54 protein-coding genes, 1 tRNA gene and 1 other RNA gene (1 of these 56 only partly in view) are annotated in these 55,938 nt (G+C 58.6%); 25 read left to right on the forward strand and 31 right to left on the reverse strand.

The features are described 5' to 3' along the window. Positions 1-108 precede the first annotated feature (108 nt). Together HMPREF2920_RS09880 and HMPREF2920_RS09885 are read right to left on the reverse strand one after the other, a co-directional pair. Positions 109-182, reverse strand: a tRNA-Met gene (locus HMPREF2920_RS09880). Positions 183-366: 184 nt separating this feature from the next. Beyond that, on the reverse strand, positions 367-3,354 hold the full coding sequence (locus HMPREF2920_RS09885; protein WP_070595370.1) for a UPF0182 family protein: 2,988 nt from the start codon (positions 3,352-3,354) through the stop codon (positions 367-369). 151 nt (positions 3,355-3,505) lie between these two features. Between HMPREF2920_RS09885 and HMPREF2920_RS09890 the strand changes: the two genes are divergently transcribed. Together HMPREF2920_RS09890 and HMPREF2920_RS09895 are read left to right on the forward strand one after the other, a co-directional pair. Then, a complete protein-coding gene (locus tag HMPREF2920_RS09890; protein ID WP_070595368.1) occupies positions 3,506-4,087 on the forward strand; it encodes a PPA1309 family protein in 582 nt (193 codons plus the stop codon). A 263-nt stretch (positions 4,088-4,350) separates the two neighbouring features. Next, on the forward strand, positions 4,351-5,190 hold the full coding sequence (locus HMPREF2920_RS09895) for a GDSL-type esterase/lipase family protein (protein WP_070595367.1): 840 nt from the start codon (positions 4,351-4,353) through the stop codon (positions 5,188-5,190). 382 nt (positions 5,191-5,572) lie between these two features. On the opposite strand, the gene ssrA is transcribed toward HMPREF2920_RS09895, so the two are convergent. Beyond that, positions 5,573-5,956, reverse strand: a transfer-messenger RNA (tmRNA) gene (gene ssrA, locus HMPREF2920_RS09900). 357 nt (positions 5,957-6,313) lie between these two features. On the opposite strand from ssrA, the gene HMPREF2920_RS09905 reads away from it, so the two are divergent. Then, on the forward strand, positions 6,314-6,709 hold the full coding sequence (locus tag HMPREF2920_RS09905; protein ID WP_141764638.1) for a DUF3887 domain-containing protein: 396 nt from the start codon (positions 6,314-6,316) through the stop codon (positions 6,707-6,709). A 28-nt stretch (positions 6,710-6,737) separates the two neighbouring features. Here HMPREF2920_RS09905 and smpB read toward each other — a convergent pair whose 3' ends face one another. Beyond that, positions 6,738-7,241, reverse strand: coding sequence for an SsrA-binding protein SmpB (gene smpB / locus HMPREF2920_RS09910; RefSeq protein ID WP_038626299.1), 504 nt, complete (start codon positions 7,239-7,241; stop codon positions 6,738-6,740). Between the two features lie 178 nt (positions 7,242-7,419). Between smpB and HMPREF2920_RS09915 the strand changes: the two genes are divergently transcribed. The 3 genes from HMPREF2920_RS09915 to HMPREF2920_RS09925 all read left to right on the forward strand — a co-directional run bounded on the left by HMPREF2920_RS09915 (position 7,420) and on the right by HMPREF2920_RS09925 (position 10,989). After that, positions 7,420-9,063: an AbgT family transporter gene (locus HMPREF2920_RS09915; RefSeq protein ID WP_070601721.1), complete on the forward strand. Its 1,644-nt coding sequence runs from the start codon at positions 7,420-7,422 to the stop codon at positions 9,061-9,063. A gap of 163 nt (positions 9,064-9,226) precedes the next feature. Then, the gene (locus HMPREF2920_RS09920; protein WP_048733555.1) at positions 9,227-9,994 is read left to right on the forward strand and encodes an alpha/beta hydrolase family protein; all 768 of its coding nucleotides are present in this window, start codon (positions 9,227-9,229) and stop codon (positions 9,992-9,994) included. Between the two features lie 20 nt (positions 9,995-10,014). After that, positions 10,015-10,989, forward strand: coding sequence for a cation diffusion facilitator family transporter (locus tag HMPREF2920_RS09925; protein ID WP_016423250.1), 975 nt, complete (start codon positions 10,015-10,017; stop codon positions 10,987-10,989). Between the two features lie 29 nt (positions 10,990-11,018). Here the strand turns inward: HMPREF2920_RS09925 and HMPREF2920_RS09930 are convergent, their stop codons facing one another. From HMPREF2920_RS09930 to metG, 6 genes are all read right to left on the reverse strand, one after another. Next, positions 11,019-12,848 (reverse strand): ABC-F family ATP-binding cassette domain-containing protein, encoded by a 1,830-nt coding sequence (locus HMPREF2920_RS09930; RefSeq protein ID WP_049193064.1) that lies wholly within the window; start codon positions 12,846-12,848, stop codon positions 11,019-11,021. Continuing rightward, on the reverse strand, positions 12,832-13,347 hold the full coding sequence (locus tag HMPREF2920_RS09935) for an NUDIX hydrolase (protein ID WP_070601720.1): 516 nt from the start codon (positions 13,345-13,347) through the stop codon (positions 12,832-12,834). The genes HMPREF2920_RS09930 and HMPREF2920_RS09935 overlap by 17 nt, the downstream gene beginning before the upstream one ends. A gap of 23 nt (positions 13,348-13,370) precedes the next feature. Then, positions 13,371-14,285: a 16S rRNA (adenine(1518)-N(6)/adenine(1519)-N(6))-dimethyltransferase RsmA gene (rsmA, locus tag HMPREF2920_RS09940; RefSeq protein ID WP_049171269.1), complete on the reverse strand. Its 915-nt coding sequence runs from the start codon at positions 14,283-14,285 to the stop codon at positions 13,371-13,373. Positions 14,286-14,350: 65 nt separating this feature from the next. Continuing rightward, positions 14,351-15,502 (reverse strand): resuscitation-promoting factor, encoded by a 1,152-nt coding sequence (locus tag HMPREF2920_RS11025; protein ID WP_276257241.1) that lies wholly within the window; start codon positions 15,500-15,502, stop codon positions 14,351-14,353. 165 nt (positions 15,503-15,667) lie between these two features. Next, positions 15,668-16,492 (reverse strand): TatD family hydrolase, encoded by an 825-nt coding sequence (locus HMPREF2920_RS09950; protein WP_070601719.1) that lies wholly within the window; start codon positions 16,490-16,492, stop codon positions 15,668-15,670. A 15-nt stretch (positions 16,493-16,507) separates the two neighbouring features. After that, complete coding sequence (gene metG / locus HMPREF2920_RS09955) at positions 16,508-18,334, reverse strand: methionine--tRNA ligase (RefSeq protein ID WP_070601717.1); 1,827 nt, start codon at positions 18,332-18,334, stop codon at positions 16,508-16,510. 115 nt (positions 18,335-18,449) lie between these two features. Here metG and HMPREF2920_RS09960 point away from each other — a divergent pair, with 115 nt between their 5' ends. Then, the gene (locus HMPREF2920_RS09960) at positions 18,450-19,715 is read left to right on the forward strand and encodes an aminodeoxychorismate synthase component I (protein ID WP_070601716.1); all 1,266 of its coding nucleotides are present in this window, start codon (positions 18,450-18,452) and stop codon (positions 19,713-19,715) included. Here the strand turns inward: HMPREF2920_RS09960 and HMPREF2920_RS09965 are convergent. Both HMPREF2920_RS09965 and rsmI read right to left on the reverse strand, forming a co-directional pair. After that, positions 19,712-21,388 carry a BCCT family transporter gene (locus HMPREF2920_RS09965; protein ID WP_049193060.1) on the reverse strand — a complete coding sequence of 559 codons (1,677 nt, stop codon included), beginning with the start codon at positions 21,386-21,388 and terminating at the stop codon, positions 19,712-19,714. The two genes, HMPREF2920_RS09960 and HMPREF2920_RS09965, sit on opposite strands and share 4 nt — an antisense overlap. A gap of 160 nt (positions 21,389-21,548) precedes the next feature. Beyond that, positions 21,549-22,403 carry a 16S rRNA (cytidine(1402)-2'-O)-methyltransferase gene (rsmI, locus tag HMPREF2920_RS09970; RefSeq protein ID WP_210386872.1) on the reverse strand — a complete coding sequence of 285 codons (855 nt, stop codon included), beginning with the start codon at positions 22,401-22,403 and terminating at the stop codon, positions 21,549-21,551. A gap of 142 nt (positions 22,404-22,545) precedes the next feature. Here rsmI and HMPREF2920_RS09975 point away from each other — a divergent pair, with 142 nt between their 5' ends. Then, entirely contained in the window at positions 22,546-24,042 is a 1,497-nt protein-coding gene (locus tag HMPREF2920_RS09975) for a dolichyl-phosphate-mannose--protein mannosyltransferase (RefSeq protein ID WP_371326368.1), read from the forward strand. On the opposite strand, the gene HMPREF2920_RS09980 is transcribed toward HMPREF2920_RS09975, so the two are convergent. The 6 genes from HMPREF2920_RS09980 to HMPREF2920_RS10005 all read right to left on the reverse strand — a co-directional run bounded on the left by HMPREF2920_RS09980 (position 24,039) and on the right by HMPREF2920_RS10005 (position 29,947). Next, on the reverse strand, positions 24,039-24,821 hold the full coding sequence (locus tag HMPREF2920_RS09980) for a zf-HC2 domain-containing protein (protein ID WP_070854155.1): 783 nt from the start codon (positions 24,819-24,821) through the stop codon (positions 24,039-24,041). The two genes, HMPREF2920_RS09975 and HMPREF2920_RS09980, sit on opposite strands and share 4 nt — an antisense overlap. A gap of 51 nt (positions 24,822-24,872) precedes the next feature. Further along, positions 24,873-25,277: a DoxX family protein gene (locus HMPREF2920_RS09985; RefSeq protein ID WP_038629133.1), complete on the reverse strand. Its 405-nt coding sequence runs from the start codon at positions 25,275-25,277 to the stop codon at positions 24,873-24,875. 236 nt (positions 25,278-25,513) lie between these two features. Continuing rightward, on the reverse strand, positions 25,514-26,785 hold the full coding sequence (gene glpR, locus HMPREF2920_RS09990; protein ID WP_070601711.1) for a divisome protein SepX/GlpR: 1,272 nt from the start codon (positions 26,783-26,785) through the stop codon (positions 25,514-25,516). Between the two features lie 173 nt (positions 26,786-26,958). Further along, on the reverse strand, positions 26,959-27,591 hold the full coding sequence (locus HMPREF2920_RS09995; RefSeq protein ID WP_048733595.1) for a GNAT family N-acetyltransferase: 633 nt from the start codon (positions 27,589-27,591) through the stop codon (positions 26,959-26,961). 30 nt (positions 27,592-27,621) lie between these two features. Further along, positions 27,622-28,893 carry a molybdotransferase-like divisome protein Glp gene (glp, locus tag HMPREF2920_RS10000; protein ID WP_005511382.1) on the reverse strand — a complete coding sequence of 424 codons (1,272 nt, stop codon included), beginning with the start codon at positions 28,891-28,893 and terminating at the stop codon, positions 27,622-27,624. 79 nt (positions 28,894-28,972) lie between these two features. After that, on the reverse strand, positions 28,973-29,947 hold the full coding sequence (locus HMPREF2920_RS10005; RefSeq protein WP_016423265.1) for a UTP--glucose-1-phosphate uridylyltransferase: 975 nt from the start codon (positions 29,945-29,947) through the stop codon (positions 28,973-28,975). Positions 29,948-30,079: 132 nt separating this feature from the next. On the opposite strand from HMPREF2920_RS10005, the gene HMPREF2920_RS10010 reads away from it, so the two are divergent. From HMPREF2920_RS10010 to mscL, 3 genes are all read left to right on the forward strand, one after another. Beyond that, complete coding sequence (locus tag HMPREF2920_RS10010; RefSeq protein ID WP_070601709.1) at positions 30,080-30,754, forward strand: 5-formyltetrahydrofolate cyclo-ligase; 675 nt, start codon at positions 30,080-30,082, stop codon at positions 30,752-30,754. 105 nt (positions 30,755-30,859) lie between these two features. Beyond that, on the forward strand, positions 30,860-31,405 hold the full coding sequence (locus HMPREF2920_RS10015; RefSeq protein ID WP_246816354.1) for an SAF domain-containing protein: 546 nt from the start codon (positions 30,860-30,862) through the stop codon (positions 31,403-31,405). A gap of 251 nt (positions 31,406-31,656) precedes the next feature. Then, positions 31,657-32,073 (forward strand): large-conductance mechanosensitive channel protein MscL, encoded by a 417-nt coding sequence (gene mscL / locus HMPREF2920_RS10020; protein WP_049193054.1) that lies wholly within the window; start codon positions 31,657-31,659, stop codon positions 32,071-32,073. Between the two features lie 280 nt (positions 32,074-32,353). Here mscL and HMPREF2920_RS10025 read toward each other — a convergent pair whose 3' ends face one another. The 6 genes from HMPREF2920_RS10025 to HMPREF2920_RS10050 all read right to left on the reverse strand — a co-directional run bounded on the left by HMPREF2920_RS10025 (position 32,354) and on the right by HMPREF2920_RS10050 (position 37,426). After that, positions 32,354-32,923: a MogA/MoaB family molybdenum cofactor biosynthesis protein gene (locus tag HMPREF2920_RS10025; protein WP_005511427.1), complete on the reverse strand. Its 570-nt coding sequence runs from the start codon at positions 32,921-32,923 to the stop codon at positions 32,354-32,356. A 72-nt stretch (positions 32,924-32,995) separates the two neighbouring features. Further along, a complete protein-coding gene (locus tag HMPREF2920_RS10030) occupies positions 32,996-34,315 on the reverse strand; it encodes a S1C family serine protease (RefSeq protein WP_070549887.1) in 1,320 nt (439 codons plus the stop codon). Between the two features lie 158 nt (positions 34,316-34,473). After that, positions 34,474-36,030, reverse strand: a complete 1,557-nt coding sequence (locus tag HMPREF2920_RS10035) for a sensor histidine kinase (RefSeq protein WP_049189711.1) — start codon at positions 36,028-36,030, stop codon at positions 34,474-34,476. Next, positions 36,030-36,722, reverse strand: a complete 693-nt coding sequence (locus tag HMPREF2920_RS10040; protein WP_005511429.1) for a response regulator transcription factor — start codon at positions 36,720-36,722, stop codon at positions 36,030-36,032. Before HMPREF2920_RS10040 ends, HMPREF2920_RS10035 begins: the two co-directional genes overlap by 1 nt. A 242-nt stretch (positions 36,723-36,964) precedes the next feature. After that, on the reverse strand, positions 36,965-37,138 hold the full coding sequence (gene rpmF, locus HMPREF2920_RS10045; protein ID WP_005511439.1) for a 50S ribosomal protein L32: 174 nt from the start codon (positions 37,136-37,138) through the stop codon (positions 36,965-36,967). Positions 37,139-37,159: 21 nt separating this feature from the next. After that, a complete protein-coding gene (locus tag HMPREF2920_RS10050; protein WP_005511390.1) occupies positions 37,160-37,426 on the reverse strand; it encodes a type B 50S ribosomal protein L31 in 267 nt (88 codons plus the stop codon). A gap of 456 nt (positions 37,427-37,882) precedes the next feature. Between HMPREF2920_RS10050 and rpmB the strand changes: the two genes are divergently transcribed. The 7 genes from rpmB to HMPREF2920_RS10085 all read left to right on the forward strand — a co-directional run bounded on the left by rpmB (position 37,883) and on the right by HMPREF2920_RS10085 (position 42,400). Continuing rightward, complete coding sequence (rpmB, locus tag HMPREF2920_RS10055) at positions 37,883-38,119, forward strand: 50S ribosomal protein L28 (protein WP_016423274.1); 237 nt, start codon at positions 37,883-37,885, stop codon at positions 38,117-38,119. Positions 38,120-38,122: 3 nt separating this feature from the next. Further along, entirely contained in the window at positions 38,123-38,287 is a 165-nt protein-coding gene (gene rpmG / locus HMPREF2920_RS10060) for a 50S ribosomal protein L33 (RefSeq protein WP_005511413.1), read from the forward strand. Positions 38,288-38,290: 3 nt separating this feature from the next. After that, on the forward strand, positions 38,291-38,596 hold the full coding sequence (gene rpsN, locus HMPREF2920_RS10065) for a 30S ribosomal protein S14 (protein WP_005511414.1): 306 nt from the start codon (positions 38,291-38,293) through the stop codon (positions 38,594-38,596). 14 nt (positions 38,597-38,610) lie between these two features. Continuing rightward, positions 38,611-38,862, forward strand: a complete 252-nt coding sequence (gene rpsR / locus HMPREF2920_RS10070; protein WP_005511410.1) for a 30S ribosomal protein S18 — start codon at positions 38,611-38,613, stop codon at positions 38,860-38,862. Between the two features lie 165 nt (positions 38,863-39,027). Then, the gene (locus tag HMPREF2920_RS10075) at positions 39,028-39,963 is read left to right on the forward strand and encodes an AEC family transporter (RefSeq protein WP_049189712.1); all 936 of its coding nucleotides are present in this window, start codon (positions 39,028-39,030) and stop codon (positions 39,961-39,963) included. Positions 39,964-40,010: 47 nt separating this feature from the next. Beyond that, the gene (locus HMPREF2920_RS10080; protein ID WP_049171307.1) at positions 40,011-40,736 is read left to right on the forward strand and encodes a TIGR03089 family protein; all 726 of its coding nucleotides are present in this window, start codon (positions 40,011-40,013) and stop codon (positions 40,734-40,736) included. 53 nt (positions 40,737-40,789) lie between these two features. Beyond that, a complete protein-coding gene (locus HMPREF2920_RS10085; protein WP_049171310.1) occupies positions 40,790-42,400 on the forward strand; it encodes an FMN-binding glutamate synthase family protein in 1,611 nt (536 codons plus the stop codon). 20 nt (positions 42,401-42,420) lie between these two features. On the opposite strand, the gene purE is transcribed toward HMPREF2920_RS10085, so the two are convergent. From purE to HMPREF2920_RS10105, 4 genes are all read right to left on the reverse strand, one after another. Then, the gene (gene purE, locus HMPREF2920_RS10090; protein ID WP_049171375.1) at positions 42,421-42,897 is read right to left on the reverse strand and encodes a 5-(carboxyamino)imidazole ribonucleotide mutase; all 477 of its coding nucleotides are present in this window, start codon (positions 42,895-42,897) and stop codon (positions 42,421-42,423) included. Between the two features lie 117 nt (positions 42,898-43,014). Then, a complete protein-coding gene (locus HMPREF2920_RS10095) occupies positions 43,015-44,304 on the reverse strand; it encodes a 5-(carboxyamino)imidazole ribonucleotide synthase (RefSeq protein WP_083327122.1) in 1,290 nt (429 codons plus the stop codon). A gap of 30 nt (positions 44,305-44,334) precedes the next feature. Beyond that, positions 44,335-44,796, reverse strand: coding sequence for a YdbT family protein (locus HMPREF2920_RS10100; RefSeq protein WP_070854156.1), 462 nt, complete (start codon positions 44,794-44,796; stop codon positions 44,335-44,337). Between the two features lie 6 nt (positions 44,797-44,802). Further along, positions 44,803-45,660 (reverse strand): biotin--[acetyl-CoA-carboxylase] ligase, encoded by an 858-nt coding sequence (locus tag HMPREF2920_RS10105; protein ID WP_016423281.1) that lies wholly within the window; start codon positions 45,658-45,660, stop codon positions 44,803-44,805. Positions 45,661-45,786: 126 nt separating this feature from the next. Between HMPREF2920_RS10105 and HMPREF2920_RS10110 the strand changes: the two genes are divergently transcribed. The 3 genes from HMPREF2920_RS10110 (at position 45,787) to HMPREF2920_RS10120 (ending at position 49,418) form a co-directional block, all read left to right on the forward strand. Continuing rightward, positions 45,787-47,427 (forward strand): acyl-CoA carboxylase subunit beta, encoded by a 1,641-nt coding sequence (locus tag HMPREF2920_RS10110; RefSeq protein ID WP_070854157.1) that lies wholly within the window; start codon positions 45,787-45,789, stop codon positions 47,425-47,427. 105 nt (positions 47,428-47,532) lie between these two features. After that, entirely contained in the window at positions 47,533-49,161 is a 1,629-nt protein-coding gene (locus HMPREF2920_RS10115; protein ID WP_016423283.1) for an acyl-CoA carboxylase subunit beta, read from the forward strand. Then, positions 49,158-49,418 carry an acyl-CoA carboxylase epsilon subunit gene (locus HMPREF2920_RS10120; RefSeq protein WP_016423284.1) on the forward strand — a complete coding sequence of 87 codons (261 nt, stop codon included), beginning with the start codon at positions 49,158-49,160 and terminating at the stop codon, positions 49,416-49,418. Before HMPREF2920_RS10115 ends, HMPREF2920_RS10120 begins: the two co-directional genes overlap by 4 nt. A gap of 136 nt (positions 49,419-49,554) precedes the next feature. Here HMPREF2920_RS10120 and HMPREF2920_RS10125 read toward each other — a convergent pair whose 3' ends face one another. Together HMPREF2920_RS10125 and HMPREF2920_RS10130 are read right to left on the reverse strand one after the other, a co-directional pair. Next, positions 49,555-50,097, reverse strand: coding sequence for a hypothetical protein (locus HMPREF2920_RS10125; RefSeq protein WP_016423285.1), 543 nt, complete (start codon positions 50,095-50,097; stop codon positions 49,555-49,557). Between the two features lie 2 nt (positions 50,098-50,099). Beyond that, entirely contained in the window at positions 50,100-50,312 is a 213-nt protein-coding gene (locus tag HMPREF2920_RS10130) for a helix-turn-helix transcriptional regulator (RefSeq protein ID WP_042388872.1), read from the reverse strand. 159 nt (positions 50,313-50,471) lie between these two features. On the opposite strand from HMPREF2920_RS10130, the gene HMPREF2920_RS10135 reads away from it, so the two are divergent. Then, positions 50,472-51,074, forward strand: coding sequence for a Maf family protein (locus tag HMPREF2920_RS10135; RefSeq protein WP_016423286.1), 603 nt, complete (start codon positions 50,472-50,474; stop codon positions 51,072-51,074). A 66-nt stretch (positions 51,075-51,140) separates the two neighbouring features. Here HMPREF2920_RS10135 and HMPREF2920_RS10140 read toward each other — a convergent pair whose 3' ends face one another. Next, complete coding sequence (locus tag HMPREF2920_RS10140; RefSeq protein ID WP_016423287.1) at positions 51,141-52,199, reverse strand: Cj0069 family protein; 1,059 nt, start codon at positions 52,197-52,199, stop codon at positions 51,141-51,143. A 363-nt stretch (positions 52,200-52,562) separates the two neighbouring features. Here HMPREF2920_RS10140 and HMPREF2920_RS10145 point away from each other — a divergent pair, with 363 nt between their 5' ends. The 3 genes from HMPREF2920_RS10145 to HMPREF2920_RS10155 form a co-directional block, all read left to right on the forward strand. Further along, positions 52,563-53,447 (forward strand): sulfurtransferase, encoded by an 885-nt coding sequence (locus HMPREF2920_RS10145; RefSeq protein WP_049189714.1) that lies wholly within the window; start codon positions 52,563-52,565, stop codon positions 53,445-53,447. A gap of 420 nt (positions 53,448-53,867) precedes the next feature. Further along, positions 53,868-55,655, forward strand: coding sequence for an acetyl/propionyl/methylcrotonyl-CoA carboxylase subunit alpha (locus tag HMPREF2920_RS10150; protein ID WP_042388874.1), 1,788 nt, complete (start codon positions 53,868-53,870; stop codon positions 55,653-55,655). Positions 55,656-55,772: 117 nt separating this feature from the next. Then, positions 55,773-55,938, forward strand: the start of a protein-coding gene (locus HMPREF2920_RS10155) for a hypothetical protein (RefSeq protein WP_042388876.1). Its footprint extends 236 nt past the window's final position; the window shows 166 of its 402 coding nt (coding positions 1-166); it begins with the start codon at positions 55,773-55,775; its stop codon lies off the right edge, out of view.

Genomic DNA, 55,938 nt, shown 5'->3' on the forward strand with positions numbered 1-55,938 from the left:
CTGAAAGTCAGACACACTTTTTGCTACTTAACCCTGAAAAACGGTGATGTGGCCCCAGAATAAAGAAGACCCCTACCGGCGTTTGCACCGGTAGGGGTCTTTTCTTAGTGGCGGGGGCAGGATTCGAACCTACGACCTCTGGGTTATGAGCCCAGCGAGCTACCGAGCTGCTCCACCCCGCGTCAACTGTCCTGGCTTTTACAAGCACTCACAGCGGGCGCTGGTCTCTCTGACCAACGAGAAGTAACTGTAGCACGATGCTCCCAACAAAGACCAATCCCCAGGTCATAGCCGGTTTCGCTACAACCTGGGGAGTCTGCGGACCATAGAAACCTATGATTCTCGGCTAACTACTCGTTGCACGCCTTACTGGCCGTTGGCCTTCTGGTAGTCAGCGGCAGCGCGGTCGAGCTCGGCAAGTGCCTGGCCCTGCGCCGCGTAGTCACCGTTCTTCTGAGCGTCGTTAAGCTTTTGCAGTGCGTCGGAGATACGGCGAGCGGCGTCGTCACGCGCGGCGACATCAACCTTGCGCTCTTCCTTCGGTGCCTCGTCGTCGGACTCAGCGTCAGCGGCATCCTTGTCCTTATCCGCCGACTGCTCCTCAGTCTCTTCCTCACCGCGGACCTTAGTCGCGGCGGAAGCATCGATACCGACCTGACTCAGAGCCTCAGTGACCGTGGCGCCGTAGCCCACCTGACCGCGGTAAGCGACGAGAATACGCAGCAGCTTCGGGAATGCGGTCTCCTGGCCCTTGCGCTGGGTGTAGACCGGTTCGACGTAGAGAATCTCGCCATCGCCGACCGGCAGCGTCAGCAGGTTACCGTTGGTGACCACGTTCGTGCCCTCGAGCAGAGTACGGTCCTGGGCGACCTCATCTGCGGACATCATCGTGTCCTGCGCCTGACGCGGACCCATGGTCTGGGTGTTGGTCGGCAGGGCACGGATGGTGATCTGACCGTACGTCTCCGGATCGGAGGAAGCGCTCATCTGGGCGGCGAGGAACTCGCGCTCCAGACCGCGGAAGGCGGAAATCAGCTGGAAGCTCGGCTTTCCGGTCTTCGGATCGGAAGCGACAACGTAGTACGGCGGCTGGGAGAGGTTCTGCTCTTCCGGCGCGGTCGGATCGGACGGGACGGACCAGAAGGAGTCATTGGCGAAGAAAACGCCCGGATCGCTGACGTGGTACTTGGCCATCAGCTCACGCTGAACCTTAAACAAGTCCTCCGGGTAGCGCAGGTGCTCCTGCAGCTCCTCGGAAATCTCCGACTTTGGCTTCACCACATCCGGGAAGACACCCTCCCAGGCCTTGAGCACCGGATCCTTCTCATCGAACTCGTAGAGCTCAACGGTGCCATCGTAGGCATCGACGGTCGCCTTGACCGAGTTGCGGATGTAGCTGACCTCGCTGTTCGGCAGCGGGCGTGGAGTGCCATCCGGGTTAATGGAATCCTGCGTGGTCTCCTGGAGGCTCATGCGCTGGGAGTACGGCATCTTGGCCAGCGTGGTGTAGCCGTCGACAATCCACTTCATACGGCCATCGACTACAGCCGGGTAGGTCTTGGTGTCAGTAGTCAGCCACGGGGCGACCTTCTGAACACGGTCACGCGGATCGCGGTTGTAGATGATCTTGGAGTCCGGCCCAATGCGGTCGGACAGCAGGATGTTGAGCTCCTGGTAACGGGTGGCGAAAATCATGCGGCTGGCAAGTCCGCCTACGCCAACACCGCCCTCACCGTCGTAGGTGAAGTTACGGCCGTCGGCATCGTACTCATAGTCCTTGCCGTCACCGTTACCGCCAACAATCGCATAGTCGGCATCGCTGTTGGCGATAACCGGGCCGTAGTAGATACGCGGCTGCTTCAGGTTCAGGTTCATGCCGTTCGGGTCCTCGGACTCGAACAGGTCAGCCACGGTGTACAGCGGGTAACCGCCGCGGGCGGAACCGGACTCGGAGGCAACCTCGTCGACCTTATTAGCCGGCGCAGCAACGAAACCATTGCCGTGGGTATAGACCGTGTGACGGTTGATCCAGTCAGTCTGGTTACCCTGCAGCGTCTGCGGGTTCAGTTCACGAGCAGCGACGATGAAGTCACGGGACGCGCCATCGATCTGGTAGCGGTCAATGGCAAGCGGATCGGAGAAACCATAGAAGTTCTTCAGCTGACGCTGCTGCGTGAAGGTACGTGGCAGCACTTCCGGATCCAGGATTCGGATATTGGCCAGAGTAGCGGCATCGCGGGAAATCGAGTCCGCACCTTCCTTCGCGGCTTCCTTATCGCCTTCCTTTTCAGCCGGAACGCCCCAGTCGCGCTCGACCTTCACCTTGTCGTCGGTAAGCCCGTAGTGGTAGCGCGTCGATTCAATATTGCGCGCAATGTATTCGCGTTCCTTGGAAGCGCGGTTCGGGTTAACTGAGAACTGCTCAACTGCCATCGGCCAGGCCACGCCAATCAGACCTGCGGAAACCAACATCAGCACGGTGGCAAACGCCGGGATCGAAAGATTGCGCAGGAAAATGGCCGCGAAGAATGCAGCGGCCACGACGATTGCGATGACCAGCAGCGTAATCTTCGCCGGCAGCAGCGCATTGATATCGGTGTAGGAACCACCGGTGAAGGTCTTCTGCTTGTTATTCAGCAGCTCATAGCGGTCCAGCCAGTAAGACACAGCCTTGAGCAGCATGAAAACACCGGCCCAGCACGCCAACTGCGCACGAGCCGCATTGGAAACGCGGGTCTTCTCCCCTGTAGTCGGGTTACCTGGGCGGATGCCACCAAGGAAGTAATGCGTCACCAGCGACAGCAGGAACGCAATAACTACCAGGACAACCAGCGTCGACACGATGTACGACCACAGCGGCAACTGGAACGCATAGAAGCCCAAGTCCTTGCCGTACTGCGGGTCCGTCTCACCGAAGGACTGTCGGTTTAAGAACAGCTGCACCGTCTGCCATTTGCCCTGCCCCACAAGGCCACCGAGTACGCCGAATACAACAGGCAGCGTGGTGAACATCGACTTCGAACCAGATTCAGCCATCCGTCGGTACACTGCCTGCGGGCTGCGCGGATCCGTCAGCCCGAGGTCGACGGGACGGGAGCGCCACGCCAGCCACATAGATAGAAATGTCAGTGCGCCCGTTATCAGGCCTACGGTGATAAACAGGACGATACGAGTGAGCCACGTGGTGGCGAATACCCCTCGATACCCCACTTCACCGAACCACTGAAAGTCCGTATAAAAATTGACGGCGATTGGAATAACAAAGGTCAGCGCGGCAATCACCAACACGGTAATTGCCAGCCACCCCGGTCGGCCACCCGCCGATCGTCTCGGTCGAGTCTGGTTTAGAGACAACGTCTCTCCTGTTCGAGTTGAGCTTGACTTGCCAGCGAGCTGGTAAGTCGGTCGTACGCTTATCTGTCATCTACTCTAAATAAAGTTCCTAACATTTGACTAAGGATGCTGTTAATACAGCGTTGCCAGGAAAGGGGCGTCGTCAAGCGTCATGAGCGAAAACAGCGGAACCCAGACTCATCTCAGCCAGCAGGCACTCAATCGCGCCGTACGCGAGGCTGTCGAATACGTCCACGCCGAAGGTTGGGACCGCGCCCCGAGTCTCTTCGCCCTCGTCCCCACCGCCGCGCTTGCCGACGTGCTTGCCGACGAGCTGATTGACAGCGCCCCGCTGACTGTCGTTGAGCAGGAACCTCTCCCCGAGGGAATTGAAGGTGGTAGCCCTGAGTTGGCGGACTTTATCGCTCGGACATCGTGGCCGGCAGGTGTCGTTGGTGCCGTGCTGGCGCAGGAGATTATGGTGATTGCCCCGGAGCAGGCGGACAGTTTTGAGGGTGCATCCCTGGACGAGGTACGGGCGCAGGCGGATGGTGAGGCGGCTCGTCAGGCACGTCTTTTCAGTGGTGTTATCAGTGAAGGTCCACACCTAACACTGATTCAGCCGCGCCCCACAGAAGCGGAACTGGATGAGCGTGGCCTCTTTGCCGAAGATGAGATTGAGCTAAAAGATGGTTCTGGGGTAGCCGATGGTGTCATCGCTGCGCTGTATTCCACGTTCGGAAGTAACTCATAACTCCACCTACCAGCGATAAGAGACAAACAAGAGGCGTTGAAAGAGTCGAATATCCATATAACTAGCTGGTTCCGGTTGACATCAGGACTAGAACCTAGTTGTATAACAAAGTGATAAAGGCGCGTCTTTAAGTATCCGCTCAGGGTTCTGTCGGACTTGGTTCTGTCGGACTCGGTTCTTCCAGGGACGGTCTGTGGCGAAGAAATCGCGAGTGTAGCGCGAGTTTTTCCTTCTATAGGTTTTCAACTAAGAGGTTTTTAATTATGAAGAACAACGTTGTTCGCCGTGCAGCAGCCTCGGCAGCTGCAGCTTCTGCGCTGGCAGCCTCCCTCCTGACTGGCGGTGTTGCCAACGCTCTTCCTACTGGTAACTACGTTGCCTTCGGCGATTCCTTCGCTGCTAACCCGGGTCAGTCCGACCCGGCCGTACCGGGCCGTGGTGGCTGCCCGATTTCGGTCTCGAACATCGGCTCTCACGTTGCTCGCGAGACCGGTCTTGAATTGCACGACTACTCCTGCAACGGCACTACCGCTTTCATGCCGACTCAGCCGCAGAAGTCCCTGATGGGCCAGGTTGACAACGCTATCGCTCAGGGCTCCCTCGGCCCGGCCACCCAGCTAGTGACCATCTACGTTGGCGCCAATGACGCAATGCAGGGCGCTGTGCTGCCAATGCCGGTTCAGGATGACCTGTACACCACCAACGTTGTTGCCGCGGTACAGAAAATCAAGGCTGCTAATCCAACTGCTCGCGTCATGCTGATTGGCTACCCAGCTTTCACCTCGAATGACCCGACTCACTACGCTTGCCCGGTCAACGCCGCAGGTTTTGCACCGCACATTCCGGCTGCCGGCATGCACCAGTTTGAGATGGCTCTGCAGAACCGTCAGGAGCGCGCTGCAAATGAGTCCGGCATCGGTTTCGTCAACATGAAGAACGTTGCAAACATTGACGTCGCAATGTGCGGCCCGGACGGTGAGCGTCAAGTCTCGGCAATTCTGGATACTGACGTTGCTTCCTACAACATGACCAACCACCCGACCTTCCACGGTTCGGCAGTTACTGGCACCACCATCGCCAACGTCTACAAGAGCACCTTCTAAGGTTGCCCGACGTCGCTCAGGCGTTTTAGAGTGCAGAACCCTAAAAACCCTCGCCTCGCTTTGAAAAGTGAGGCGAGGGTTTTTGCTGCCTCTTGCCACTGTGGGCGCCGTTTTTACATTTTTGTTTCTGCCGCGTCTGCTTCTGCAATGACCTTAATGCGCTCTCGTCCCCTTCAGCGCGCGAAGGGCGTAGAGAATTGTTGCCAGGTCGATAACTTCCTGCAGCAGCGCAATAATCTTCTGGTACTGCGAATCTGCCGCCGACCTGGAGGCTTGGATCCGAATTGTCTGCGTTCCATTGACGGATGATGGGAAAAGCGACTACACGACATAAAAAATATAAAAAGCAAAATCCCCGGCCATAATGACCGGGGATTTCTATTTGTGGAGCTGCCGAGAATTGAACTCGGGTCCACCGCCAACTCGCCAGGGCTTCTCCGTGCACAGTTCGCACGATCGCCTCTACTCGACCCTTCGGCTCAGGCAAACATGTCCGAATGACGGGCCCAGCCGCAAGTAAGAAGATCCCCGATGAGCCTTACGGCACACCCATCGGGCGAGCCCTTTTAAGTCGATGCCAGGGTCCGGACCAAAGGGCAAGCCCGGTCTGACAGACACGCTAGTCGCTTAATTAGGCAGCGAGAGCGTAGTCGCGCTGAGTGTTCTCGGCGCTTAATCAGTTGCTACGACGCTTAACGGTGGTCTCTAGCCTGCACCGGCACGCTTCCCCTGGCTCACTGTACGGTGTCGAAACCATGTCAGCCCCATACAATGCCTTCGAGCACGGGAAAGTGCGTAGCACTCAAAGGATGTTCAAGAATAACGCTTTACGACGGGAAAAGTCAACAAGCTTCGCCGCAAGGCCCACAGCCCCCCCCCCGAATGTCAACTCCGGGTTGACACTGACGTCAACCAATGGTTGACTGCAGTCATGGATCCATTGACGACAATCCGTCACCGACTGCAAGCAACGAACATTGCCGAACAAGAACTTGAAGATGCCGTGGCGCAGGCTCGCGCAGCGGGCCATTCATGGGCAGAGATTGGAAATGTACTCAATATCTCCCGGCAAGCGGCATTCAAGCGGTTCGGAAGTGTCCAAAACCCCGTTTCAGGAGAATTGATGACTGCCACAAAAACTACACATATCGCCGAGCTCGGCGAAAAATTCCTTCGCCACATCATCAACGGCGAAGAAGCAGAAACCGTAAGCATGATTTCCCCAAAGCTCCGGAAGGATCTCCCCTGGTCCACTATCCACTCTGTCTGGGAAGATGTTCTCACCGAGACTGGGGCGTTCGAATCTTTCGACGACACCCAAGTCACCAGCCTCGGGGGAACCAGGACTAAGGAACCGACCTCGCAGAAACTCCTGTCGAAGATTCTCGGCACAAGTCTCGTCATCACCACCCTCAAACATGAGGCTGGCGAATGGATGGCTCGAGTTGCCTTTGACCGTCACGAAAACGTCATTGGCCTACTCATCCTCCCAGTCGATGCGACTGAGTTCCCCTTCTAAAAAGGGTTTCTTCTAATGAAGACCTCTTTTACCCCTTGATGCCCTTCACACGACGGCCCAGCGCACGAGTAGCTTCGCGCTCCTCCGTGCGGCGCTTGATGTCCTGGCGCTTGTCATAATCCTGCTTACCGCGGGCGAGTGCGAGCTCGACCTTCAAGCGGCCGTCGGTGAAATACAGCTTCAGGGGTACAAGCGTGTTGTTGCCATCGCGGACCTTGCCCCACAGGGTGTCAATCTCCTTGCGGTGCAACAACAGCTTGCGCGAGCGACGCGGTGAGTGATTAGTCCACGAACCGTAGGAGTACTCCGGGATATGCAGCCCGCGGAGCCACACTTCGCCGTCATCGATGGTCGCGAAGGCGTCGTTAAGCGATGCTTTGCCCTCGCGCAGCGCCTTGACCTCAGTGCCCACGAGAACGACACCGCATTCGTAGGTGTCCAGAATGTTGTAGTCATGGCGGGCACGACGATTGGTGGCCACCACCGCGTTGTTGGCGCTGACCTTTTCTTTCTTCGACTTCTTCTTGCCCATAACCTGATTAACTCTAGTCGAAGAAGGTGCACGACAGCTATTCCCTAGCTATTCCCTTAACTTTCCCTTATGCGCCCGCTCGCACCCGACATACATATGCCTCTGGCCTTTTACGTTGTGACGCAACTTACTTTCCCCTAACCTTTTACCAACGTCTAACACAGAGGGATTTATATATATGGGACAGTCAAAAACGTTGGAACCGGACAAAGCGCCACCGAAGCCAAAGGGGTTCCTAGCAACACTGGAACGTATCGGCAACGCACTGCCAAATCCATTTTGGCTATTCGTGATTCTTGCCGGTGTGGTCATCGTTTCTTCGTGGCTCGGTGAGGCTGCGGGTATGCAGGCCAAGGATCCCGCGTCGGGTGACATCATCGAGGTGGAAAGCCTTGCTACCGCAGAGTACCTGCAAAAGATGGTTTCTGAGGTGGTAACGAACTTCACGGACTTCGCACCAGTTGGCCTGATTCTGGTGTGCATGCTCGGTGTCGCAATTGCGGAGTACTCCGGTTACATCGGCTCGGCAATCCGTGCGGCAATTTCCAAGGTGCACTCCCCTGTCCTGCTGACATTCATTGTTGCACTGGCCGGCGTGACTGGTTCGATCGCTTCTGATGCCGTCTACGTGATTCTCATTCCGCTGGGTGCCGCCTCATTCGCCGCAGTTGGTCGTAACCCCATTGTCGGTGCGATGGTCGCCTTTGCCGCCTCGTCAGCCGGGTTCAATTCGTCGCTGGTGCTCAACATCACCGATGTGCTGCTGGCGGGTATCTCCACGCAGGCGGCGCACTTCGTGGATCCGGAATACGTGGTTTCACCTCTGGCCAACTACTTCTTCACCATGGCGTCGTCCATTGTGCTGGCTCTGATTATTACCGCCGTTACTGAACTTTTTATTACCAAGCACGTGGAGAAGACCGTCCACGACGACCACATTGACCACGATGCCGCGGAATTCACCAAACCGGGCGCTTCGGAGGAAGCTGCCGAGGAAAACGCCAAGAAAAAGGAGCAGGACACCGCGTCGAGCAGCTCCAACAGCGGCCGCGATAAGCTCGTTCTAAATCCCTCCGAACGCCATGGCCTCCGCTACGGCAACATCGCCGCTGTCATCTTCCTGGCGCTTTGGTTCGCTGCCCTGTTCATCCCGGGTTCGCCTCTGCGCGGCGAAGGCGACGGCATCTTGAATTCCGTGCTGCTTACCGACGTCGTGGTGTCCATCGCCCTCTTCTTCGCAGTGGTCGGCATTGCGTACGGCATCGGTGCCAAAACCATCACCTCCTCAGCAGACGTGCCCGCCTTCATGGAACGCGGCCTGGGCACACTGACCACAATGATGGTGCTCTTCTTCGCCGTCTCGCAGTTCACGGCCTACTTCAAGTGGTCCAATATCGGCCAGTGGACCGCTATCAAGGGCTCCGAATTCCTGACCAAGGCGGATCTGCCGCCGCTGTTGCTCTTTGCTGCCTTCGTCCTGATGGTGGCTGTTCTCAACCTGCTGATTACCTCGGGCTCCGCACAGTGGGCTCTGATGGCGCCGGTCGTTGTGCCGATGCTGATGTACGTCAACGTCTCTCCAGAGGTCTCCCAGCAGCTATTCCGTATTGGTGACTCCCCGACCAACATCATTACGCCGATGTCGCCGTACTTTGCGCTGGCGCTGACTTTCCTGCAGAAGTACTACAAGCCTGCGGGTGTCGGCACGCTGATGTCGCTGGCTATCCCGTACTCGCTGTGCATGATGGTGGGCTGGTTCCTATTCTTCGTCCTCTGGTATCTCGCGGGCATTCCGCTGGGGCCGGGGGTTCCGGTGCGTTAACTCACAGCCACTAGGAGATTGAGGGATTGGTCGAATTTTTCGCCCAATCCCTCACTTATTTGTGGCACCCGGGCTTAATATTGCGTACGGTCGCCACCACAACGGGCGTCGTAAAGCGAAAACGTACACACATTGAGCACACACTGAGACGCGGATATAACCTATGCCAACAAAGCACCTAAAATTTACGGGATCGACCGGCGAGACTCTGGCTGCATCAATTGATTTGCCGGACGGTCAGCCACGCGCGTGGGCGCTATTTGGTCATTGCTTCACGTGTAATCGGATGGTGCCCGGCGCGTCACGCACCTGCAAGGCGCTGGCGAAGAAGGGCATTGCGGCATTCCGGTTCGACTTCACTGGCCTCGGGCAGTCCACTGGTGATTTCGGTGAGACGACGTTCCAGACCAACATCGATGACCTTAAGGCCGCCTACGAGTTCATGGAGGCAGAATTTGAGGCCCCCTCGCTACTGATTGGGCACTCGCTCGGTGGCGCAGCGGCGCTGAACGCCGGCCACGATATGCCGAAAATCAAGGCGGTAGCGACAATCGGTGCACCCTTCGATCCGGCACACTCGATTGTGCGCATCGCCGGTGACATTTCGACGGTCGATGAGCACGGCACGCAGGTTCTGCAGATTGAAGGTCGTGGCATTCCCATCTCCCGTGAGTTCTTGGAAGTGTTGGCGGACTACAACCCGGAGGTTTATCTCAGCCAGCTGCGCAAGCCACTGCTTATTCTGCACTCCCCGACCGACCAGACTGTTGGTATCGATAGCGCCCAGAAGATTTTCCAGGTCTCTCGCTATCCAAAATCCCTGATGAGCTTGGATCGCGCAGACCACTTGCTCACTCGCGCTAAGTCCGCCGCGCGCGCTGCTGACCTGATTTATGCGTGGGCGGATAGCTATCTTCCGGAGGCTGAATAGCCCTGTTATCATTAGGGGTTATGGACACAACTGAACACTCTGGCCACTCACACGGCCACGGTCATTCACACGGTCATTCACACGGCCATGACCACGCTCATATTGACCCCGCGAATACTCCTGCCCGTCGCCTGCTCGCAGCTGCGGGTCTAACTCTTGTCGTATTTCTCGCCGAGCTCATCGGCGGCTTGGTCTCGGGTTCACTGGCGCTGCTGGCAGATGCCGGCCATATGGTGACGGACTCCGCAGGCCTGCTTATGGCAGTTGCCGGTTTGGCTATCGCCCAGCGCGGAGCCAATCACCGCGCGACGTACGGGTACCGTCGTGTTGAGGTTCTGACTGCTCTCGTCAACGGTCTGACAGTTTTCATCATTGCCGCTGTGATTCTCTGGGGCGCAATCCGGCGATTCGGGTCAGTGGAGCAATCTGAGATTCAAACCACGTCGATGCTCATCATCGCAGTCATCGGCCTGCTCACCAATGTGATTGCGGCGTTTCTGCTCGCCGGCGCTGCCAAGGAAAGCGTCAACGTCCGCGGCGCGTATCTGCACGTGCTTGTCGACGCCGCTGGTTCGGTCGCCGTCATTATCTCCGCTATCGCTATCGCATACACCGGCTGGACTGCCATCGACTCGGTGGTCTCTATCGTGATTGCGCTCTTCATCGTCCCCCGAGCCGCCGTTCTGGTGCGCGACTGTCTCCACGTGTTGCTGGAGTACACCCCGAAGGGCGTCGACACTGAGAGAATCACTGCTGACCTGTCTGACTTGGACGGAGTGGTCGATGTCCACGATCTCCACGTCTGGTCCCTCAACGGCAGCGACCTACTGGCATCTGTCCATCTCGTGCGCTGCGACACGCTCCCCAACGGCGACGAGCACGCATTGCTCGACCGCGCGCAGGCACTGCTTCACGACGTCCACGGGATTGAACACGCCACGGTGCAAATTGAAAGAACCGGGCACGCTGACCACGAGTACCCGGCTCATACCTAAAATGTTCGGCTAGTAGCTGAAGTAAGATGCTAGCCCTCGAGCTGCTCCCCTAGCTCCAGCCACTCCATCTCCAGCTCTGCCTTCTGCTCAACCACCTCCGCAGCACGGCGATCGAGGTCCGCCAGCTTTTGTGTGTCCAAGTTGGCTACATCAGCACTCGCTTCCGCCATCTGCGCATGCAGTTCACTTTCTTGCTGGCTGAGCTTCGCCATCTTCCGCTCCAGAGCACTCATCTTCTTCTGGACAGCATGAGCTTCCGCAGCCGAGAGCTTCGAGGTATCCTCCTCTGAAGCTGCGCCACGGGTCTGCGGACTACCGGCATTTGCTTGAGAGGCACCACCACTAGCGGCCGAGTCAGCCAGCTGTGCGCGGCGCTGGAGGTACTGACCAATCCCACCTGGCAGGTTCGTCAGCTCACCATCGCCGAAAAGGGCCCAGGTCGAGTCCGCAATACGCTCAATCAGGTAGCGGTCGTGCGAGATGACCACCAGCGTGCCCGGCCAATTGTCCAGCAGGTCTTCCAATTCCTGCAGCGTGTCAATATCCAGGTCATTCGTCGGCTCGTCGAGCAGCAGGAAGTTCGGCTCACTCATCAACACGCGTGTGAGTTGCAAGCGGCGACGCTCACCGCCGGAGAGGTCTGCGATTGGGGTGCGCTGCCGCTTCGGGGAAAAACCCAGTCGCTCCGCCAGTTGCGAGGCGCTAATCTGCTTCTTGCCCAGGTCAATGTAGGTCGCCACGTCCTCCACAGCGTCGAGCACACGCATATCCAGCGGCAGATCATCGAGCTCCTGTCGCAGCCAACCCAGACGCACCGTCTTGCCCTCAATCCGCTTGCCATCGCTTAAGGGGTAGTCTCCCGCCAATGCGCGCAACAAAGTCGTCTTACCCGAGCCGTTGACACCGACCAGGCCAATGCGCTCGCCGGGGGCCAGACGCCACGTGACGTCGTTAAGCAATTCCCTACCATCGGGCGTTTCCAGGGACGCATGCTCTAGCTCTACGACCACCTTGCCCTGTCGACGCTGCGAAAACGCCATCAACTCCACGGAATCACGCGGCGCCGGGACATCGGCGATGAGAGCCTCAGCTGCTTCGATGCGGTAGCGAGGCTTCGAGGTGCGGGCCGGCGCACCCCGGCGCAACCACGCGAGTTCCTTACGCGCAAGGTTCTGGCGACGCTGCTCGGCGGCATCGGCTTGGCGCGCACGCTCGGCACGCGCGAACGTCCAGTCGTTGTAACCGCCATCGTAAAAATCGACGGTGCCATCGTGGACTTCCCACGTCTTCGTGGCAACGGTATCCAGGAACCAACGATCGTGCGTGACGACGACCAGGGCTGCCCGGCGCGAAAGAACATGATCGGCCAACCACTGCACACCCTCAATATCGAGGTGGTTCGTTGGCTCATCGAGAATGAGCAGATCCAGATCGCGGACCAGTGCGGCCGCCAAGTTAACGCGACGGCGCTCACCACCGGAGAGATTGGCGACCTTGGTATCCATACCGAGGTCATTGATACCGATGCCATCGAGGACCTCGCGGATGGAAGCGTTACCCGCCCACTCGTGTTCAGCGAGGCCGAGCGGTGCGATGACGCATTCAAACACGGTGGAGTTCGGGTCGAGCTCCGCGCCCTGGGTAACATGCGCCATGGCCATGTCGTTGGCTCGCGAAATACGTCCGGAGTCCGCCGGCTCCACGCCTGCCAAAATCTTCAGCAATGTGGATTTGCCACCACCGTTCAGGCCGACAACACCGATGCGGTCGCCCTCTTGAACACCGAGGCTAACGCCGTCGAGCAGAGTCTTGAGCCCGAAGGACTTAGAAATATTCTCGCAATTAATCAGATTCGCCATGATGAGTATTTATTGTGCCCCATTCGACGTTGCCAAGCACACGCCGGACATACCAGGCCACCGGCAGCTCATCGAACTGCTCTCGGGTTACCCATTTAAACTCCGGATGCTCGCCGCTGAGCTGGACATTCTGCGTGTCGTCGGCCTCGCGCACTAGGAAGGTCACTGTGTGGAAACGGAAGTTCTCCCCGCCCAAATCAGGATTGGAATAATGCGCAAACTCGCTGACCTCCGCTGCGCGCAGACCGGCCTCTTCGCGCAGTTCGCGCACAGCGGCCTCTGACGGTTCTTCCCCGGCATCGAGTTTGCCGCCGGGCAAATCCCATTGGCCACCGAGGAATCCATCGTATTCACGCAGCAGAAGCAGCAGGCGACTACCTCGGAAAACTATGCAGTTGCATACCCAACCGTCGTCGTCAGGCCAGTACTTTGTGCACGCCAAACCGCGTGGTTCGCGCCGGCCGATCTCGGCCCTACTGGGGGTGTCGTCACGGTGCATGGGGAAAGATTGCCTGTCCTTTATTAAAAGCGCTGGTCTCGTGAGACCTCAGCGAGACGAACGAAATCGGCAATTTCAAGCTTCTCTCCTCGCTGCTTGGGGTCAATCCCCGCTGCCATAAGCGCCTCTTCGGCTGCGGCACCAGATCCGTAAATCCCCGATAGGGCCGCCCGGAGGGTCTTGCGGCGTTGCGCAAAAGCAGCGTCGATAAGCGGGAAAAGGCGTGCGCGGAACTGCGGCGAGATTTCCCACGGGGCCTCGGGGGCATCGGCGGTCTTGGAGTTCTCTGGAGCGTCGGAGCGAGCGTAGCAGTCAATGCGAACGAGCCCGGAATCAACCTTGGGGACCGGCCAGAAGACGTGCGGACCAATGGCACCGGCGCGACGCACTGTGCCGTAGTAGGCGGCCTTGACACTGGGGACACCGTAGATCTTGGAGCCCGGCTGAGCCGCCAGCCGGTCAGCGACCTCAGACTGCACCATCACGAGCACGCGACGGATGGTGGGCAGCTCGGCAAGCATGTGCAGGAGCACCGGTACAGAAACGTTGTATGGCAGATTGGCCACCAGCGCATCTGGGGCAGTCTGAAAGTCCTCGCGGCTGACCTTCAGCGCGTCTTTCTCAATGAGCTCAAGTGCGCAGCCCTCGGCGCGCTCAGTGACTGTCTGGGGCAGACGCGCCGCCAGCCGCGAATCGATTTCAACAGCCGCCGCGCGGCCGCAGTGTTCGAGCAGCCCGAGGGTCAGCGAGCCCAAGCCGGGGCCAACCTCAACAGGGTAGGAATCCTCCGGCAAGTCCGCCGCAGCGACAATTCGACGCACGGTGTTGGCGTCGTGGACGAAGTTCTGCCCCAATTTCTTCGTCGGGACAATATCCAACTGCGCCGCCAAGTCGCGTACTTCGACCGGCCCCAAGAAAGAAACTTCTGCTTTAGTCACAGTTAGATACTACGGGGTCAACACAAAAAATAGGCTTAGCTCGTTATGGCTAGACGGAACTAGCTTTAACGAAGCCCCATGGAAGCGGTACAAGCGGGCCATGCGCCCCAACCCTGACCAGCCTGGACACGCTCAGCGACAGCAATCTGCTGCTCGCGGGAAGCCTGCGATGCACGCGGTGCATACTCAGTACCGCCGTAAGCTGCCCAAGTGGAATCGGTGAACTGCAGACCACCGGAGAAACCGTTACCGGTATCGATAGCCCAGTCGCCGCCGGACTCACACTGAGCCAGCTGATCCCACACGCCGTAGCCGGCAGCCGGAGCTGCAATGCGGGACTTAGTGCCCTGGCGAATAGTGGAGATACCCGGAGCCTTTAGCTCCTTTTCTTCCAGGACCTCGCGTCCGAGCTCTTCACCATCGCGAGAGGTGACCTTGACCTGACGCTCTACCTGGCCCGGTTCACCTTCCTGCTCAACGATGCGCTCATCTTCGAACATCGAATCATCTTCAATGATGTTCTCGTGAGCTGGAATCTCCTCAGTCTCGGTGATGGTCTTATCAATCAGACGAGACAGAGCGATGCGCATCCCCTCGGTGACCGGAGCATCCAGACCCGGCTCGACGGTGTCATCTTCACGCAGTTCAATGCCACGCTGAGCCAGCACATCTCCGACGGTCATAGCCGGGACGGTCAGGTCGATGTCCTTGGCATCGTCGTGAAGCACAATATTCTTGGCACGAACGACGTCGAGTTCGACTCCCTTAGCGGAAATCTCGCCCTTTTCGACCTCGACCTTGTCCTTATCGGAGATGAGCCCCTGCTTCTTCAGACCTTCAATCAGCTCATCGGTAGTGATGGCATTGGTCTTGTGCTCCTGCGGCTTGCCATCGACAATCATCGTGACCGGCTTGGCAGAGCGGTAGACCAGCTTGCCGCCGTCCGTGAGGTCGCCCTGACGCTGAACCAGGTCTCCGCCGGTGGTTTCGACACCAGCCTTCTCCAGAATGGCCTTGTCATCCTTGGACCAGGTTGCAATTTGCTCGACCTTGCCGTCAATTTCGACGGTGATGGTGTCGTAGTTGGATGCCGCGACAGTGCCACCCAGAGCAACAGCAGCGACCAGACCGCCAGCAGCGATCTTGGACGAAGTGGAGACTCCGTCGTTAGCACGATTGAGATGACGCTTCTTCGCAGCACTCACGGGGTTCGTCACAGCCTTTCGGAGGATGGGCAGCTATCAGATGAAAGAAATACAGTTTGTAACAGTACGGTAAAGATTCAGTGTTGTCTAAAATAAATCGATAAAAGTGACGGGAAATACAACAAACCGCCCCGGCTGCATTTCCACAGCTCAGGGCGGCAATACGCCGGCACGTGCTTAAATGCCGTACACCCGACGTGCGTTATCCGTCAAAATCTGCGCCATCTCCTCCGCCCCGATTTCTCGGGCCGCAGCCATCGCACGCGCCTGATGACCGATAAAAGTTGACTCATTGCGCGCACCTCGGAACGGCTCCGCGGTCATGTACGGAGCATCGGTTTCCACCAGCAGCTGCTCCGCCGGCGCCTCAGCCACAGCCTGCCGCAGGTAATCATTGCGTTTGAAGGTCACGTTTCCGGTAAAGCTCAGCAGGTAACCGCGCGCAATGGCCTCGCGGGCAACCTCAATGGGCGAGGAGAAGCAGTGCAAAATGACCGTATTGTCATAGCCGTCCAACGCCGCCATCAGATCTTCATCGGCATCGCGGTTATGAATCATCAACGGCTTGCCGACGGTTGCTGCGAGCTCCATATGCCACTGCAACGCAGCCAGCTGTTCGCTCTTCGACGCGCAGCCGTCGAGAGAATCCAGCCAGTACCAATCCAATCCCGTCTCCCCCACTGCCACAACCCTGGGATCGGCAGCCATTTCGGTTAGACGGGCCTTGGCGTCGTCGTCAAGCTCGTGTGCGCGCGTCGGATGGATGGCGGCGGCGGCCCAGACGTTGGGGTGCGCGTGTGCGGCGGTAAAGGCCAGTTCGGTTTCCGGCATTCCATCGCCGACCGTGCAAACTCCGACGACGCCCGCTGCGGCGGCACGGTCCATGAGAGTCGCAATCTCCTCCGGAGTTTGCGCCCCACAGGACGCGAGATGCGTGTGGGCGTCAAACAGCGGAGTGAGATACTCCGCGGGTTCTGCAATCTTGCGTTTGCGCTTTCCCATACCTCTACTGAGCCCCTACTTCACCTGTGCCCACTCGGGGCCGTGCTCAGCCAACTCAGAGTCGAGCTTGGTGAAAATCGGCTTCGGCTTGGCAAGCTGCGTACCCGGCTCAATGTCGAAGCGACGCCAGGCGGCCTTCTGATTGACGTAGTCACCGGTGATGATTGGGTAGCTCCTACCCTCTGCCGGCAGGTCAGCGCCGACCGGTTCGACCGGCATGTCGTCCTGGACTTCCTGGACTTCTGGCATTGCGGCCCAGATCCCCTCGCCGCCCAGGGTCTCGAAGACCTTCTGCGAGCTTTCCGGCAGGTACGGGGTCAGCAGCACATTGGCGTCGCTGACTACCTGCAGTGCTGTCCACAGCACGGTGGCGAGACGCTCGCGCTGGGACTCGTCCTTCGCCAGCTTCCACGGCTCCTGCGCAGCAATGTAGGCGTTGGCCTCTCCGACCAAGTGCATGGCGGCGGTGATACCGGCGCGGAAGCGGGACAGCGCAAGCGCGTCGCCGACCTCGGCGAAGGAACGCTCAGCCAGGTCGAGCAGTTCACGGTCAGCGTCAGTGAGTTCGCCCGGAGTTGGCACCTCACCGAAGTTCTTGAAAGCCATGGACACGGTGCGGTTGACCAGGTTGCCCCAGGAGTTGGCCAGCTCGTTATTCACGCGGCGGACGAACTCATCCCAGGTGAAGTCGGTGTCCTGGTTCTCCGGGCCTGCCATCGCGATGAAGTAGCGCAGCGGATCCGGACCAAACTCCGCCAGGAAGTCCTTCACATAGATGACAACGCCCTTGGAAGAGGAGAACTTCGAGCCCGACATGGTCAGGTACTCCGAGGAGACGACCTCCGTCGGCAGGTTCAACTCACCGAGCTCCCCGACCTCGCCCCCGCGGGAGCCCTCGCCACGGTAGCCCAGCAGCTCAGCCGGCCAAATCTGGGAGTGGAAGGTGATGTTGTCCTTGCCCATGAAATAGTAGGACAGCGCCTCCGGGTCATTCCACCACTTGCGCCACGCTTCCGGGTCACCAATGCGCCAGGCCCACTCGATGGAAGCGGATAGGTAACCGACGACGGCGTCGAACCAAACGTAGAGTTTCTTCGTCCCGTTTTCCGACCAGCCCTCCAGCGGAATCGGCACACCCCAGTCAATATCACGGCTCATTGCACGCGGACGGATGTCCTTCAGGATGTTCAGGGAGAACTTCAGCACGTTCGGGCGCCAGTCCTTGCGCTCCTGCAGCCACTCGGTCAAGGCCTCTGCCAGAGCCGGCAGGTCTAGCAGGAAGTGCTCAGTTTCAACGAACTTCGGGGTCTCGCCGTTGATTTTCGACACCGGATCAATCAGATCGGCCGGGTCAAGCTGGTTACCGCAGTTGTCGCACTGGTCGCCGCGGGCACCGGAAGCGCCACAAATTGGGCAGGTACCTTCGATGTAACGGTCCGGCAGGGTGCGACCGGTCGACGGGGAAATCGCACCCATCGTGGTCTGCTTGACCATATAGCCGTTTTCGTAGAGCCCACGGAAGAGCTCCTGGACAACGGCGTAGTGGTTGCGCGTGGTTGTGCGCGTAAACAGGTCGTAGGAAAGCCCCAGACCCGCGAGGTCCTGCACAATCTGGCGGTTGTAACGGTCGGCCAATTCCTGGACAGAAACGCCTTCCTTCTCCGCCTGCACAAGCAGTGGCGTGCCATGCTCATCAGTACCGGAGACCATCAGCACGTCATTGCCAATCATTCGCTGGTAGCGAGCGAAAACGTCCGAGGGGACACCGAAACCTGCAACATGGCCGATATGTCGCGGACCGTTAGCGTACGGCCACGCAACTGCTGTGAAAATGCGAGACATATCTAACAGGGTAATAGATGACCTACCATCACGATGAACTGTGCCCTCATGAAGTCTTCCAAGAACTGTCCCCTAGCGTCATCGCGCGCTCGCGCAGTCACTACGCTTATGTCCTATGTCCACTCGGTCCACCTCCTCCGACTCGGCCGCTGACTTCACTTCGCGCGCGACCACTGCGCTAGCTCGTCTTATCGCCGCCGGTCATCGCCCCGCCGCACTCGTCGGCTCCTGGTTCGGTTATCGCGCGGTTCTCGCCGCTAACGTCGAGCTCACCGCCTGCGATTCGACAGCGCTTTTCACCAGCCCCGACCCCAATGCGTGGCTATTTGGGTTCCGCCCCTACTCCGGCACCAGCGCGCATGGGATCGCTGCCTGCGTCGCATTGCTTGCCGACGACGGCACGTGGCATTTCGACGGCCCCGGCACCGGTGACCCCTCAAATCCGGATTTCCAAGCCCTTCAGGAGACCATCAAATACTCGCACGAAAACACGCGTGACGACGCGCTCCCCGCGGCCACACCACTGGAGTGGGATCAGGGCGACCGAGAACGCCACCAGCTTGCAATGGAGAACTGTAAGGAAGCAATTGCCGCGGGCGAGGTGTACCAAACCTGCATCTCTACACGCTTTCACGCGGAGCTGAATGCGGGATCGGGCACGAACGTCGATGTGGACAATGCTGCACTAGCCCACGCCGGCGCGTGGTTTTCCTCCCGCGTGGCGCGGTATCAGCCGGCTCGAGCGGCATTCTTGCCCGGCAACCTCGATGCTGGAATTCCAATTCTGGCCTCGCTGAGTCCTGAGGAGTTCCTCATCCGCGCTGGCACAAGCGTGACTGAAACTCCTATCAAAGGCACGATTCCCGCTGACCGGCCCCCGCATGAGCTGTTGCGCAGCGATAAGGATGTCGCCGAGAACATCATGATTGTCGACCTGGTGCGCCACGACCTCGGCCAGGTGGCCAAAACTGGCACTGTGAAGGTCACGGATCTGCTCAGTGTGCGTCCGGCACCGGGCGTGTGGCACCTGTTTTCCACAGTTTCCGCGGAACTTCCCGATCAGCTCAGCCACGCTGAGCTGATCGATGCCTGCTTCCCACCGGCCTCAGTCACCGGTACACCGAAGCTGCGAGCAATTGAGCTTCTGCGCGAGTGGGAACCCGAGCCCCGTGGCGCTCACTGTGGCGCGATTGGTGCGGCCCACGGGGATGCACTTGAGCTCAATGTCGCCATTCGTACCGCTGAGTATGCAAAAGACCCGAACTCGGGGAGAGTTCGGGTCGAAGCTGGCATCGGCGGTGGCATCACCATCGGGTCTACGCCCGAGGGCGAATGGGCCGAGATTGAGGCCAAGGCCGCACCGCTGCTGTTGGAAAGCTAGTTGCGCAATTTACGAGCACGGCGGCGTTCGCGCTGTTCGGCCGCTTCCGCCAAGCGGCGCTCGCGAGCCATGCGCAGGGCAAACTGACGCTGTTCCTTGTCATCGAGGTACATCGGATCGTCGGAAAGCCCCTTAACCAGCGCCACCATCAGCGCCAAGATAACAATGACGAACGGGCTTGCCGCCAAAATGGTGATGTTCTGCAGGTTGGACAGGGCATCGCTGCCGCCGGTGACCAATAGGACAATCGCAATCAGAGCGGTGAAAATACCCCACATAGCAGTGACCGTGCGCGATGCTGTGAGTCGACCGAACTGGCTCATGGTGCCCATCACCGTGGAGGCGGAGTCCGCCGAGGTAATGAAGAAGGTAGCCAGCAGAACCATTGCGATGACGGAAGTAATCGCGCCACCCGGCAGGGATTCCAGCAGGTTGAACAGCTGGCTCTCAGCCGAGCCGTCGCCATAGATGGAAGCACCCTGCTGCTCACGAGTAATGGCGGTGCCGCCAAAGATGGAGAACCATACGGCAGAGACAATCGACGGAACTGCGACGACGGTGAAGACGAACTCACGGATAGTACGGCCGCGAGAAATACGTGCGATGAACATACCGACAAACGGCGACCATGAGATCCACCAGGCCCAGTAGAAAATTGTCCAGGAAGAGAGCCATTCACCGGCGGTGCCGTCAGCGGAAGCACTGGAGCGGGAGGCCATCTCAAAGAAGGAATCCAGGTAGCTGCCAATAGAGGTCGGAATCAGGTTCAGAATCACCACGGTAGGGCCGAGGACCAACACCAGCAGAGCCAGCAGACCTGCGGCAACCATGTTGAAGTTCGAGATGTACTGAATTCCCTTGCCCACGCCCGACAGTGCAGAGACCAAGAAGGCACAGCCCAGAACGAGAATAAGACCAATCCACAAAGGTGCGCCCTTGATGGCGTTGAACCCGTTGATTTCCAAACCGGCGGAAATCTGAAGTACGCCCACACCGAGAGAGGCTGCCGTACCGAAGACGGTGGCAAAAATCGCAAGCGCGTCGATAAGCTTGCCCAACCGCCCCTCAGCGCGACGCGCGCCGATGAGCGGGATGAACGCCGCCGAAATCAGCTGCTTTCGGCCGAGGCGGTAGGTCGAGTAAGCAATTGCGAGACCGACGATGGCGTAGAGCGACCACGGGTGCAGAGTCCAGTGGAACATCGTCGAAGCCATGGCGGTACCGACTTCCTTCGGCTGATGGCCCGGCACGCCATCGCGATAGAAGGTCAGCGGCTCAGCGACACCGTAGAACATCAGACCGATGCCCATACCGGCGGCGAACATCATCGCAATCCAGCTAGGCGTGGAAAACTCTGGTTTCTCGTTGTCCTTGCCCAAGCGGATGTGACCGAACTTGGAAATCGCGATGGACACAATGAAGAAGACAAAGACGGTACTGGCCAAGATAAACAGCCAGCCGATGTTCTCCACGACCCAGTTCAGAGAGCTAGATGCAAACGTCGAGAAACTATCCGGCCACGCCAGGCCCCAGACGATGATTGCCAGAATTGCGACAACGGCGGGGATGGTAACCCCGAGGTTCACGGGAGCGTGAGAATCGTCGGCCCTGACTTCGCCGACGACTGACTCCCCTACTTCTTGTTGTATTTCATGCTCTGGTGGATTCGTCATTCCTCCACCATGTCCACCATTGACCTGGGATTTCAACTCAGGATGTGGATTCTCTCAGGTTTTCCTCATTTCCCGTCTGAATTACAAAACTCCCAATAACAGCGTTTACCCTGTTCACTGGCGTGCGCTGGAACATTTTCTGGCACAAAGTAACAATCGGCTAACGATTTCCCTCACGAGCAGCCAAAACCGCCTGATAGAGATCACGGTGCTTTGTCATTCCAGCCTCTGCCGCAACCTGCTTCGCGGCATCCTTCAGCCGCATGCCATCAGCCACAAGCTCCTCCACGCGGTCAACCAAGTCCTCCGTGGATACCTCCGTCGCCTGCTGCCCCGCGCCCTCAATCACCACCGTAATTTCGCCGCGGACACCTTCCTCCGCCCACGCAGCCAGCTCTCCCAGCGTCGCACGGCGAGTCTCTTCAAAACGCTTGGTCAGCTCACGGCTTACCGACGCGCGCCGCTCCTCACCTAAAATCTCCGCGGCATCCGCCAACGTGGCAGCCAATCGATGCGGCGACTCAAAGAAACAACAGGCTCGCTTCTCTGTCTTCAGTGATTCCAACCAGGCCCGGCGCGCCCCCTGTTTACGAGGTGCAAAGCCATCGAAGCAGAAGTGGCCGACACCCAAGCCGCTGAGAGCCAATGCGGTAGTCACCGCGCTCGGTCCCGGTACGCAGGACACCGGCACACCCGCGTCGTGAGCAGCCGCCACCACAGCCAGGCCAGGATCCGACACCACCGGCATCCCCGCATCGGTCACCACAATGACTTTCTGTCCCGCCTTCGCCGCCTGAATCAGCGACTCAGTGCGGCTCTCTTCGTTGTGATCGAAGTTTGAAACAAACTTCCCCTTGGGGGAAATGCCCAGCGCTGTGGCCAGGTTGCGTGCTCGCCTGGTGTCTTCCGCGGCGATGATATCGGCGTCGATAAGCGCACCGCGCAAGCGGTCGGAGGCATCGGCGATATTGCCCAGCGGCGTTGCCACCAGAGTGATGCCAGGGGCCAGCGTCATTGCCTCGCTAAGAGGCGCGTTCTCGTGCGGTTGGAAGTTCGATGCCGAATGCGTCATGATTCCATAGCTTAAACTGACATTCGTGACCGATGCCGCTTTAACCCCACCACCGGAAACCAAGCGCCGCGCGAAAAAGCGTTTCCTGCGCCCGATTCCCCCGGTGCCCTCGCTGCCGCCACTGCGGCGGTGGGACAAATGGGATACCGCCACTTTTGTGGTTCTCGGAATCGTCGCAGCGCTAACCCGTTTCATCGGGCTTGCTGCCAAGACCGACAATGGCACCCCGCTCTTCGATGAAAAGCACTATGTGCCGCAAGCATGGCAGATTCTGGAGTCCACCCGCGACCCCATCTCGTCTGGCATTGAGGACAATCCCGGCTACGGTCTGATTGTGCATCCGCCAGTGGCCAAGCAGGTCATCGCCGTGGGCGAATGGATCTTCGGTTACTCACCAATGGGCTGGCGGTTTATGTCGGCGGTGTGTGGCACGCTGGTCATACTGCTGCTCATGGACATCGTCCGACGCATCTCTCGCGGCTCGCGGTTGGCAGTGGGTATCGCTGGTCTCTATGCGCTTGCCGACGGAGTGCTGTTTGTCTCCTCCCGGGTCGGCATGCTGGACATGATTCAGACCTTCTTCATCACTGCGGCCGCGTGGGCACTTCTCACCGACCAGGTCGATGCCCGCAAGCGCCTGGAATCCGCCACGGAGCTAGGTAGTTTCGGCCCCTATCTCAGTTATCGCTGGTGGCGACTGCTCGCCGGCATCATGCTGGGGCTTGCCACCGGGGTGAAGTGGTCTGGCCTGTATTACATGGCCGCATTCGGCCTGTGGTCCGTCTTCACGGATTTGGTCTCCCGCAAGAATGCCGGTGCGCACAAACCCGTGCTCGGCGCACTCGCCCGGGATACCGTCCCGGCGTTGCGTGATCTGGTGGTAGTCCCACTGGGCGTTTACTTCTTAAGTTGGCGTTCCTGGTTCGCCGAAGAAACGTCGGTCTATCGCCATGTCTCGCCCGAAGACCGCGATACGGGACTCCCCTGCACCGACTGGCTTCCCGAGGCCCTGCAGAACTACCTGCACTACCAAAACAGCGTGCTGAAGTTCCACGCCGAGCTGACCACCTCTAATGGCCACAAACACCCTTGGGAGTCCAAGCCCTGGGAGTGGCTGGTCAGCTGGCGCCCAATGCTCTACTACTCCACCGAAACCAACTGCAGTGGTGGCCAGGAGTGCAAGGGCTGGATGATGCTCTTTGGCACCCCGCCCATCTGGTGGTTGCTGGTCCCCGTGGTCCTGTGGGCCACATGGCGTTGGCTCGGCCGCCGCGACGGCCGCTACGCGCTGCCAGTCATCGGTTTCCTCGCCTCGTGGCTGCCGTGGGTCATCGGCTACGACCGGCAGATGTACTTTTTCTACGCCACCGCGCTGATTCCATTCGTACTCATCGCCTTTGCTCTGCTTGCCGACGATCTCTCACACTGGCGGCCCCGCGGTAAGCCGGTGGGGTTGGTAATCGTTGGCACGCACGCCGCACTAGTGGTGACCGCGTTTGTGTTCTGGCTGCCGATTTTGACCGGCTACCCGCTGCCTCTCAACCACTTTGAATGGCGGTTCTGGTTGCCGTCTTGGAGCTAGTCCCGCTGTGGTGGCACGCCTGTGACCGGCAACCCCGAGGCGGCCCGCCATGCCTGTGCGATTGCCGTCGGCGTATAGCCACCCAGCCACACAACGGCCAGCGTCAAAGCGGAGACAAACATCAAGGCCAGACCAGCGATCTCTGATGCTCCCTGGGCACCGATGAGAATGTCACGAATACCAAAACCGATGCTGAACGTGGCGACGGCACCGTAGACCGGCGCCATGCCCATGGCAGCACGCGGCCGCCAAGCAGCCCAGAACAATCCCACTGCCAATGCAAGCCGAATTGCCGCGAGTTGAATGGCAAGGCGTGCTCCGAGCTCCATTGGGTCAACGGTGGCAGTGGAACCGTCGATAGGCGCTCCCGTGCTTGTTGCGATTCCTGCACCGTCCTGCGGCTGTGTCGAGGAAAGTCCAAGCGTCATCATGTCGGAGGCATCGACCAGCGTCGCAATCCCCCAGACCGCCCAGCAAAGTCCCAACGCAATGAGCACCCCGCGGGCGGTGCCGGCTATGAGCAGCCATGCGCGCTCACGCCGGCGGCGCTCCGGTTCGATAGAGACCAAAATGCGTTCCGAGAGATCATCCGTGGAAATCTCCGGCATGCCATCGGCAGGCCCAACCGTAAGGGCGCGGTTCAGCCGCACCGCTCGCTCGTACCAAGCTCGGCACTCCTCGCAGGCCCCAAGATGGGCATCGATGACTTCATCGGCAATGTTTGCCTGCTCACCATCGAGGCGAGCTGACAATGCTGCGCGAATCTCCTCGCACTCCACGGGGAATCTCCACCGCCTTTAACTATTAAGGGGGTTGTACCTACTGAGGTCTTACCTGATGAATTGCCTGTCCAAGCTGAAACGGCCGGCTCCGAAAACGAAAATCATCACCAGACCACCGATGAGTGACATCACAAGCTCTGCACCGTTGTCGCGGATAAACAGGCCATTGCCCAGGTGCATCGACCACCAGGCACCAATCATCTCAATGATGAAGACCATCGCCACTGTCGGGGCCAAGAGTCCCAGAATCAACAACGCGCCTCCGACCAGTTCGACTAGAGCGACAACCCAGACCGTCAAGTGCGCCTGCGGGATATTCGCAGCGACAAAGTAACCGGTCGTCTTGTCAATACCGGTGATAAAAATCTTGTCCCAGCCATGGCAGATGAAGATAATTCCGAGTATTAGGCGGAGAATCACGAGCGCGATATCGCGCATTACCGGTCGATCCATGAGGGACATGCTACCCGACGGCACGGTCAAAACACGGTAGCACTGCGGCAGCGAAAGGCCAGCGACTTTAACATGCAAAAAGGCTTCTCCCAACCCCTCGGGAGAAGCCTTCCGCCAAACACACCCGGTGTGTCATGTCTTAGGTAGTGACATCGTAACAGGCCGAGTTTCTAACAAAAAATCGCGCTGACGTGCTCAGACAACTTTAAGGTTGTTCTACGGCTCAGCTCACAGGACTAGCTCACGCGAGCCTGCGGCATTTCGTCGTAATCGTCGTCATCAAAGCGGTAGTCAGCGTAGGCCAGATCTGCGAAATCCGGGTCCTCATCATCAAGCTCGACTACTACCGCGCCGGGACGGCGCAGTCGCTGTGGAATTCCCAGCTCATCATCCTCACGGTTACGTACACCGAGGCGGGCCATCTTCATACGGCGAATTCGGCGAGCCCGCAGTTCCTGCTCTGCACGCACGGTGCGGCGCAGGTTGACCAGATACAGGGTCATCAAGCCGACACCGACCAGTGGAATCCACCAGGTCCAACCACCGGCGAAAGCAGCGATGATGACCGTGACCGCGATGAACGCTGCCAGCCCAGCAACCGAACGGCGGCGGCGGGCAAAGCGAGTCTCAGCGTACTGGGCATCCGAAATCGGATCGAACCCACCACGACCACGGCGCTTCTCAGCGAACGCGTAATCATCTTCGGTCAAGGTGTCATCGACAGCGACTGCGTCATCGTTGGACTCGACACTGTGGTCGCTGTCGTCCTCGACGGTCTCGTCGGGTTCCGCCTGCTCGTCTACGGTGTCTGCTGCCTCTTCAGTCTCAGAGAGAGCCTCAGCGTCCGCGTGCTCAGCGTCAGCCGCGGCACCGGAATCAGCGTCAGATTCAACGGCATCTTCGAACATCAAGTCATCGGCGTCGACAAACTGACGGCGAACGTCAACGCTCACATCGGAAGAGGACTCATCTGCACGAACCACGTCACCTTCGGCGGAGGCAACGGCGGAGTCAGATTCAGCATCCTCGTCATTAACGACAGCCTGCAGCGACTGGTCTGCAGACTCATCATCGGACACGTCCATGTCAGAGCGGTCAGAAGACTCAGCAGTGGCTTCCTCGGTAGCGGAATCATCCGCCTGCGGGGTCTCCTCTTCTGCATCTGCCGCTTCCAGCTCGTAGACGATATCGCCGTCAACGACGGCCGGGTCGGCCGCCTCGTCCACGGTGTCGTCGATAAGCACGTCGCTGACATCGAAGTCATCGTCGACCTGCGCGTCAACGGTTTCGAGAGAATCGTCGACTTCTTCGGCTACGCGCACGTCCGACTCCTTAAAAGACGGACGGCGGCGCGTCGTGGCCAACTCCTCGCCACCACGATGCAGCACGCGGGTCTTACCTAGCGCATCGGAAGTACGACGAATCGGCTTGCGCGTATTGACCACCAGCGGGGCCAGCACAAACAGCCACAGTACAACGATGAGTATCAGCAACAGTGAAGTTGACATATTTTGTGTCTCCTTGCGATTTCGCCCGGGGTTTCGCCGTCTCTCCCCGGCCCAAATACGCCACCCACATGCCCTTCCACAGAGGCATTTGCGAAGGCAGTCAGCGTATCTAGAGCGAATTCGCCCAATAGTAGAGTTGTCATCACCCTATCGGCGTGTGTTACTCAGACTACTCAGGCGCGCCGTTGCGGTGGGTATTTCTCCGCCTCTTCATATTGCGCGCGACCACTCGCCACGATGAGGTCCACTGCACTGTCCTCCCCCACCCGCGCATAGGTCAGATGATCGCGCCACGCGCCATCCATATGGAAGGCTTCCCGCGCCACGCCTTCGTACTCGAACCCACAGTTTTCCAGCACGCGTATCGACGGGACATTGCTGTCCAACACAGTCGCTTCAATTCGGTGGACGCCAACTCTCTTGGCATAATCCGACGCCAACGCCACTGCCGCAGTGGCGACCCCTCCACATGTAAAGCCGCTGCCGACCCAGTAGCCAATCCATGCGTGAGCGACGGGGAAAGGCGTAATACCGCCGAGTGTGAGCATGCCGGCGAACTGGCCGTCTACCTCAATGGTGGAGACAATCATGTCTCCCGCAGCCTCTGAACGACGCCAACTGCGCAGGTTACGGCGGAAAACAGAAGCCCTGTGGGCGTTATCCCAGTCGTCCTCGAGGGTTGGCTCCACGGGGCGCAAAATGGGCTCGTCACGCAGCCGCAGTGCCCGCCATGCAGAGGCATCAGAGCGCTCTGGCACACGCAGGCGGACTCGGCCGCCACTGGTTACTAGACGAGAAGTACGCACAGCAACAATACTCGCGGTAGTGGAGTGAGGTTAGGCCTGGCGCGCCATGAACAGCACGTCAACTACATCTCCCGGACGCACGTGCAGCACGTCTTCCGGAATCACGATGAGGCTGTTGGCTTCCGACATACCGGCCAAAAGGTGGGCTTGCGCACCGCCGGAACCTCCCAGCGGCTGCACCATGTATTCGCCGGTCTCGCGGTCACGCATGAGCTGGCCACGGATGTAGCCACGGCGCTTCTCCGCCGACTCAATCGGGCCGACAGCACGAGCGGTGACAGCGCGGCGGCGGGGATTGCGCTTACCCAACGCCAGCCGAATGAGGGGACGAACCATGACCTCAAAAACGACCAATGCGCCGACCGGATTCGACGGCAGGAGGAACGTTGGAATCTTGTCATCCCCCAGCAGACCAAAGCCCTGGACCGAACCAGGATGCATAGCGATGCGGGAAACATCAACCTCGCCCAATTCAGCGAGCACACGGCGAATCTGCTCACCCGCGGCACCGCCGACAGCCCCTGTGATGACCAAGAGCTCACTGCGAATGAGCTGGCCTTCGATGATTTCTCGGATGCGGCGGGGCTCACCGGTGGCAATACCCACTCGGTGTACCTCGGCCCCGGCATCGCGGCCGGCTGCAGCCAACGCGTAGGAGTTGACGTCGTAGACCTGACCGAGCCCCGGCGTGCGGTCAACATCGACCAACTCATTACCAATGGAAATCACGGACATACGCGGCTTGGGGTGCACCAAAACCTTCGAACGCCCCACCGCTGCCAGCAATCCAACCTGTGACGGCGAAATCACCGAGTCCAAGGACACAGCCACGTCACCCGGCTGCACGTCGTCGCCAACCTTGCGCACAAAGTCACCGGAGTAGACCGGATGGAGAACATTAACTCGACGGCCACCGCGGTCGGTCCAGTTTAGGGGCACGACGGCGTCGGCAAGCGATGGCAGCGGCGCACCAGTTTGTACGCGCACGGCCTGCTTCGGCTGTAGCCGCATTGGATGGTGAGATCCGGCTGTCACCTCACCGACAACAGGCAGCTCGACCTCGCGAAAATCAACATCACTCTGACGCGCATCCGGAGGTAAAGAACCAGATTCGCCGACGATATCGACAGCGCGCACCGCATAACCATCGATTGCTGACTGCACGAATCCCGGTAACGGCTGCTCAGCGATGACATCCTCAGCGCACAGCATGCCGAGGGATTCCGAAATAGCAACGCGCACAGGATCAGGCATCACAGCGTGTGCGGTGATTGCCGCCAACTGTTCTTCCACAGAACGCATGTTTTACCTTCCTCGGCACCAACCCGCGGTGCGCTTTATGGCTATTCAGCTTCTCAGTACAAGCCTCTATAAAAAGGCTTTAAGCCTGTTCATCCTGCGCCAGACGCTGCTGCATGTAGTCGCGCAGCCCCTCGCCGTAGTCCGGATGCCTGAGTCCAAAGTCTACGCAAGCACGAATGAAGCCACCAGGATTTCCCAGGTCATGGCGGAACCCCTTGTGAACGACCACATGAACCGGATGCCCCTCTTGAATCAGCAGCTCAATTGCATCGGTGAGCTGGTATTCGCCGCCCTTACCGCGCGGGATGCGACGCAGCGCATCGAAGATGGCGCGATCGAGCAAGTAACGTCCGACTGCAACGAAGTTGGATGGAGCATCCGCAGGGTCCGGCTTTTCCACCATGCCCTTGACTCGCTTCACATCGTCCCAGGCATCAGCGTCGGCCGCGTCAGCACCGAGCTCACCAGACTCCGCCGGGGTGGCGTCCTCAATATCGAAGACACCGTAGTTGTAGACCTCTTCATGAGGAATTTCCAGCGCACACAGCACCGAACCACCAAAGCGCTCGCGCACTTCCGTCATCCGATCCATCACGCCCACTGGGAGCACGAGATCGTCGGGAAGCATGACAGCAACGCTGTCCTCATCGTCTTCGAGCAGCGGCTCTGCGACCAACACCGCATGCCCCAGGCCCAGCGGTCGATCTTGAACAACGGATTCCACGCGAATGACCTCGGTGGCGCGGCGTACCTTCGCTGCAATTTTGTCCTTGCCACGCTCGGCGAGAGTCTGCTCAAGGTCCGGGCGCGGGTCGAAGTGCCCAAGCACGCCATCCTTACTCGGCGCTGTGACAATAGCCAGGCGTTGCGCACCAGTGGCGGCGGCCTCTTCAGCAATCATCTCGATGCCCGGCGTATCAACTACGGGCAGCAATTCTTTCGGCACTGTCTTGGTGGCAGGCAAGAATCGCGTACCCATGCCCGCGGCAGGAACGATGACAGTTCGAACCGGAGTAGTCATGTCCGAACCAGACTCTTTAGACGATGAGACCATAATGGCAACGATACCTATATAACTTCCATTTGCTCGGAGGCTGACCCCGCTTTTTCAACGCATTAATCAGAAATTTTCTCCTGCGCTGACGACAGAGGTCGCTCCCCTACCTGACAGAGTAGGTTTGCAGGTATGGCTCCGCTTCCCGAAACCACGTCTGATTTCAAAACCCGCACACGGCACGAGGTACTCGCCGCACGCGCCGCCAAGGGGCAGCGTGAGCGCATGCTTGACGACGAAGCACTGGCACAGCAGCTGCAAGAATGGTTATCCAATACCGTCGGCGACCTCGCAAAACCCGTCATTGCCGCTTATATCCCCGCTGGCGACGAACCCGGCGCAAGCGTTTCTAGTTCGACTGGTGGTGAGCCCGGCCAGGGCTTTGTGGAAGCTCTGGCCAACGCGGTTCCCAGAGCACGAATTCTGCTTCCCGTCTGCCCGCCCGGTCCACCACAACCGCTGCACTGGGGTTACTACAACGGCAGCTTCCACAAGGGCCGATTTGGACTCTTGGAACCTGTTTCGGTGGAAGACTCTGCTGGCCCAGCTGAGCTGGGTGTTGCCGACGCCATTATCCTGCCGGCAGTTGCGGCCGACCCCGCAACCGGGATGCGGTTAGGGCGTGGCGCTGGTTACTACGATCGCAGCTTGGTTTTCGCTCGACGCGACGGTGATACGGATGGAGCGAGAGCTGCGGCCATCGCTGTTGCGGTTTTCGACACCGAATTGCGCACGGAGCTTGCCTACGATGAGCACGACATTCCTGTCGATTATGTGATCACGCCAGCGGGGATTTCACAGATTTAATGGAACCGATTCCGGGATTTTCGCGCCTAACTTAATATGAGCCCAAAATATTCGTCCCGGTTTCCGCGTCCATTCCGAAAGCTCCGCCCCACAACTATTCGGCGGATGGTTGCCCTCACTGTTTTCCTATGCGCAGTCGCCCTGGCGGCGGTGGAGTCATTGACACCCCGCAGCGGCCATATTCGGGTAGTGGTTAGCGCCAAATCCATTGCCGCTGGCGCATCGGTGGCAGAACAAGATGTGGCTTTCAAGGACATTCCCCGGGATCTCGTTCCCGGTGGAGCCGTAACGGACATCGCTGCTGTGCGGGGACGTACCCTGGCCACCGGCATGTCACCGGGAGAGATAATTACAGAGCAGCGAATGGTCGGACCGTCACTTGCCAAGTCGCTGACGGGGACGTCGGAAAGCAAAATTATTGCCATCACGTTGGCTGATGCGGGCATCGTGTCCGCTCTTCGCACTGGTGACAGCGTGGATATTGTGTCGACCGCGGATGAGCGCGGGATGGCGGCACCGCTTGCACACGGAGCGAGAGTGGTCAACATCGTCGACGATGAGGTGGTTTTGGTTGCACTGCCCACCGGCGCCGCGGAGGTGGTGGCAGCGACATCGCTAACGTCCCCGCTCACACTGTTACTCGCGGGATAGTGACCAAAATCTCATTGATTACCAGATTTTATGCCCCTGAACAGTGCTTTTTGCAGAAAGTTGACTTGTCCCATAACTTAGCGAAGGGATACAATGGACAGGCAATTCAAAACTACGATGAGAGCTAAGAAGAGTGGCACTGCCAGACATCGCACTGCCCCGTCTCTGAAATCGTAGGGGCCTGCACTGAGCAACGCGATGACTCACAGGTCTCGTTTGGTTTGTTCCGTTTCTACAGAAGGAAATTTCCTATGCTTAAGGGCTTTAAAGAGTTCATCATGCGCGGCAACGTCATCGACCTGGCGGTCGGTGTTGTCATCGGTGCTGCGTTCACCGCAATCGTCACTGCTTTCACCGACAGCCTGCTCGAGCCGCTGCTGAACACCATCGGTGGCGCTGAGGTCACTGGCCTCGGCTTCGAAATCATCAAGGGCAACCCGTCGACCTACCTTGACTTCGCAGCTGTCATCACCGCAGTCATCAACTTCCTGCTGGTCGCAGCGGTTGTCTACTTCGTCATCGTTGCTCCGATGAACAAGTTCAACGAGATGCGTGAGGCTCGTCTGGAGACCTCCGCTGAGCCAGAGGTCACCGAGGCTGACCTGCTGACTGAGATTCGTGACCTGCTGGCAGAGCAGAACGGCAAGCCGAAGACGGAGCTGAACTAGCCTCTAGCTGCTAGTTGCAGGCTTCCGATAAGAAGCGAACTAACGCTTTTACACAGCGCTCATCCCCAATGGGGTGGGCGCTGTTTTATCCAATAGTCCACATCAAAATCACGAGCATCCTCCGGGGATTCATCGTGATAGTGCACTGTGCGCGCGGTTTTCGCACTGCGTGACTGGGCAAAGTTTTTCGCCGGTGCACCTGCGCGGCGGCGCTGCCTACGGCTTCCACTGCGCGGCGCAGCTTGCTCGGGCTGATTGGGCTGCTTAGCGTCGCCCATTCCTAAACGCTCCAGCGGCAGAGATCATCAAGCACATGAGAGACCAGCGGGAGAATTGTCGCCATGCCATCGCGCACTGCAGCGCGAGACTCCGCGAGATTGATAATCACTGTCTGACCGGACACACCGGCCAAACCGCGGGACAGACCGGCATCCAATGCGCCAGCTCCCATACCGGAGTTACGAATAGCCTGCTCGATGCCCTGCAGTCGCACATCGAGAACCTTGCGAGTGGCATCCGGGGTCTTCGCACGAGGCCCAACACCAACACCGCCCACCGTAACGACCAAATCTGCGCCACCGACAACAGCGGTATCTAGGGCCTTCCGGATCTCACGCTTCACTGCACCCGTACTGACCACAGCATCGACCGAGTAGCCGTCTTCTTCCAACAGCTCAACCATGAGCGAAGCCGCACCATCCGGGTTCTCAAAATGGTCGCCCACGAGGACAACAAACGCATTTCGAACCTGGCCGTCGTCGTTGATAAGACGCTCCATCTCAGCGAGGTTGACGTCACTTGGCTCAGTACTCACGGTTTCACTCATCTGCTCTATCTCGCTTTCTCCCACAGCTTTTCACTCGAAGTTTCACTCGAAAACTCTTCTACAGATGGTGAGGTACTAACTCCACCACGCTGCCTATCAATCCTGGGCTTCTACCAAGGTGACATCGACCGTTCGCTCGTTGCCGCCTCGCTCATCTGTAACTGTAAGTGTGACAGAATCCCCAATCCGATGCGACCGAATAGCCGCAATTAGTGCAACGCCGTTGTCAAGTGTGCGGTCATCAACCTTGGTAATCAGGTCACCATCTTTCAGTCCCGCCTTATCAGCTGGGCCGTCTGGCGTTACCTCTCGCACCAGTGCACCACGTGCAATCGGACGCGAATCAATCTGGGCACCAATGACAGGCATCCGCGCCTTACCGGAATCAATCAGGTCTTCCGCTATGCGACGAGCCTGATTAACCGGAATTGCGAAACCAAGGCCAATGCTGCCCGCCTGTTCCGATGCCTCACTGTTAGAGGCAATCACGCTGGGCACACCGATGAGGTTGCCTTCCATATCCACTAGCGCTCCGCCGGAGTTACCCGGATTAATCGCCGCGTCGGTCTGGATTGCATCAATGACCGAGGACTGACCGTCTTCACCAGCGGCGGTCACTGGACGGTTTTTAGCGGAGACAATGCCCTGCGTAACAGTGGAGGTCAGTCCCAGTGGCGAACCAACGGCCACCACTTCCTGGCCAACCTGGACCTGCGAGGAGTTACCCAGAGAGATTGGGCGCAGCCCGTTAACACCTTCAATTCGAATAACGGCAATATCAGTCGCTGCATCCCCTGCAACCAGAGTTGCCGGGTGCGTGGTGCCGTCGGAAAGCAGGACTTCCATATGTGCGTCCGGACCTGCGCCTGCGACGACGTGATTATTCGTCAGCACCAGGCCGTCGGACGACAGAATGGAACCTGAGCCCGACGCCGTGCCCCGCTCCGAGACAGTGGTGATGGAGACGACACTGGGAAGGACCTTCTGCGCGACCTTCTCCACGGACCCCTCAGCTGCTGCTACCTGACGGGTTTCCGCAGGCTTATCCAGCGCGTTGTCCGCGGGAGCCGACGACTGCGAGTTGTGAACTACCCATGCGCCGACACCGCCACCAATACCGGCCGAGCACAGCATCAGGGCAGCGACTGCCAGCGCCCCCATGCCCTTAGCCCCCTGGGCACCCTTGGTCTTCTGCTGATTGGCCGCAACATCCCACTCTGAACCGCCTCCGTAAGCGCCGTTCGGCTGAGACGGGATGGTGTTGTAGTGGGAATTCTCCCAGCCGCGCTCGTCGGCAGAAAACTGGTTTGTCTCACCAGCATTCCCCATGGCACGGTTCTCGCTGAAGTTGTGAGACTGCGAGGAGTAGTGTCCCCGCTCATCTCCTCGCGAGGAATCGTTGAAAGAGTTGCTCATACGTAATACCTTGCACTGTCTGTCTAACAATTGGCTGAGAGCAGTCTGCAGTCTCGCCGAAAATTCCCCGAATGAAACACCGAATCCCCGCCACGCACTTCCTTAAAAGGCTGCGCGCAGCGAGGATTACATCAGCTTTGACGTGGGGTTATGCGTTTCTAGCTAGGCTCTTGAGCGGAATCGGAGTCGTCACCTTTTCCGCTGTGCGGACTGCCCGGCAGCGTTACTCTCATCAAGGCACCGCCATCATCGGACTCATCGGCAGTAATCGTACCCCCGTGGCGGACGATGACCGACTTCACAATGGCCAAGCCCAGGCCGGATCCAGGCATCGACCGCGACTGAATGGAACGGTAGAAACGCTCGAAGACCTTGTCTCGATCTTCCTTCGGGATACCTGGCCCCGAGTCCGCCACCGTGAATTCAGCAACAACCTCGCTGAGCGGCGTCAGACGAACCCGCACGGTGCCATTTTCTGGCGACCACTTTGCAGCATTGTCCATCAAGTTCAAAACTGCGCGACCAAGACCCGCCGAATCCCCGTAGACATACCACGGAGCTGTCTGCACATCGAAAGTAATGTCCGGACGACGACGCTCAACACGCGCCAGCGACGTGGAAATGATTTCGTCGACATCGACATGCTCAATAACCTGTTGCGGGCCATCTTCGCGTGCCAGATCAACCAGGTCACCGACCAGCGTCGACAGCTCTTCCAGCTGTGCGATGACGTCAGCTTCCAGATCCGCGCGATCCTCATCCGAGATTGCCGCTCCCGAACGGGAGGCCATCATCAGCAGTTCAATATTTGTGCGTAACGACGTCAGCGGAGTCTTCAACTCATGACCAGCATCTGCAACCAGCTCCGCCTGCTTAATGCGCGACGCTTGAAGTGCAGCCAACATCTCATTGAAGCTGCGGGTGAAGCGCGCAAGCTCATCGTCGCCCTCCACAGGGATTGGGCGCAGCTCGTCGGTTTCCGTCACCCGCTCCGCAGCAATGCGCAGCCGAGTGACCGGGCGCAGACCCGTTGTTGCCACCGTAATACCTGATCCGATTGCGAAGAGGATTCCGATAGCAGAGATACTCAGCAGCACTGCACTGAGCGCTTTCAAGACCGACTGCGTCGAGCTCAGATCCTGCGAAAGGATCAGCGTCGCACCGTCTTCGGAGCGGACGGCGTATACACGACGGCCGTTGTACTCATCGGTGCGAATCGATTCCTGTCGATTCCCCCGCAACACCGCAAGTTCGGGGCCACCAATAGAGATTGAGCCACCGCCTTTGCCCGCCACACTGCCGTGGGCAAAGTACACCGCGTCCAAATCGGGGTTCAGAATCCTGTTCGAGTCCGCTTCAAAGGAGGGGCCAATGGCAAACTCCGAAGCGTACGGTGACATCAGCAGCTTTTCCGCCTGGCTACGGAGGTTACTGTCCACCTCGCGGTATAGCGCTGCCTGCACAGTAAAAAATGCAGCCAGCGTCATCAGCCCCACCGACATCGCCACAATGAGCGCTGTCAGAATAGTCAGCCGCCAACGCAGCGAAGGGATACGCGAGCTCCGCGGCAGGCCGGGAAGCGATTCCCCTGCCATCGTCTCAGTATTCGCGGACTTCTCTTGCTTACCGACGGTACCTTGCCCCGGATTGACCTCCGTGGCAGAACGCTGATTTGATTGCACGCCACCGCCGGTCGAACGACGACGGCGCAACATCACGGTGCGGTCTCCCGCATCACATAACCGACACCACGAACGGTGTGAATCAGACGCGGCTCTCCCTCTGCCTCAGTCTTACGACGCAGGTAACCAATGTAGACCTCCAGCGCATTGCCGGACGTCGGGAAGTCATAGCCCCAGACATCCTCCAAGATGGCGGTACGGGAGAGTACACGCCGCGGGTTGCTCATCAGCAATTCCAGCAGCGCAAATTCTGTACGAGTGAGGCTAATGCGGCGTTCACCGCGGAAGACCTCACGAGTTTCCGGGTCCAAGGAGAGATCCTCAAACTGCAGAGTTGCGGCATCCTCCATCGCAGGCACTTCCAAAGCAGAACGACGAAGTAGCGAACGGACACGAGCGAGCAGCTCTTCCAATGCGAACGGCTTGGGCAGGTAGTCATCTGCGCCGGCATCAAGACCAGCTACGCGCTCGGAGACCGAATCACGTGCAGTCAACATCATGACCGGCAGATCATCGCCTTCGCTGCGCAGCCGACGGCAAACATCCAGGCCGTCCAGCTTCGGCATCATGACATCCAAAATGGCCAAATCCGGACGATCCTTGGCAATCTTTTCCAAGGCCTCTGCGCCATCCTCGGCGAGCTCGACCGTGTAGCCATTAAAAGTCAACGATCGCCGCAACGCTTCGCGTACCGCTTGATCGTCATCAACTACCAAAATCTTCATACTGCCCATTGTGCCTTGAAAATATAAGGTGAGTGTAAATGTGACACAGATTCTTCGTGAGAGTGCTCCCATAAAACCTGGCCATAGAACTGAAAAACCTCACCCCATCGCCGAGTACAAGCGATGGGGTGAGGTTTAAAAAGCTCTTTATCAACTGTTCCTTACACACTGAACGCGCTCTGGGCGCTCGAAGCGCTCTTCGGTTCAGCGAGGAACGTTGTCAGCATCCTAAAAGATGCGCGTTAGAACTTCTCGACGTCAACCAGGCCGAGCTGAACAGCCTTGGCGATGCGACGAGGAACGTTGTAGACGCGACCGTTTACCTTGACTTCCTGGAGAGCGACGTTGTTGCTCTTCCACTGGGAACGGCGAGCGCGGGTGTTAGCACGCGACATGCGACGCTTTGGTACTGCCATTTTCTTATTCCCCTCCTATTCTTAGTTCTTCTTCGCGCGGCGAATGCGGTTACCGTAACGGCGCTGGAACTTCTCGACGCGACCAGCGGTGTCCATGACACGCTGAGCACCGGTCCAGAACGGGTGCGACTCGCTGGTGACGTCAACGACGATCAGCGGGTACTCGTTACCGTCTTCCCACTCGACAGTGCGGTCGGAGGTGGCGGTGGAACGGGTAAGGAAAGAGTGACCCGTGCCTGCGTCCTTGAAAACCACCGGGTGGTAATCAGGATGGATGTCCTTCTTCATTAATTCTCGTTTCCCTCAGGATTGAACTTCAGGTCGCTTTCCCCCAGCTAAGAGTGAGAGAATCGTGCCTGAGTTGGGTACGAACACGACTTACAATGACACGCACCGGGTCAATATTTCTATAAACCGGCATGTGACACTCGATGGAATATTACAGGCTCGAGCCCGAAAATTAAAAAAGGGCCCTGCACTAACGCCCGTCGACAAGCACGAACTCTATGACGACACTCGAGAGTCGCACCGAGAAAACCACAGTGGAACAGCGATTAGGTTATCCCGCAACTCGTGTGTAAACTGTTCTCTCGCTGTTGTCTAGTTATTCGTTTACGCGCTCAGCGTCGAGTGTCAGTGGGCAGCGCCCCGGAAAAGGCCAGGTGGATTCCTCGGTTATTCAATAGTCCGGCGTGGCGCACCAGTGATGTCGGCATTGGGCGGCAAGGAAGCAAAGGAATCCCTATGTCGGCGATTTGCCAGGTTACGGGACGCAAGCCGTCTTTCGGCAAGACCGTGTCCCACTCCCACCGGCGCACGTCGCGCCGTTGGAACCCCAACGTGCAGCGTAAGAAGTTCTACCTCGCCTCTGAGGGGCGTCACATCACTCTGAATGTGTCCCCGAAGGGTCTGAAGACCATCGACAAGTACGGTATCGAGGCTGTTGTTGCTCAGATTCGTGCACGTGGGGAGAAGATCTAAAAAATGGCACGTAATGACATTCGTCCAATCATCAAGCTGAAGTCCACTGCGGGCACCGGTTACACCTACGTGACCCGTAAGAACAAGCGCAATACCCCGGACCGTATCACCATTAAGAAGTACGATCCGGTTGTCCGCAAGCACGTCGAATTCCGCGAGGAGCGCTAATTCATGGCTAAGAAGTCCAAGATTGCCAAGAACGAGCAGCGCAAGGAAATCGTCGCTCGTTATGCAGAACGTCGCGCTGAACTGAAGCGCATCATCAAGTCCCCGCACTCCACTGACGAAGAGCGCATGGACGCACAGTACGAGCTGAACCGTCAGCCGCGTGACGCGTCCCCGATTCGCGTCCGCAACCGTGACGCTGCAGATGGTCGCCCGCGCGGCTACCTCCGCAAGTTCGGTCTGTCCCGTGTCCGCGTTCGTGAGATGGCCCACCGTGGCGAACTCCCGGGCGTCCGTAAGTCCAGCTGGTAAGTCGAGGAGCACCAATGAAGCGCAATCACTCTAACAAGAAGGCGCGGATGGAGCAGTCCCGCCGCCCGAAGAAGAACCCGCTCAAGGCCGCAGGCGTTGAGAAGGTTGATTACAAGGACATTAACCTGCTCCGCCAGTTCATCTCTGACCGTGGCAAGATTCGTTCCCGCCGCGTCACCGGTCTGACTCCGCAGCAGCAGCGCCAGGTCGCTACCGCTGTGAAGAACGCCCGCGAGATGGCACTCCTGCCGTTCACCAGCCGCTAAAGATGGCTGGTCGGCGGGAGCCGATCATTCGAATACCCGCCGAAAGGCCTTATTTACGCGCTGGCCGCATGACGATACATGCGATAACAGCGTAAAACGGACTCAGTCCTTCCCCACCAAGGGGATTGGATTGGGTCCGTTTTTTATTGTCTAAAATATGCACTTATGCCCGCTCTCACCGAAATATTCACCGGCTTTGGTTCCGTCGCAGTACTGATCATTGTTGGCTGGTTGTTTGGGCGCAGTGAGATCGTCGATAAGCGGGCATCTTTTACCCTGAATATGGTCGTGTTCTGGATTGCGATGCCGTGCATGCTCGCGCACACGCTCGCGACGGCGGATTCGGCGAGCATCTTCGGTTCGGCGTTTGGCGTCGCGGCACTGTCGGCGCTTGGCACGGCGGCGTTTTACCGGATCTTTGTGGCACCCATGTTCAAACAGCGCGGCGCCGATGCTGTGGTCGGCGCGATGTCGTCGAGTTACAACAACGTCGCTAATCTCGGCGTGCCCATCGCTGTCGCAGTGCTTCACGACGCTACCGCCGTCGTCCCAGCCCTTATCTTTCAGATTGCCTTCTATGCGCCCGCTTCCATGACCGTGCTGGAAATCCTCACTAACCGCGGCCATTTCCGACCGCGCAATGTCATCATGGCACCGCTGAAGAACCCGATCTTTCTGGCGGCGATGGTGGGACTTGCGGTTAATGCGTTTGCTATCAAACTACCTCAGTTCGTAGCGCATCCAGTGGGGCTATTGGGGCAGGCCGCGGTGCCAATGGCACTTTTGGCCTTCGGTATTAGTTTGCATGGCATGCCGTTTATGGAAGCCGGCCGCTCCCCTCGTCGCGCCGTCGTGGTGGCGTCTACGCTGAAGCTTTTCCTGCACCCCGCGCTGGCTCTCCTGTTCGGCCATTTTGTCTTTGGTCTCAGCGGGCATGCGCTGCTGGCAGCTGTGATTATCGCCGGCCTGCCGACAGCCCAGAACGTCTACACCTTCGCCTCCCGTTTCGGCCGGAACCTTGAACAGGCGCGCGATTGTGGCGTGATTACGACAATCGCCTGCTTGCCGACGGTCCTTTTGTTCACCCTGCTGTTGAGTTAGGGGACTCTTCCCGACGGCCTGGAGAGAATCTCGTTACCCTTGGAGGCGTGGAGATTCTGAAGACACTTCTCGAGGCCGACCCGTCCGTGCCTCGTTTGACCTGTTATGACGAAACTACCGGCGGTCGTACTGATCTATCGGCCCAAACTCTGGACAACTGGGCCAGCAAGATCGCCAACATGCTGCACGATGAGTTCGACCTCGTCGCCGGAGACCAAGTATGGATTGACTTGCCGTTGATTTGGCAGTCCGCCTGCATCATCCTGGGCTGCGAGCGTGCTGGCGTCACCGTTAGCGATGAGGAGCCGCTGGTCGTATTCACCACTGTCAGCAACGTCAGCACGTGGGAAGAGAAGTTCCCAGATGCCTACCTCGCAGTGCTTACCGACGATCCCTTTGGCCGCGGTGTCGTGGAATGCGGTGATGATATTCCACCGGGAGTCATTGACTTTGGTCCGGAAGTTCGTTTCCACCCAGACGCATATCTAGGCGCAGGCCCGGACTCCGACCAAACCCCCGTTATTGGGGAAAAGTCGGCTGCAGAACTGCTTTCATCTGCTGGCGATTATGCGGACGAGATGCAGCTCACGCCCGGTTCCCGCGTCGTTTCCGACGGCTGGCTGGTGCCTGATTCTTCACAGGTCACCGCAGATAAATGGGCATGTAATGTGCTGTCGGCTTGGGTTCGTGGAGGTGCTGCCGTCGTCGTGCGCGGTGGCGATAGCGAGCGTGTCACTGCTATTTCTACGGCCGAAAAAGCCCGTGTGATTTAGTCGCAGCTGTCCCGTCGAGAAGCGCTCTAAGTAGTCGCGATAACCTGGAAACCGTGATTACCCGACCATATATTCTTGCGATTCTCGCCCTCATCAACGTCTTGGGCGCACTGGCTGTATGGGATCTGAGCCCATGGTGGTGGATTCTGATGGCCTTCATCCTCTTCCTGGATGTTGTGGCTATCTATGACATGCTTCAGAGGAAGCACTCCATCTTGCGGAACTTCCCGGTCATCGGCCATCTGCGCTACATGGGTGAGACCATTCGCCCTGAGATGCAGCAGTACTTCATCGAACGCAACTTCGACGGCGCTCCATTCGACCGCGATACCCGTACCGTGGTCTACGAGCGTGCGAAGGGGCTGTCCTCGAAGAAGTCATTCGGTACTGAGCGAAAGATTAATGCGCCCGGCTACGAGTACGTCCGCCACTCGATGGCGCCGAGCCAGCACGTCATCGAGGATCCGCGCGTAGATATTGGCGGTCCGGACTGCGCCCAGCCGTACTCAGCGTCTATCTTCAACATCTCAGCCATGAGTTTCGGCTCTCTGTCCCCTAACGCTGTCATGGCAATGAATAAGGGCGCGAAGCTGGGCAACTTCGTACAGGACACCGGCGAGGGCGCTATCAGCCCTTACCATTTGAAGTATGGTGCCGACCTCTATTGGCAGCTGGGTTCCGGTTACTTCGGTGCGCGTACCGAGGATGGCGACTTCGATCCGGAGCTCTTCCGCGAAAAGGCTAAGATTCCGCAGGTCAAGGCAACCTATCTGAAGGTTAGCCAGGGCGCAAAGCCTGGACTCGGCGGCATGCTGCCAGGTCACAAGGTCAATGAGGAAATCGCGGCTACTCGCCACGTACCAGTTGGCAAGGGTGTGATGAGCCCGCCGTACCACCGCGTCTACTCCACCCCGCGTGAACTTGTTCGGTTTATGGGCACCATGCGCGAGCTCAACGGTGGCAAGCCGGTCGGTTTCAAGCTGTGTGTTGGCTCCCAGCTTGAGTTCCTCGCCGTGTGCAAGGCCATGCTGGAAGAGAACATCACCCCGGACTTCATCATCGTCGACGGCGCTGAAGGCGGCACCGGCGCTGCACCGCTGGAATACTCCGACCGCGTTGGCCTGCCGCTTACCGACGGCCTGATTCTCGTCCATAACGCGCTCGTAGGTGCCGGTCTGCGAGATCGCATTAAGCTCGGTGCGTCCGGCAAGGTCATTACTGGCTTCGATATTGTGAAGCGCATGTGCATCGGTGCTGACTTTGTGAACTCGGCTCGCGGCATGATGATGGCCACCGGCTGTATCCAATCTCAGCTATGTCATACAAACACCTGCCCGGTGGGTGTGGCTACCCAGGATCCGAGCCTGTGGAAGGCCCTGGATGTCGACGACAAGGGTCAGCGTGTGGCCAACTATCACAATGCCACGGTCGCGGAAGCAGCTAGCCTATTGGCATCGATGGGCCTGAATAGCTTCTCTGAGCTGGGGCCGTCCCACCTGCTGCGGCGCACCAATGAGCAGGTCGGTGAGACCTACGCGGAGCTCTACAACTGGCTGCAGCCAGGCGAGCTGCTGAGCGGAACTCGCTTCCACAACTGGGCCGAAGCCTGGGAGACCGCCGACCCGGACACGTTCCACTACCCCGCAGTTCATATGCGCGGGTAGTTCGGGGCTGGTTGCGCGCCCTACTCACCCATCAGCTTCTTGCGCAGACGCTCGTCCTTTTCCAGGACCTGATCGCGCATGTTGGCCTGGTAGTTCTCCATCGCCACAATGAGCTCCGGGTAACCGGCCGAGAGAATACGCACAGCCAGCAGGCCAGCGTTCTTAGCGCCGCCCACACCGACGGTTGCCACCGGAACGCCGCCCGGCATCTGAACGATTGACAGCAGGGAATCGACACCCTCCAGGTTCTCCAACGCGCGTGGCACGCCGATAACCGGCAGCGGAGTGGCCGACGCAACCATGCCCGGCAGGTGTGCTGCACCACCGGCGCCAGCGATAATGCAGCGCAGCCCCTTGTCAGCGGCGGACTTTGCGTAGTCAATCATGCGTTCCGGAGTGCGGTGTGCAGAGACCACACCTACCTCAAAGGGAATTCCGAACTCAGCCAAGACCTCCGCTGCGGGCTCCATGGTCGGCCAATCCGAGTCCGACCCCATAATCAGACCGACCAGCGGACCGGTTACGTTGGCCAACTTCGGGCTTGCCACCTGGTTTGCTTCAGCCAATGTTGTCTCCTTGAGATAGCAATCTAATTCTTATACAGCGCCAGCCACCTATGCGGTGTAGCCGTCTGCCCACACGCCATCGACGATGTAGCCAGCAGCGAGGTTGGCAACCCGCCGGGTCTCCGCGATGCCTTCCGGGCTTGCGTCGTAGCCGCACAGGTTGACGTGCCCCAGCTTACGTCCAGGGCGCCAATCCTTCCCGTACCAGTGAATCTTCGCTGATGGGAAACGACGCCATACCTCAGCAAAACGCTGTGAAATAGGTACATCCGAGGCCTCATCGCCACCGAGCGTATTGACCATTACCGTCACCGGCGCAGTCGGGCGAGTGGAACCCAGTGGCATGTCAGCAACTGCACGCAGGTGCTGCTCAAACTGGCTGGTCTCACAGCCGTCCTGCGACCAGTGACCAGTGTTGTGTGGCCGCATGGCCAACTCGTTGACAAAAATCTCCGGATTGCCGTCAGCATCGACGGTTTCGAACAGCTCAACTGCCAGCGCGCCGGTTACTCCCAGCTCGGAAGCGATGGTCACACTGAGCTTTTCGGCCGCTCTCGCAAGGTCGTCGGCAAGCCCTGGCGCCGGGCAGATTGCCTCAACACAGATGCCGTCACGCTGCACGGACTCGAGGACCGGCCAGGCCTTGACCTCGCCCGACGGCGTGCGCGCACACATGGCCGACAACTCACGAACCAGCGCGACCTTCCGCTCGGCCATCAGCGGCACATCTTTGCCCAACAGCTCGTCGACAAGCGTGCGCAGATTCTCGCGGTCCTTCGGGAACCACACGCCGTGACCGTCGTAACCGCCGCGGCGAGCCTTCAGGCAGACGGCACCGTCAACGCGGTCGAAGAATGCTTCGGCATCCTCGGCGGACTCAATTGCAGCGTAGGCAGGTACTGGAGCGCCCAGTTCCTCCAGGCGCTGGCGCATCAGCAGCTTATCCTGCGCGTACAGCAACGCCGACGGCTGAGGCTGAACCGAGTAGCCCATCTCGGTCAGCTTGTTGAGGAATTCGGTGGGAACGTGCTCATGGTCGAAAGTCACGGCCTGCGCACCGGCGACAGCGCGCTCAACATCTTCCCAGACGTGGTAGTCGCCGATGATAACGTCCGCACACACCTGCGCCGCGGAAGCATCCGGCGAACCGGCGAGCAAACGGATGGACTGTCCCAGCTCAATGGCCTCAGTCTGCATCATACGAGCCAGCTGACCGTCACCAATCACCGCCACAACCGGCACGCCATCAGCATGCGCGGGATGCTGCGCAGCAGTTAGCGCTGCAGCGGAATCAGAAGTGGAATTAGTGGAGTTTTCAGGGGTATCCGAAGCAATCACACCCCTGATTGTAGGTTATGACCCAAAAATCTAAGTCAACCGGGAGACCAACTTAGCCACCTTACGAGAGCTGGGAATATCTTCCACAGCCAGCGGCGGGCCGAAACTGCGGGTATGCAGATACAGCACGCCGCCCTTGCGATTGACCGCACGTACCGAACGCAGATCAATCGAGACCACCTGCGGGCGCAGAATGCCACGGCGCAGAATAATTCGCCTATCAGTCAGTACAAACCGCTCCCCCAGCCAATTTAGTACCGGACGAACGACGCGCCAGAGAATAAGCCCCAGCCACACAAAGAGCAGCAGCTGACGCACACCTTGCAGATCTCCCGGAGCAATCGCAGGGCCGTCGATAAAACCAATCAGCAACCAGCAGACGCCCGTGATAACCATGAGTTCCAAGAGCGGCCACACCAGCCGACCAAAAGTTGGATTGGTGTCCAGCAGAATTGCCTCGCGCGTGTCCAACTCATCATCGGGAAAGGCCATACAGCACTACCCCCGCTCCGAATCAGCCTGCGGGGACGCATAGCCGCCGTCAGTGGCACGAACATGGAACACGTCACCGGCCGCAACAAAGTGACTTGTGCCAGCTTCATCGGTGACGATCAATTCGCCGTCGGCACGCACGCCAACCGCCTTGCCCACCAGCACGCGATCCCCCGGCAACTCCACGCGCACGTTCGAACCGATGGTCGCGCACACCGCCTCGTAGTCCCGCAGCAGCTCCGCATCGCCCTTTCGCCACTGCGCTTGACGACGTCCCAGCGCACGCAGCACACCAGCGGAGATGTCGTCGCGGTCGAGGTTTTCCGCTCCCGCCAGGTATAGCGAAATGGCGTGTGGCACCGGCAGCTCATCTTCCTGCAGGGAAACGTTGATGCCGATTCCCGGAATGAGAATTGGCGGTGTCAGCGACGCGGCCTCCACCAGAATTCCGCAGAGCTTACGACCGTCAACCAGGACATCGTTCGGCCACTTCAGGGAAACGCGTTCAGGCGCAAGACCCGCAACTTCCACAACAGCATCGACAACTGCGAGGCCCGCGACTAACGGCAACAGACCCAGTTGCTCGGGTGCGAGCCCTTCCGGGCGCAGCAGCGCGCTGAGTGCAATGGACGCACCCTTCGGGGCCGTCCAACTACGACTCAGTCGACCGCGACCTGCGGTCTGCTCCGAGGCGATAAGCGCACTGAGATCTGCCACCTGCCCCAGTGCCGCCTGTTTCCGAAGATCAGCGTTGGTCGAACCAGTGGTTTCGACAACCTCAATGGAATTCCAGCCCGGCGCGGCTGCGCGCACACGCGTGGCGTCAAGAGGCTTGCGGGAAGCAACAATCCTGGGGTTGGTCATGCACAGCAGTCTAGCGCCATGGCCGGATTCACTGAGTCGTGACCTTTCTCAAGAGCTCTACAGCGTGAGAATCATCACAGCTCGCCTGCTTTACTATTTTCCTTCCCAAACACTACATTCCATAACATGACTATTTCCTCACGTTTGGCGGCGGAGCAACACACCACCGCTTTCCTCAATGAAGACCTTCTACGCCGACGCACTGCTGCACTGACTCCGATGGGGTCGCGGGGCTACGACAAGCTCAAACTGACTGAGCGCATGAATGCCCGCGAGCGCATTGACTACCTGCTGGACGAAGGATCTTTTGTCGAATTTGATGCGCTAGCCCGCCACCGCACTACCGCATTTGGGATGGAAGCCAAACGCCCCGCGACCGACGGAATCATCACCGGCTGGGGAACCATAGACGGCCGTGAGGTCTGCATCTTCTCTCAGGACGGCACAATCTTCGGTGGTGCACTCGGAGAGGTCTACGGCGAAAAGATGGTCAAGATTCAGGAACTTGCCATCACTACCGGCCGCCCCCTTATTGGCATGTACGAAGGTGCCGGCGCCCGCATCCAAGATGGCGCAGTCTCACTGGACTTTATTGCCCAGACGTTCCACCACAACGTTCGCGCCAGCGGCGTCATTCCGCAGATTTCAGTCATTTTTGGCGCCTGCGCGGGCGGAAATGCCTACTCCCCAGCACTGACGGACTTCGTTGTCATGGTGGAGGAAAACTCCCGTATGTTCGTCACCGGCCCTGACGTAATCGAAACAGTCACAGGCGAAAAAATCAGCCAGCACGAGCTCGGCGGCGCCGACACCCATATGGAGATCGCCGGAAACTCCCACTACACCGCCACTAGCGAGCAGGATGGACTCGACTGGGTCTGCGATTTGCTCGACTACCTCCCCAACAACACAACCTCCCCCGCGCCCAGCTGGGATTCCGATGCCAGTGACGAAATCACCGACACCGATCGCACCCTCGACAGTCTCATTCCCGACAGCCCATCCACGCCGTACGACGTGCACGAAGTCATCTACGCGCTTTGCGACGATGCGGAGTTCCTGGAAATCCAGGAAAACCGAGCAGCCAATGTCGTGATTGGCCTTGGCCGTCTCAACGGTCAATCTGTTGGGTTTGTCGCTAATCAGCCCATGGAATTCGCGGGCTGCCTAGATATCGATGCAGCGGAGAAGGCCGCGCGATTCGTCCGAACCTGCGATTGTTTCAACATTCCACTCGTCTTTCTCGTAGACGTACCCGGCTTTCTCCCCGGTTCAAATCAAGAACACCAGGGAATTCTGCGCCGTGGCGCTAAATTGCTCTATGCGTATGCAGAAGCAACCGTTCCTAAAATCACCGTCACCATGCGCAAAGCCTATGGCGGCGCGTATTGCGTGATGGGATCAAAGGGGCTCGGCGCGGATGTAAATCTGGCTTGGCCGACGGCACAGATCGCCGTGATGGGCGCCTCAGGCGCAGTACGCTTCCTCCATCGTGCCGAGATTCGAACCGCCACCGAAGCAGCTCTCGCAGCAGACCCAGCGGCCGATAGATTTGGCACTCCCGAGAGTGTGAAAGAACTCATTGCTGAACTGGAAATGGGATACGAGCAACACATGCTCACGCCTTATCGTGCCGCCGAACGGGGGTTAATTGATGAAGTCATCCTCCCCTCCGAGACACGAACTCGAGTGATAAAAAATCTGCGCCTTCTAACTTCAAAGAAAGTACCGTGGCCTGCGCGCAAGCACGGCAATATTCCACTGTAAGAGCAGGCTTTTTGCTGTACAACGAGCTAGTCATTACCCCTACTTTTGTTAACAGCGATTGCCCCCAACTACCTCCCCCCGTTTTCGAAACGTAAACTAGTTGGTATGACGACTGCCGCAAATACATCAACCGGTGAAACCCCGGATTTGACCACTACTGCTGGAAAGCTGGCCGATCTGCGAGCCCGTCTCGCAGAGACCCAGGCTCCAATGGGCCAGGCCAGCATTGACCGCGTCCACGACAAGGGCAAGATGACCGCTCGTGAGCGCATCGAGTTCCTCTTGGACGAGGGCTCGTTCGTGGAGGTTGACGCTCTCGCACGTCACCGCTCCAAGAACTTCGGCCTCGACGCCAAGCGCCCTGTCACTGACGGTGTTGTGACAGGCTACGGCACCATCGATGGCCGCCAGGTCTGTGTCTTCTCGCAGGACGGCGCCATCTTCGGTGGCGCGCTCGGTGAAGTCTACGGTGAAAAGATTGTCAAGATCATGGATTTGGCCATCAAGACCGGTGTCCCAATTATCGGCATCAACGAGGGTGCTGGTGCCCGCATCCAAGAGGGCGTTGTTTCCCTCGGCCTCTACTCCCAGATTTTCTTCCGAAACACCCAGGCTTCTGGTGTTATCCCACAGATCTCCCTGATCATGGGCGCCTGCGCTGGTGGCCACGTCTACTCCCCGGCTCTGACCGACTTCATTGTCATGGTCGATGGCACTTCCAAGATGTTCATCACCGGCCCGGACGTTATTAAGACCGTCACTGGCGAAGAGGTCACACAGGAAGAGCTGGGTGGCGCTGGTACTCACATGAGCACCTCCGGTACTTCGCACTACACCGCCGCTGATGACGAAGACGCTCTGACTTTCGTTCAGGAATTAGTCAGCTACCTGCCGTCCAACAACCGCGCTGAGGCTCCTCGCATGGAGGCTGAGCCGTTCGAGGGCTCCATCGCTGACAACATCACTGAGACTGACCTCGAGCTCGACACGCTGATTCCGGACTCCCCAAACCAGCCGTACGACATCAAGGACGTCATCACCCGTCTGGTCGACGACGAGGACTTCCTGGAAATTCAGGAGGACTACGCACAGAACGTGGTCATCGGCTTCGGTCGCGTGGAGGGTCGCTCGGTCGGTTTCGTCGCCAACCAGCCGATTCAGTTCGCTGGCTGCCTCGACATCAAGGCATCCGAGAAGGCGGCTCGCTTCGTCCGCACCTGTGACGCCTTCAACATTCCGATCATCATGCTGGTTGACGTTCCAGGCTTCCTGCCGGGCACCAACCAAGAGTTCGACGGCATCATCCGCCGTGGCGCCAAGCTGCTGTACGCATATGCTGAGGCCACCGTCCCGAAGATTACCGTCATCACCCGTAAGGCCTACGGCGGAGCTTACTGTGTGATGGGCTCCAAGGACATGGGCGCTGACATCAACCTGGCATGGCCGACCGCTCAGATTGCGGTCATGGGTGCTTCCGGCGCTGTCGGCTTCATCTACCGCAAGGAGCTCAAGGCTGCTGCGGCCGAGGGCAAGGATGTCGTCGCACTGCAGAAGGAGTACGAGGCAGAGTACGAGGCCACCCTGGTCAACCCGTACATGGCTGCTGAGCGCGGCTTCATCGACGCCGTTATCCCGCCGAGCGAGACCCGCGGCCAGATCATCGAGGGTCTGCGTCTACTGGATCGCAAGGTTGTTAACGTACCCGCCAAGAAGCATGGGAACATTCCGCTGTGACCGATTCCAAAAACACCCCAGCAACCGAAGACAAGGACGCCGCTACAGCCCCGGCTGCACCGTTCATGTCCGTCCTCAAGGGCAACCCGTCTGACGCTGAAACTGCCACGCTCGCGCTTTTGTTCGCAGGTATGGCAGCAGCCGGCGGCGCCCCAGAGGACCGCGGCCCGCGCAACAACTGGGGTCGGCTGGAAGAGGGTTTCCACCAGCCGCACCAGCACGTACCGGGCACGTTCCGCAACGTCCATTTCTACTAGTACAGCTACCGCTTAGCGCGTAGTCGTTACCGCACGCTAGCTGCGTCGATTCGCTAGCACAAAGCGCCACCATCGGGTTTTCCGATGGTGGCGCTTTGGTTTTTGTTACTGCCTTAGCCTTGACCACTGCTTATTACTAGCGTTGTTCACCCAGCGACTCGCCATCAAACTCGTCATCGAGCTCCCGGTCCAGCCGACGCTGATCACGGTTGCGAGCTACCGGCCACACCACCTTGAACAGGAAATACACAAACGCCAGACCGATGGCAGCACCCACCACAGCGCCGGCAATGAATCCCCACGATTCCGATAGTGCCCCACCAGCGCTTGCCTCAGAGAGCAATTGCACTCTGATAAAACCAATCAGCCACAGCCCAATGACGGCTACGAGTGCTGCAATCTCGCCTTTTGTAAGACCATTAATCTTCGGCATTGGCACTTGACGTCGCAACCACCGCTGCGAAAACAGGAGTCCAACCAGCGGCATCAAGATGATTGCCACTGTCACGCCCACCATCTTTGGCTCTGGAATGAGCCAAATCAGTACCGTTGCAAGCACGTAGTTAGCCCACATCATCATTGTGAACCCGTACGTGTAGGACTTATGCAGCAACATCTGCTGATACTCATCGTCCACCGTGGCGCTGTTGCGTTCAATTACGACATCCGCATAGGACATTGTCAGTATCCTTCCTCACCAAAAATTTCTTCGACTGTTTTTCCCAGGACCTTGCAGATACGCAACGCCAAATACACCGAAGGCGAGTAATTTCCCCGCTCGATATTTGCAATGGTTTGCCGCGAGACCTCCACCTGCGCGGCTAAATCCGCTTGGCTCAGCTCCAACCAGCGTCGGTATCTCCTGACCTGGTTCGAACGTTCTTCCCCACTCATCTGTGTACTTTCTTTAACTTGATGTCCACTTTACTTTACATCACTAGAAGGCAGCTGCCATCTAAAAAAATCTGCCTGTTCTTACAATCGGGCCAACCCCACGCATGTTTGCCACAAAAATTAGGCTTTACGATTCCGCCCTCACTAAAATCACTAACTATGAGCAGCCCCCGAATCGTCTTGGCTTCCACTTCCCCTTCGCGACTGCACATTCTCCGCTCTGCAGGCATCGAGCCCATCACAGTAGCGCCCAACGTCGACGAGGATGCCGTAATCACAGCCCTTCCGGACGCATCGCCGGTACGCATCGTCGAGGAACTCGCGCAGGCCAAGGCACACGCTGCCTCTCCGGCCTACCCCAATGACATTGTCATTGGCGGGGATTCAATGCTGCTTCTCGACGGGCAGTTGCAGGGCAAGCCCCACACGGAAGAAAAGACCATTGAGCGCTGGCATCAACAGAGTGGCCGGACGGCTGAGCTGATTACTGGTCACTGTGTCGTGACACCAAAGGGCGAGCACCTTGAGGTGGCGATTACTTCCCTCGATTTCGCTGAAGTCCCAGAAGAGGACATCCGTGCCTACGCTGCGACGGGCGAGCCGCTGAAGTGCGCTGGCGCGTTTACTTTGGAGGCTCTAGGCGGCTGGTTTGTCGATGGCATCAATGGCGACTCATCCAGTGTGATCGGACTGTCGCTACCTGTCGTGCGCCGAGCTCTGTATCGCTACGGCTATTCGGTCTCCCAGTTCTGGAATCGGTAGGCATCGCAAGAACCGTCGAAAAGCAAAAACCGCACCAATTTGGTGCGGTTTTCCTAGCTGTTGAGACTACTTGTTAGCAGCCTCAACGCGCTTGATGGCCTCCTGAGCAACAAGCTCCTGGATACCCATATCCAGCTCGGAGGTGAAGCCAACACAGGAGCAGTTGATCTCGCCGAGAACGTAGGTGTCCTCGCCGTTCTCGCCGTCTGCCAGCATGAAATCAGCGGTCCAGATCAGCGGGATATTGTCGCCACCGAGGTTCTCGGCAATGACCGGGCGAGCCTCAGCAAACATGTCGATGAGGTCCTGCCACTCTTCCGGCTTGTTGTAGGTGTACTTCGCGCCAGAGAACAAGGTTGCGGAGAAAGCGTCGCCGCCCTCGGCCGGCTTCTTGTGAACCACGAAGACCGGGTGCGGGCCGACCAGCAGAATGCGAATTTCGCCTTCGGTGATGCGCGGCATGAAGCGCATGTCCACAAGCATGCCGTTATCGCCGATGATGTACTGGTCGCAGAAATCCATGAACTCGCCGAGCTCACGAGTCTCAGTGTGATTGTCCACGGCCTCGGTGCACTTCAGCTTGGTGTTTAGCGGCAGCGGGGTGCCCGGCTCAACGTTCTTAGCAACCTCTTCGTCAGCGATGCGCACGCGCCAGATGCCGGATCCGGTGGAGCCACGGTTCTGCTTAAGGACGCGCTCGCCGTAGGACAGGGAGGTCGGGAAAGTGCTGTGGAATGCCTCGACGTCGTAGTAAGCAGCGGTGTCAGACGGAACCAGGTCAGTATCCTTGAGCTTGACCAGTGCGTCCTTTGCGCCGTAGGCCATCATCTCGCCCGGGGTGGACATACCAACCAAACCAGCGACCGAGAGACTGGTCAGAAGCTCGAAGTAGCCCCTCTCACCACCCGGGATGTTGCCCGGGTTTACGCGGGAGATGTAGCCGTCGAAGTTCTGGGAGACGTAGTCGTACAGGTCGTCCTTCCACTCCGGTCGGTAGTAGACGACCTCAGCGGACCAACCGGCTTCGCGGATAGCGTTGACGATTGGCATGGTGTCCTTGCGGTGTCCGTCGAAGTACTTGTCCGAGCCGCCCTCGATCTCGAATACAACAATGTTCTTGTGCACAGGCACTCCTTTTAAGAAAATACATGGACTTCCGGCACTCAATTGTCTCCGTAACGCAGCGAATACCCAGGCAGATAGCCCATTTCAGCCCATTTTCCAGTGATACGAATCAACACAGTTTTTGCGCTAACTCTCAGCTAAATTTTAGGGCACTACCTGGACTCCAAGCGCGCTGAAAACACTGCTTTTACCCCCAACTGTGAGGCGTATCCCAGGGTGGCCGCGGACGCAATTGTTGCCGTCGGAAAGCGCTCACACTGGGGACTATTCCGCCGTTCGCCACGCGACCCGTAAACTAGATATGCAATTGACGATAAACGTCAGAAAGTCCCACCCACCCAACTTGCGCCAAGGGAGTATCCGATGGCTGTTCCGCACGACCCGCACCCCCAGTTCCAGCAGTACGCCCACCCTGAGCGCCTCGTCTCTAGCTCCTGGCTTGCTGCCCGACTGGGCTCTCCCGGTCTGCGCGTTGTTGAATCCGACGAGGACTCACTGCTTTACGACATTGGACATATTCCGGGCGCGGTTCGCATCGACTGGCATCACGACCTCAACGATCCTGTGCGCCGCGACTATATCGACGCCGAAGGCTTTGCCGAGCTCATGCGCGAGAAGGGTATCTCGCGCGATGACACCGTCGTAATCTACGGCGACAAGTCCAACTGGTGGGCCGCCTACACACTCTGGGTTTTCGAGCTTTTTGGGCATCCCGACGTGCGCCTGCTTAACGGTGGCCGCGATGCCTGGATGACTGAAGAACGAGACACGAGCTTCGAGGTCCCCAATTACCCACGCACTGACTACCCTGTCGTCGAGCGCGACGACAAGACACTGCGCGCCTACTTCAGCGATACACGTGAGCTCATTGGAAAGGCTCCGATTATCGACGTGCGCACTCCGGAGGAGTATGCCGGTGCACGAACCCACATGGTCGATTACCCACAGGAAGGCGTCCTGCGTGGTGGCCACATTCCAACCGCGGTAAACATTCCATGGAATCAGTCCGTTCACCCGAACTCGCGTTTCCGCGATCGCGAAGAGCTCGAGCAGATTTACGCGCACGTCCAATTTGAAGATGAGGCGATTGTCTACTGCCGCATCGGCGAGCGCTCCGCGCACACCTGGTTTGTACTGCACCACCTGCTCGGCCACGAGAATGTTCGCAACTACGACGGCTCGTGGGTTGAGTGGGGCAATATGATTGGCATGCCCATTGCCCACGGTTCGGAGCCGGGAAGCCTGTAGGCGATCGACGCAACCGGTGGGCGCTTCCCCCACCGTTTTTCCAGCGTCAGCGGCTGACGCTACACCGGAGATTTAGTTTCCCCCTGCCGCCCCCAATCAAGGGGGCGGCTCTTGCACTCTTGGGTGATAATTTTAACCACAAACCTAGGTTTTTGGGCGGAAAATAGCCACTTCAGCTGCCCCCATGACCACTTGAACGCTGCTCAAGACCACAATCCCTACCCCCTTATGTAGCGAGCAAAAAGAGGTTGCTTACCGCACCTGTGACACAATGGAGACATTGGGTCACACGCTGTTAGCTACCGCGTGGTGAACCGCATTGCGGTTCACCACTCAGTTAACTGCAGTGCTGCTTGTGATTCCTACAAATGACTGTCGCAACCTTGCCCCGAGGGCCAATTCTCGGGGTGCCCACGAAAAATGGAGGATTTCGTGTCCGAGCAGACCACTGAAAAAATCACGAAGGTTCTCGTCGCCAACCGTGGCGAGATTGCCGTTCGCGTTATTCGCGCTGCGAAGGACGCCGGCATTCCTTCCGTCGCCGTTTACGCTGAGCCGGATGCGGACGCTCCTTTCGTGACCATGGCGGATGAGGCTTTTGCTCTCGGTGGCACCACTTCCGCTGAGTCCTACCTAGTTTTCGACAAGATTCTGGACGCCGCAAAGAAGTCCGGCGCTAATGCCATCCACCCGGGATACGGCTTCCTGTCGGAGAACGGCGACTTCGCTGAGGCTGTTGAGAACGCTGGCCTGATCTGGATTGGCCCGTCACCAGAGTCCATCCGCGCCCTGGGCGACAAGGTCACCGCTCGTCACATCGCGCTGAAGGCTGACGCTCCAATGGCTCCAGGCACCAAGGAGCCAGTTAAGGATGCAGACGAGGTCGTCGCGTTCGCTAAGGAGCACGGTCTGCCAATCGCCATTAAGGCCGCTTTCGGTGGCGGTGGCCGCGGCATGAAGGTCGCACACAAGATGGAAGAGGTCGCCGACCTCTACGAGTCCGCTACCCGTGAGGCCGTTGCGGCCTTCGGTCGCGGTGAGTGCTTCGTAGAGCGCTACCTGGACAAGGCACGCCACGTCGAGTGCCAGGTTCTCGCTGATAAGCACGGCAACGTCGTTGTCGCCTCCACCCGTGACTGCTCGCTACAGCGTCGTTTCCAGAAGCTCGTCGAGGAAGCACCCGCTCCGTTCCTGACCCCAGAGCAGGATGAGCGCCTGCGCCAGTCCGCTAAGGACATCTGCCGCGAGGCTGGCTACTACGGTGCGGGCACCGTTGAGTACCTGGTTGGCGCTGACGGTCTGATTAACTTCCTCGAGGTCAACACTCGTCTACAGGTGGAGCACCCGGTCACCGAGGAAATTACCGGCCTCGATCTGGTCCGCGAGCAGTTCCGCATTGCTGAAGGCAAGGAACTGTCCATCAAGGAAGACCCGGAGATGCGCGGTCACGCTTTCGAGTTCCGCATCAACGGCGAGGACGCCGGCAGCAACTTCATGCCGGCTCCGGGCACCATCACCAAGTACGTCGAACCGTCCGGCCCGGGTGTCCGCATGGACACCGGCATCAAGGAGGGCGACGTCATCGGCGGCCAGTTCGACTCCATGCTGGCCAAGCTGATTGTTTGGGGCGAGACCCGCGAAGAGGCCCTACGCCGCTCCGCTCGTGCTCTGTCCGAGTACCAGGTTGAGGGCCTGGCAACGGTCATTCCGTTCCACCGCCACATTGTGGAGAACCCGGCGTTTGTCGGCGATGGCGAGAAGTTTGACGTCTACACCAAGTGGATTGAAGAGGAATGGGACAACCCGATTGCTCCGTACGACGGTGACTCCGACGCTGACACCGACACCGTTCCGGCTCAGAAGGTTGTCGTCGAGATCGACGGTCGCCGCGTCGAGGTAGCCCTGCCGGGCGACCTGGCTCTGGGCGGCGGCAACGCTGGTGCCAAGAAGAAGAGCAAGAAGAAGCGCGCTGGCGGTTCCAAGAAGGCCGCTTCCGGTGACGCTGTGGTTGCTCCGATGCAGGGCACCGTCATCAAGGTCAACGTCGAAGAGGGCCAGGAAGTCTCCGAGGGTGACACCGTGGTTGTCCTTGAGGCCATGAAGATGGAAAACCCAGTCAAGGCTCACAAGGACGGCGTTGTCACGGGTCTGGCTACCGAGGCTGGCTCAGGTGTCGGCAAGGGCGATGTCCTGATGGAACTGAAGTAGTTCTAAAGCTCTAAGCGGGGCTGGTTGCGATGGGATTCGCAGCCAGCCCCGCTTGATTCTTTTCAGCCCCTCCCCCGGCGCCCTTAAACACTGTTCAGGACGTCTAGAGTGGACGGTATGGAACCCATGGAAGTAAATGCCGGCCGCTTCTACTGCCGTCCGCTGCGCCACGATTCCCGCGTCGATGACGCCCCGGTCGCAACCCAATTACTCACAGAATTGGCCCCTGACTCCGTCGCCGAGTTCCTTCGGAACTCCACCACCGAGTGGGAAAACGACACCG

It is taken from the genome of Corynebacterium sp. HMSC075F02 (assembly GCF_001838335.1).
In the GTDB taxonomy this organism is placed as follows: Bacteria; Actinomycetota; Actinomycetes; order Mycobacteriales; family Mycobacteriaceae; genus Corynebacterium; species Corynebacterium jeikeium_D.

Bases quoted from the DNA above. Each gene is read 5' to 3' on its own strand.
- HMPREF2920_RS09890 (WP_070595368.1), top strand. From the start codon at position 3,506: ATGAGCGAAAACAGCGGAACCCAGACTCATCTCAGCCAGCAGGCACTC.
- HMPREF2920_RS10145 (WP_049189714.1), top strand. From the start codon at position 52,563: ATGGCTGTTCCGCACGACCCGCACCCCCAGTTCCAGCAGTACGCCCAC.
- HMPREF2920_RS10040 (WP_005511429.1), bottom strand. From the start codon at position 36,722: ATGAAGATTTTGGTAGTTGATGACGATCAAGCGGTACGCGAAGCGTTG.
- HMPREF2920_RS09930 (WP_049193064.1), bottom strand. From the start codon at position 12,848: ATGGCGAATCTGATTAATTGCGAGAATATTTCTAAGTCCTTCGGGCTC.
- HMPREF2920_RS09950 (WP_070601719.1), bottom strand. From the start codon at position 16,492: ATGGGAAAGCGCAAACGCAAGATTGCAGAACCCGCGGAGTATCTCACT.
- HMPREF2920_RS10050 (WP_005511390.1), bottom strand. From the start codon at position 37,426: ATGAAGAAGGACATCCATCCTGATTACCACCCGGTGGTTTTCAAGGAC.
- HMPREF2920_RS09965 (WP_049193060.1), bottom strand. From the start codon at position 21,388: ATGACGAATCCACCAGAGCATGAAATACAACAAGAAGTAGGGGAGTCA.
- rpmG (WP_005511413.1), top strand. From the start codon at position 38,123: ATGGCACGTAATGACATTCGTCCAATCATCAAGCTGAAGTCCACTGCG.
- HMPREF2920_RS09920 (WP_048733555.1), top strand. From the start codon at position 9,227: ATGCCAACAAAGCACCTAAAATTTACGGGATCGACCGGCGAGACTCTG.
- HMPREF2920_RS10115 (WP_016423283.1), top strand. From the start codon at position 47,533: ATGACGACTGCCGCAAATACATCAACCGGTGAAACCCCGGATTTGACC.
- HMPREF2920_RS09960 (WP_070601716.1), top strand. From the start codon at position 18,450: ATGTCCACTCGGTCCACCTCCTCCGACTCGGCCGCTGACTTCACTTCG.
- HMPREF2920_RS10010 (WP_070601709.1), top strand. From the start codon at position 30,080: ATGGCTCCGCTTCCCGAAACCACGTCTGATTTCAAAACCCGCACACGG.
- HMPREF2920_RS10005 (WP_016423265.1), bottom strand. From the start codon at position 29,947: ATGGTCTCATCGTCTAAAGAGTCTGGTTCGGACATGACTACTCCGGTT.
- HMPREF2920_RS10105 (WP_016423281.1), bottom strand. From the start codon at position 45,660: ATGACCAACCCCAGGATTGTTGCTTCCCGCAAGCCTCTTGACGCCACG.
- smpB (WP_038626299.1), bottom strand. From the start codon at position 7,241: ATGGGCAAGAAGAAGTCGAAGAAAGAAAAGGTCAGCGCCAACAACGCG.
- HMPREF2920_RS10030 (WP_070549887.1), bottom strand. From the start codon at position 34,315: ATGAGCAACTCTTTCAACGATTCCTCGCGAGGAGATGAGCGGGGACAC.
- HMPREF2920_RS09985 (WP_038629133.1), bottom strand. From the start codon at position 25,277: ATGGATCGACCGGTAATGCGCGATATCGCGCTCGTGATTCTCCGCCTA.
- glp (WP_005511382.1), bottom strand. From the start codon at position 28,893: ATGCGTTCTGTGGAAGAACAGTTGGCGGCAATCACCGCACACGCTGTG.
- HMPREF2920_RS09935 (WP_070601720.1), bottom strand. From the start codon at position 13,347: ATGCACCGTGACGACACCCCCAGTAGGGCCGAGATCGGCCGGCGCGAA.
- rpmB (WP_016423274.1), top strand. From the start codon at position 37,883: ATGTCGGCGATTTGCCAGGTTACGGGACGCAAGCCGTCTTTCGGCAAG.
- rpsN (WP_005511414.1), top strand. From the start codon at position 38,291: ATGGCTAAGAAGTCCAAGATTGCCAAGAACGAGCAGCGCAAGGAAATC.
- rpsR (WP_005511410.1), top strand. From the start codon at position 38,611: ATGAAGCGCAATCACTCTAACAAGAAGGCGCGGATGGAGCAGTCCCGC.
- HMPREF2920_RS10125 (WP_016423285.1), bottom strand. From the start codon at position 50,097: ATGTCCTATGCGGATGTCGTAATTGAACGCAACAGCGCCACGGTGGAC.
- mscL (WP_049193054.1), top strand. From the start codon at position 31,657: ATGCTTAAGGGCTTTAAAGAGTTCATCATGCGCGGCAACGTCATCGAC.
- HMPREF2920_RS09915 (WP_070601721.1), top strand. From the start codon at position 7,420: ATGGGACAGTCAAAAACGTTGGAACCGGACAAAGCGCCACCGAAGCCA.
- HMPREF2920_RS10150 (WP_042388874.1), top strand. From the start codon at position 53,868: ATGGAGGATTTCGTGTCCGAGCAGACCACTGAAAAAATCACGAAGGTT.
- HMPREF2920_RS10035 (WP_049189711.1), bottom strand. From the start codon at position 36,030: ATGTTGCGCCGTCGTCGTTCGACCGGCGGTGGCGTGCAATCAAATCAG.
- purE (WP_049171375.1), bottom strand. From the start codon at position 42,897: ATGGGGTCGGACTCGGATTGGCCGACCATGGAGCCCGCAGCGGAGGTC.
- HMPREF2920_RS10075 (WP_049189712.1), top strand. From the start codon at position 39,028: ATGCCCGCTCTCACCGAAATATTCACCGGCTTTGGTTCCGTCGCAGTA.
- HMPREF2920_RS09925 (WP_016423250.1), top strand. From the start codon at position 10,015: ATGGACACAACTGAACACTCTGGCCACTCACACGGCCACGGTCATTCA.
- metG (WP_070601717.1), bottom strand. From the start codon at position 18,334: ATGTCTCGCATTTTCACAGCAGTTGCGTGGCCGTACGCTAACGGTCCG.
- rsmI (WP_210386872.1), bottom strand. From the start codon at position 22,403: ATGACGCTGGCCCCTGGCATCACTCTGGTGGCAACGCCGCTGGGCAAT.
- HMPREF2920_RS10135 (WP_016423286.1), top strand. From the start codon at position 50,472: ATGAGCAGCCCCCGAATCGTCTTGGCTTCCACTTCCCCTTCGCGACTG.
- HMPREF2920_RS09905 (WP_141764638.1), top strand. From the start codon at position 6,314: ATGACTGCCACAAAAACTACACATATCGCCGAGCTCGGCGAAAAATTC.
- HMPREF2920_RS10100 (WP_070854156.1), bottom strand. From the start codon at position 44,796: ATGGCCTTTCCCGATGATGAGTTGGACACGCGCGAGGCAATTCTGCTG.
- HMPREF2920_RS09895 (WP_070595367.1), top strand. From the start codon at position 4,351: ATGAAGAACAACGTTGTTCGCCGTGCAGCAGCCTCGGCAGCTGCAGCT.
- HMPREF2920_RS10130 (WP_042388872.1), bottom strand. From the start codon at position 50,312: ATGAGTGGGGAAGAACGTTCGAACCAGGTCAGGAGATACCGACGCTGG.
- HMPREF2920_RS10015 (WP_246816354.1), top strand. From the start codon at position 30,860: ATGGTTGCCCTCACTGTTTTCCTATGCGCAGTCGCCCTGGCGGCGGTG.
- HMPREF2920_RS10110 (WP_070854157.1), top strand. From the start codon at position 45,787: ATGACTATTTCCTCACGTTTGGCGGCGGAGCAACACACCACCGCTTTC.
- rpmF (WP_005511439.1), bottom strand. From the start codon at position 37,138: ATGGCAGTACCAAAGCGTCGCATGTCGCGTGCTAACACCCGCGCTCGC.
- glpR (WP_070601711.1), bottom strand. From the start codon at position 26,785: ATGTCAACTTCACTGTTGCTGATACTCATCGTTGTACTGTGGCTGTTT.